Source organism: Streptomyces crystallinus, from assembly GCF_039521265.1.
GTDB lineage: Bacteria > Actinomycetota > Actinomycetes > Streptomycetales > Streptomycetaceae > Streptomyces > Streptomyces crystallinus.
The window spans coordinates 694,407-751,312 of sequence record NZ_BAAACA010000014.1; the positions used below are offsets into that span (position 1 = coordinate 694,407).

Here is a 56,906-nt window from a genome sequence, read left to right on the forward strand (position 1 = left end):
TCCCGCGCGACCCCCGCGTTCCGCTTCTCGCCCCCGCTCCCTCCCCCTTCTCGTCACATTTCCCCGTTCGATTCCGTCAGGGAAGTGATCGCGAAAGCCGGCCGGTGCGGTTCCGGGGGCACACGCAGAACGAGGAAGTAGGGAAAGAACCATGACGACGAGCGCTCTCGCCGAACTGCGTTCACAGGTGCGCGGCCGTGTCCTGCTGGCCGGTGACGACGACTTCGACCAGGCACGACAGCCGTGGAACCTCTCCGTCCAGCAGCCCGTCTCGGCGGTCGTCGAGGCGGCCGACGCCGACGACGTCTCGGCCGTGGTGCGCTACGCGGCGGCGGCCGGACTGGTCGTCGCGCCCCAGCCCGGCGGCCGGGGCGCCAGCGGTGACGTGGAGGGAGCGATCCTCCTGCGCACCGGCAAGCTCGACGAGCTGCACGTCGACGCCGCCGCCCGCACCGCGCGCGTCGGTGCCGGCGTCCTGGGCGGCCAGGTCCAGGCCGTGGCCGGGCCGCTCGGCCTCACCGGTCTGCCGGGCAGCTCCCCGCTGGTCAGCGTGGTCGGCTATACGCTCGGCGGCGGCCTCAGCTGGTTCGGCCGCAAGTACGGCTGGGCCGCCGACAGCGTCACCGCCTTCGAGGTGGTCACCGCCGACGGCGCCCAGACCCGGGTGACCGCCGACACCGACGCCGAGCTCTTCTGGGCGCTGCGCGGCGGTGGCGGCGACTACGCCCTGGTCACGGCCATCGAGTACGACCTGCACCCCGCCCCCGCGCTGTTCGGCGGCCGGGTGGTCTGGCACGGCAGCCAGGCGCCCCGCGTCCTGGAGGCCTTCCGCAAGATCACCTCGACCGCCCCGGACGAGCTGACCACCTGGATCAACCTGCTCCAGATCCCGAACGGCCCCTCGCTGGTCACCATCGACAGCACCTTCCTGGGCGAGGAGACCGAGGGCCGGGCGCTGCTCAGCGCGCTCGACGGCATCGAGGGCGCCAACACCGACACCCGCGGCATGATCCCGGTGGCCCAGCTGGGCGAGATCACCGCCGAGCCGACCGAGCCCGGCGCCTCCGCGACCCGCGCCGAGCTGCTCACCGACCTGGACGACAAGGTCGCCGCGGCTCTCCTCGCGGAGCCGGTCGACCCGCTCTTCGGGGTGCACATCCGCCACCTCGGCGGCGCCTTCGCCGCGCCGACCGAGAACCCGCAGGGCCCGCTCACCGAGCCGTACACGCTGTCCATGTTCGGTGTGCCGTTCACGCCGGAGCGCGGGGCGCAGATCGCCGCCCGCCAGGAGGCGCTGGTCCAGTCGGTCGCCCCGTACGTCAGCGGCCGCAAGCCCTACACCTACCTCTCCCCCGGTGACACCGCCGCCACGGCCTTCAAGCCGGAGGCGCTGGCCAAGCTCCAGCAGATCAAGCGCGACCGCGACCCGCGCGGCGTCTTCCGCAGCAACTTCCCCGTCCTGGGCTGACGGCCCCCGGAGCACGAGCGGCGCCCCGCGGCAGTGGCCGCGGGGCGCCGGTGTGCGTCGCGGCGGACGTCAGGACAGCTTGCCGCCGTAGTCCGGGAGCTTGAAGGTGCGCTCGGCATGGCCGCCGACCAGGTCGGTGGTGTTGTTGCCGAAGTTGGCGATGACCGTGTAGCCGCGCGCCTCTATCTCGGCCCGCTTCTCCGTCTTGTACGTGCTGACCTCGTGGAAGAGGTCCGGCAGATCGCGTACGTACAGCCCGGTGACCGGGTAGCCGACCGCCTTGAGGTTGTACGAGGTGAGGGACTCGATGATGCCGGGGCGGGCGGTCACGAAGAAGACGGCGACACCCTGCGCGCTCGCCTCCCGCACCAGGCCGCGCATGGACGCGATGGCCGGGGTCGGGAACGTCCAGAAGTGGTGGAAGTCCGTCTCCAGCGAGGTGTTGTCGATGTCCAGGACGATCGCCGGCCGCTCGCCCGCGGGCGAGGCGGCGACGCGCTCCTTGAGGTACGGGCGCGCGGTGTCGACGACGGCCTGGACATCGCGCAGCCAGGTCGCGTAGTCGACGTCCTTGAGCGCGGTGACCCCGCCGGAGGCGGCGGCACGGACCACGGCGGAGTGCGGGGCAGCGGCGGGCGCGGCCGCCTGGGAGGCGGTCGGCGCGGCGATGAGGGCGGTCGCCGCGGCGGCCACCGTGACGGCCGTGCGCGTCGTCCAAGCAGTGCGGTGCATGGGGGGTCGGTGCTCCTTGGTCGCGATGGTGGGAGTCCGCGGGAGTCCGGCCGGGGCCGTGGCGGACGGCATCGGCGGCACGGAATTGGCATGCGCACGGCCAAGAATGATCACCGGGTGGCGCGATGTCTACTGGTCGGTAGGAAACTTCTCGTATACGCGTGATGAATCCACGGAAGTGGTCCTGAGGCCTCCACGAGCCCGCCCCATACGGAGGCTGGACCCCCGGATCCACGCCCCTTCCCCGCCGCCCGGTGCACTTGTTCCACACCCTGGGAATTTATTTTCCAACCTCAACTGTTGGCATATACATCGAGCCGTTGCGGCTCGACCCGACGACAGCGCGGACCGACGGGTCCGCCCCCAGCAGCGAGGCACCATGAACCCCACCCAGGAGCAGCCCGCCGACACCGTGGCCCGGCTGCGCGCCACCTTCCGCACCGGCCGCACCAAGCCCGTCGAGTGGCGCACCACGCAGCTGCGGCGGCTGCGCGCGATGCTGACCGAGCGCGGCGCCGACCTGGTGGAGTCGCTCCACGCCGACCTCGGCAAGAGCCCCACCGAGGTCCACCGCACCGAGATCGGCTTCACCGTCCGGGAGGTCGACCACACCCTGGAGCACCTCGCGCAGTGGCTGCGCCCCGAGCCCGCGCCGGTCCCGGAGCACCTGGCCGGGGCGACGGCCTGGACGCAGTACGACCCGCTGGGTGTGGTCCTCGTCATCGCGCCCTGGAACTATCCGGCTCAGCTGCTGCTCACGCCGCTGGTCGGCGCCCTGGCCGCCGGGAACGCGGTCGTGGTCAAGCCCAGCGAGCTGGCTCCGGCCACCTCCGCCGTGCTGGCGCGTCTGCTGCCCGAGTATCTCGACCAGGACGCCGTCGCCGTGGTGGAGGGTGGCATTCCGGAGACCACCGCGCTGCTGGCCGAGCGCTTCGACCACATCTTCTACACCGGCAACGGCACCGTCGGCCGTATCGTCATGGCCGCCGCGGTCCAGCACCTCACGCCGGTCACCCTGGAGCTGGGCGGCAAGTCCCCGGTGTTCGTGGACCGGGACGCCGACATCGCCACGGTCGCGGCGCGGCTGGCCGCCGGCAAGTTCCTGAACGCGGGCCAGACCTGTGTCGCCCCCGACTACGTGCTCACCGACCCGGAGACCGCCCGCGCCCTGGAACCGGCGCTGGCCCAGGCCGTCGAGGCGCTGTACGGAGTCGACCCGCAGGCCTGTGCCGAGTACGGCCGTGTCGTCAACGAGCGCCACTTCGACCGTCTGAGCGCGCTGCTCGACTCGGGGCGCGTCGTCACCGGCGGCCGGGGCGACCGCGCCACCAAGTACCTGGCGCCGACCGTCCTCGCCGACGTCGACCCCAAGTCGCCGGTGATGCAGGAGGAGATCTTCGGCCCGATCCTGCCCATCGTGACGGTGGCCGACCTGGACGAGGCCATCGGCTTCATCAACGACCGCGACAAGCCGCTGGCCCTGTACGCCTTCACCGAGTCCGACGCCACCAGGGAGCGCCTGGCCGCCGAGACCTCCTCGGGCGGTCTCGGCCTCGGGCTTCCGCTGGCCCATCTCACCGTCTCCGACCTGCCGTTCGGCGGCGTCGGCGAGAGCGGCATGGGCAACTACCACGGCCGCTACTCCATCGAGACGTTCAGCCACCGCAAGGCCGTGCTGGCCGGGTGACCTGAGGCGGGGCCGGGGCAGGGGCCGGGACGGATTCCCGTTCCGGCCCCTGCTTCATCCGCTACAACGGGCCGTAGAGCGTGGTGAGTTCCGCCGCCAGCCGGGCGAGGTGCTCGCGGGCCTCGACGGGTTCGAGGATCTCGACGCGCGCTCCGAGACCGGCGAGCTGCGCGGCCACGACCTCCGGGGACGGGCCGTCGATCTCCATGTCCAGCCACCCGTCGCCCCGTTGGCCGCCCAGGCGCAGCCGGCCGCCGAACAGGACGCCCAGAACGCGCTCGGCCGTGGGCTCGGCCCGTCCCCGTACGGTCGCCCCGCGCATCCGCTCCTCCATCGGTGCGGCCAGCTCGCGCCAGACCGTGGCCAGGTCGAAGCCCTCGGGGCGGACGACGGGGTCGGTGGTCAGCTCGACCGAGGTGATCCGGTCGAGACGAAAGATACGCAGCCCGGTCCCGGTGGAGCCGGGGCCGGCACCGGGCCGGGCGGCCGTCTCTCCCTGCTCCGTACCGGCCACGAGGTACGGGACTCCCGCCTTGGTGACGATGCCCAGCGGGTGGACCGTGCGAATGCCGGTCGGGCTGCCGGGGCGGGCGTATCCCAGACGTACGCACAGGCCGTCCACCACCGCACGCTGGAGCGCGTCCAGCAACGGCGTGCCCGCGGTGACGGGCAGCCTCGACCAGTCCGTGCCGTCGGTGGCGGCGGCCTTCGCGGCGGCCTCGGCGTCGGACCGGAGCGGCGCGGGCAGGGCACGGATCAACTTCCGCAGCGCCGTGCGGAGTTCCGGGGAGACCGCCGACGGGCCAGCGACCAGGAACATCGCGCGGATCTCGGCGGCGGTCAGCCCGGAGAGGTCGGTACGGGCGCCGCCGACGAGGGACCAGCCGCCGCCCCGGCCGTGCTGGGAGTAGACGGGGATACCGGCCGCCGCCAGCGCCTCCAGGTCGCGGCGCGCGGTGCGTTCGGACACCTCCAGCTCCTCGGCCACCTCGCGCGCCGTCACCCGTCCACGGGTCTGGAGGAACAGCAGGGTCGCCACCAGTCGATCGGCTCTCATACCGATCATTCTCTTTCTCAAACTGGCCAGGAGATGGCCAGTTTGGCTTTCAGGATGAGTGCAGATCGAACACGGCGGAGCGACATCGCCCCGCGTACGCCATCGCCACACAGGCGCAGGGAGAAATCATGATCGTGGTGACCGGAGCAACCGGGAACGTCGGACGGCATCTCGTACGGGAGCTCGCCTCGGCGGGCGAGCGGGTGACGGCGGTCTCCCGTCGACTGCCGGGCCAGCTGTCGGCAGGTGAGCAACCAGCAGGTGAGCGGCCCGGCAACGTGGAGTTCCAGCAGGCCGATCCGGCCCGGCCCGAGACCCTCAAGCGCTCGTTCGACGGCGCCGACGCGCTGTATCTGCTTGTCGCGGGCGACGGCGAGGGTCTCGACCCGTACGCCATCCTCGACACGGCGCGGGCCGCCGGAATCCGGCGGGTGGTCCTCCAGTCCTCGCAGGCCACCGCGACGCGCCCGCACTCCGTCGCACACGCCCCGCTGCGCTCCTTCGAGGAGGCCGTACGGGAGTCGGGCCTGGCGTGGACGGTGCTGCGGCCGAGCGGGTTCGCCTCCAACGCCTCTATGTGGGCGCCCTCGATCCGCGCCGAGCGGACGGTGACGGCACCCTTCGGCGACGTCGGCCTGCCGGTGGTCGACCCGGCCGACATCGCGGCGGTCGCCGCCGCTTGCCTGCGCGACGGGAGTCACGCGGGCCGGACGTACGAACTCACCGGACCCGCGCCCGTCTCGCCGCGCAGGCAAGCGGCGGCGATCGGTGGGGCGCTGGGGCTGCCGGTGCGGTTCGTCGAGCAGAGCCGGGCCGAGGCGCGGGAACTGCTGCTGCGCTTCATGCCGGAGCCGGTCGTCGAGAGCACGCTCGGCATCCTCGGCGAACCCACGCCCGAGGAGCGACGGGTGAGCGCGGACGTGGAGCGCGTCCTCGGCCGGGCACCACGGACGTTCGCCCAGTGGGCGGCGGACAACGTCGTCGCCTTCAGGTGACGTCCGAGGCGGACGCGGGTGCGGCGTCGGCGGGCCGGTCCTGTCCGGGCACTTCGGCGGCCGTGGCCACCCGTACCGCCCACCGCTGCTCGACCTTGGCGAACCGCCAGTACGCCAGGGCCGCGGCCCACACCGCGACGAACAGGCCGACGATGATGAAGCCGACGTTGTCCAGGTCGAGGCCCGCGACCCAGCCGGTGAACCCGTCCCGCAGATCGAGCTTGTCGTGCAACACGCCCACCAGCTCGATCGTCCCGATCAGGAAGGCCACGGCGATGGAGAGCCCGGTGATGGTCAGGTTGTAGAACACCTTGCGCACCGGGTTGGAGAAGGCCCACTGGTAGGCGAAGTTCATGAACGTGCCGTCGATGGTGTCGAACAGGCTCATCCCCGCCGCGAACAGCAGCGGCAGACACAGCACGGCGTACCAGGGCAGCCCGGCGGCCGCGCCCGATCCGGCCATCACCATCAGCGTGACCTCGGTGGCCGTGTCGAAGCCGAGCCCGAAGAGGAAGCCCAGCGGGTACATCTGGCCGGGCCGGGTGATCGACTTGGTGAAGCGGCCCAGGAGGCGGTTCATGAACCCCCGTGAGTCCAGGTGCTGTTCCAGCTCGGCCTCGTCGTACGTCCCGGCGCGCATGGCCCGGAAGACCCGCAGGATACCCACGAGCGCCAGCAGGTTGAGCGCGGCGATGAGATAGAGAAACGATCCGGAGACGGTCGTTCCGACGATGCCGAGGGTCTGGTGGGTCTGCGACTCGTCGTTCATCAGGGTGCCCGCGAGCTGTGCGCCCCCGGCGACCAGCGCCGCCATGGCGACGACGACGCTGGAGTGCCCGAGCGCGAACCAGAAGCCGACCGACACCGGCCGCTTGCCGTCGGCCATCAGCTTGCGGGTGGTGTTGTCGATCGCGGCGATGTGGTCGGCGTCGAAGGCGTGCCGCATGCCGAGGGTGTAGGCGGTGACGCCCAGCCCGAGGCCGAACGTCTTGGAGCCGACCTCGTAGTGCTGGGGCACCACGAGCAGGAAGAGGATGCCGAACGCCACGACGTGCAGGGCGGCGATCACCACCAGCAGCCAGGCGGTGCGGACGGTGTCCTCCCGCCGCCAGTGGAAGGCGGTGGGAGGGGTGGCGGCGGGCAGGGTCATTTCGTTCACGCTCCAGCACCTCGTGGATCATTACGCGAGATGCCGTGGCCGGTCTCCTGGCTTCCGGGTGTCGCACCGCCCCTGCCTTCCCAGCGGCCTCACGGCCACCAGTGGCACAACGGGGCGGGCTACCCGAAGCCGTTCATGGCCTGAACGTCATGGGGCCCGATCACAGTGGCGAGGGCCGCTCCGGTCTTGCACCGGTCTTCCCGAACACCACGGCTCGCCAACCGTAGGTGCGACCCGCCCCACCTGCAAGTCTGGCTGTGGGTGGGGGTATTGCAGATCACACTCCGGGGCAAGCGGAGGGATCTCGTCCACCGGTCGCGCCGAGCGCGGGCCCAGCTCGGACCGAGCGTCGGAGGGCTCCCGGGGGGCGGTGGCTCGCCCTCCGCGCCCGACACCGCTCTCACCCCGCCGTCGGCGCGGTGAACACCGGACGGCGGTCGATACGGGCACGCACGGCGTCCGAGCCGAAGTGGTAGTCGATGCGCCGGACCGCCTCGGCCCAGCTCCGCATGGTCCCCGCGTCGGAGAGCGCCTCGACCACGAACGGGTCGGTCCACCGTTCCACCGCACGCCGCCACAGCTCCGCCGGGGGCTCCTCCAGCAGATTGCCGACCGTGCCCTCGTAGATGAGCATCGCTCGCACCTGCCCGTCCGGCTCGATCTGCACCGACCGGAAGTCGAGCCCGCGCGCCACCTGTTCGGGATTCATCTGCAAGGAGAAGTTGGTCGACGTGCCGACCCTGACCGTGGCCGGTGCCAGCGCCTGGAGCCGTGCGCGCTGTTCCTCGCTGCCGAGCCGGGCGAGCTGTTCGTCCGAGAGCAGCTCGTGCTCGGCGTATCCGGTGCGGCTGCCGAGCCCCGACGGCACGGCGGCGCCGAAGTCGAGGGAGCTCAGATGCGGGAAGCGCGGCAGGATGTCCGTACAGAACTCCTCCAGCCGGTCGACGTTGCTCCGTACGACCGCGCAGTCGACCGCGAACGGGAGCGGGCGGTCGCCACGTTCGGCCCGCTCCCGTGCTCCGGCCTCCAGCAGCGCCAGCGCTCGCATCGCCCGCCCGAACGAACCCGCCCTGCCGCGGATCCGGTCGTGCACCTCGGGCGTGGGACCGTCGACGCTCACCACGACCCTGCCGCAGACGCGCGCCAGCTCCTCGGTCATCCACGGCTGGAAGTTCCAGCCGCCGGTGTACACGAGCACCGAGATACCTGCCCGCGTCAGGCGTTCCGCGACCTCGAACACCCCCTTGACCAGCAGTGGTTCTCCCCCGGCGAGGGTGACCTGGACCGGGCCCAGGGAGATCACGGCGTCGGCGATCCGCAGCATGTCGTCATGGCTCACCTGCCGTGAGGGGCGCCTGCCGGACTCCGAGTAGCAGTGGGTGCAGCGCAGCGGACAGGCGTAGGTGATGTCCCAGATGACGGACTGTGGGCCATCGGCAACCATGTTCGCGTGCTCCATCGCATGCTCCCGGTCTCCGCTCGCGGTCTCGGCACCGGAGCGCCCCCCGTGCGGTGGGTGGGGGGCGCTCCCGTCTCGCTCAGACTAGGAGCCGCCAACCGGCCCGCGGTATCCCCAACTCTGGGGATGGCGCGTACCGGTCGGGACCCCTGCGCCCGCGCCTCCGGCGGCCGCCGCGCTCTCAGCCCCGCAGGACCGTGGTCCGCAGCCGCGGGTCGGCGGCTATCTCCGCCTCCGTGAACCGCTCGGTGACCCAGCGCTTCTGGGAGAACAGGACGGTCTGGTCGGTGTAGTGGGGCGACGCGGGGTTGGCCGACTGCCCGTAGGTGAGGATCGTACGGGTACGGGGCCCCTGGGGCGTCAGCTCCGTCGCCATGATGAAGCTGGAGCCGGAGGCGTGGTCGTCCGGGGAGCTCGGGCGTGTGGCGCCGCCGCTGCCCGCCGTGGGCGTGGCGTTCACGACGTTGAAGCAGCCCTCCCCACCCGAGCAGCCGGGCAGCGGTATCCCCGCCCACCGCTGGAGAGCGCCGATCGGCGCGTCCAGAGGCAGTTTGCCGGCGGCCAGTTGGCGGACGGCGTCGGCAAGCGCGCCGCGCACCCTCGGTTCGTCCCCGTTGAGCCCGCGCGGGGTGGTGAGCGGCTGAGCCGGGTCGTACGCCACGCGCCACCAGGGGTACGGGCCGCCCACCCGGGTGCGGAACGCCTTCCACAGGACGGCTCCGCGGCTGTCCGGGTCGTCGCGCATGTCCCAGGCCGCGAGGACGTCACAGGCGGCGCGCACATCCACCTCGGTGCCGTCGGTGGCGGTCAGGACGGGGTGTGCGCGGCACATCGCGACCGCGTCGTCCCGGCCCAGCTCCGCCGTGTGGTTGCGGTTGCCGAGCATGCTCGCCTGGAGCGTGGGCAGGGTGAAGCCCGGCGCCCCGAGTCCGTCGCTGCCGTCGCGCCGGCCCGCGATCATCTGGAGCCCGAGCTGGGCGCGTGGGCCGATCGGCCCCCCGGCGTGGTACATCCGCGGGTACCCCGTGAGCGGCGCCTCGGGGTTGGTCAGCGCCGAGTCGTTGTTGGAGTTGGCCACGTAGTCGGTCCGGGTCAGCCGGGGCTGGTGGCCGGGGCCGAAGACGCCCGGGACGGCCGCGTCCGGGTCGCTGCCCCAGTCGCAGGCCGAGGTGGACCCGTCGAGCACCCCTGGCAGATCCTCGTCCGCGCCCGGCAGGGAGCACCGCTCCAGCTGGTCGTCGGTGACATGGGGCACGGCGGAGGAGTCGTTGAAGTACGCGGTGCCGTTGGAGTCCGTGGCGATCGTGTACGTCCAGGGGATGCCCTGGTAGGTCTGGTGCGCCTGGGTGAGTTCAGCCACAGACGTGGCCCTGCCGATCGCCAGCCACTCGTTCATCGAGCGCAGATTGTCGGCGTTGGCGTCCCTCAGCGCGTACGCCTCGGTGCGCGTCCAGCCGTCGGCGAGGACCGGGCCGTAGCGGGAGGTGTAGAGGGTGGCGGAGACCGTGGAGAGCTTGCCGTCGGCGCCGCGAACCGTGACCGGGACGGTCCGGCGGGCCATCGGGACCGCCTTGCCGTCGACGAGGTAGCTCGTCGGGTCCCCGGGAGCGAGGGTGAGGCGGTAGAGCGAGGAGTGGTCGGCGTAGCTCGTGGTGTGCGTCCAGGCGAGGGTGCGGGTGTGGCCGATCTCGACCAGCGGGGTGCCGTAGATACCGGCACCGGCGACGTCGATGACGCCCGGGATCGTCAACTGCACCTGGTAGAAGCGGTCGCCACCGATCCATGACAGGTGCGGGTTGGCCAGCAGCATGCCGTCGCGGCCGCGGGTGGCGTCACGGCCGAGCGCCCAGCCGTTGCTGCCGAGCTCACCGCGGCGGGGGCCGGCGCCGTTGGAGGGGCTCGTCGACGGTTTCGCGGAGGCCGGGGCCGGGCCGCCCGCCGTGGTGCCGCGCGCTGCCGTCGGCGCACGCAGCGGCTTCGTCGACTTGCCTACGGTCGGTGGGGTCGCGGTGGCGATGGCCTGCTGGAACGCCGCCGCTCCGGCGGCGCCGTCGACCTCGTAGACCAGGTTCCAGATGTCCATGGCGCTGATCGGGCCGACCCAGGGCTTGCCCTTGCAGGTGGGGTCGGGCAGTTGCGCGGTGCCGGTGTCGCGCAGATACCTGTTGTACCCGGCGGCGTACCCCTCGACCATCCGGCGCAGCTCGGGTGTCGGGCCGAGCGGCGCCGGGCGGTCGAGCAGTCGCCGGACGGTGCCCGCCTGCCGCAGCCCTTGGTGGTAGGTGTCGCTCGCCAGGTTGGGCGTGCCCTCGGCGGTCGTCTCCGCAGGGCCGAGATATCTGGAGCGTTCGCCGCGCAATGTCAGCACCTGGTCGGCGAGTTGACACAGGTTGTCCTGCGCGAACGCGTACCCGTATCCGTATCCCAGACCGCCGTAGTCATGGGCCAGGACGTGCGGAATGCCGAATTCGGTGCGGCGGATCTGCGCGGTGTACCCGTGGTCCCCCACCCGTCCGCCGTCCGGTTCCGTGGCGGCGGAAGCGGAAGCGGACGCGGGTAACAGTGCGGCCACGCCGGATGCCAGGCAGAGCGTGGCGAGGGCGGGCCCCAGTCTTCTTGTGGTGCGCACTTTCTGACGCATCGCCAGAGTCTGTCGATAGCTGGGCATGTGCGTAAGCGTCCCGCGACGGCGGGTGTCGCCACATCAACCCCTCGACCGAACTTCGGGCCCGGCGGTGGACCCATGGATGTAGACCCCGGGGTGGAGAAACCGCCTCTGACCTGCGGCGTTCTGGCCTTGGTCACACGCAGGCGTGGTCGAGCAGACCGGCCCAGGTCCGCGGGCCGACCAGCCCGTCGACGTCGTGGCCGCGGTAGCCGCAGGCGTACTGGAAGGTCTTCACCGACTTGGTCGTCCCGCTGCCGAAGATGCCGTCGACGGCCGTGCGGATGCCCTGGTCGGTGAGCTTCTGCTGGAGGTACCGGACGCAGGTGCCCCGGTCGCCCTGGGAGAGGAACGGACGCGTCTGCGCACACCCGGCTGCGCTGGGCGCGGGGGCCGGGGCGGCGGCGGCCGGGGCGAGCATGCCCGCGCCGCCGAGCACTCCCGCGCTGAGCAGCGCGACGACGAGGATCCGTACCTGTTTCATGGGGCCTCCCGTGGACGGGGCGACCGCGTCTGACGCGACGCGTGTCGCCGTACAGCGGCGGCGAGCCGGGTGGCCGCCGACGGAAGGCCACCCTAGGGAAGGGCGTTGCCGCGGGGCGTCACACAGGGGGTTGAGATACCTCCTGCAACCACCGCGGTAGGTTGCCCCGGCCTCCACCCGGCGCGGCAGCGGACCGCACCTCATCAGCCACGACGGTCACGGATCATCGAGGTACTCGGGGCGCTCGGGATCCAGGCCCCGCCGCCGCAACCCGACTTGGACCGCGCCGAACAGGACTTTGGCGATCACGCCCACCACGACCAGGTCCGCGAGCATCTGCACGGTGGTCAGGGCCCGGCTGGTGCCGGTGGTGGGCGCGATGTCGCCGAAGCCGACGGTCGCGAACACCGTGACCGTGAAGTACAGCGCGTCGGTCCGGGTCAGCGGCTCCGAGAACGACGCCGGCCGGCTGTCGGCGAGCAGGTAGTACGTGGCCGAGAACAGCACGAGGAAGAGCGGCACGGCGGTCGCCAGCGCCTCGAGCGCCCGCAGCCGCGGATACTCCGCACGGGTGATGGCGGCGATCTGCCAGGCCGTGAGACAGCCGAAGAGCAGCAGCCCCAGCACGAACACCATGACCGCGCCGACACCGAGCCCTCGATCCAGCGGCGCCAGGTAGTACAGGGCCGTCAGCACGGCCACCGAGGCCAGTGAGCGCAGCAGATGACCGGCGAGGGCCCGGCGGCGACGCCGGCTGCCGGGGGCTGCGCGTTCCATGGCCGCTCCGGTGTGCGCGGGGTGCTGTGGCTGTTCCCTGGGGGTGAGGTGGCTCTTCCTCCTCTTCAACGTCTCTTTCAAGGTAGCCACCGGCGTCTTCCGCCACCACAGCCTCGGCGGCAGGGCCGAGGCGGACTGGCTGGTCTTGGCCTCGCCCTACCCGAACCGCCTCAGGACACCGGCGTCGGCCCCTCGATCTGGCGGCTGATCCACTCCATGCTGCTCGCGTCCATCCCCTTCACATAGGTCACGGCGTTGTGCCGCCCTCCCTGGATGACTTCGAGGTGGGTGTGGATCGGGCCCTTGTTCCCGTAGGTGGCGATGTACTTGTTCACCTTGGGGATGACGGACGACTCCTTGGTGCCGTATTGGAAGGCGAGGTAGACGTCCGGGCCCTTGGCCGCGATCAGCTGCTTGGAGAGCACCTCGGGGTTGTTCTCGGCCTTCTCCTTCGGGTGGCCGTTCCACAGTGGGGAGTCGGGGACGATGTCGGGGCCGGAGGCGATGACGGCCTTGAACTTGTCGGGGTGCTTCAGGACGGCCTTGAGGCCGGCGAAGCCGCCGGAGGAGGAGCCCATGAAGGCCCAGCCGTCGCGCGACTTCATGGTGCGGAAGTTCTGCCGCATGAGGTCGGGCACGTCCTCGGTCAGCCAGGTGCCCATCTTGGGCTGGCCGGGGATGTCGCTGCCGTCCCAGTACAGGCCGCCGTCGTCCGGCTTGGGGTTCAGCACCGGCATGGCCAGCAGGAACGGTTTGCCCTTGCCCTCCTCGGCCCATTTGGAGATGGACGACTCCAGCTTGAGGTTGTTGTCCATCCAGTAGTTGTTGGGGAAGCCGGGCCCGCCGGGGAGCGCGATCAGGACGGGGAAGCCGCTCTTCTCGTACTTCGGGTCGTCGTACTCCTTCGGCGCCCAGACCCACACCTTGCCCGTGAAGCCGGACTTCTTGCCGGTGATCTTCACGACGCCGACGTGGGTGCCGTTGCCCAGGGTGCTGGCGATCTTGAAGTCGGCGGCCGGGCCGGTCGGCATCAGCGTCTTGGAGTCCGCGGGCTTCTGCTGGGCGCCGGGCCTGTTGTCGATCTTCCCGTACGAGATGGGGTCGCCCTTGTCCGTGAAGGGAGGTATCTCGAAGTAGCTCATGACCGGCCAGGCGATCGCGCCCAGCAGCACCACGCAGACCACGGCGAGTGACCATCGCCGGGCCTTGGAGGCGCGGCGGTGACCCCGGGACTCATAGGTCTCGGCCCCGTTCCTGGTCCTGGTGGACGCGTGCGACATCTGTGGCTCCGGCTTGCTTCGGCCCCTTGGGGCACGACGGTCGTGTTCCGCCTCCGGGGATGGACAAAGCACCTGCAAGGGTTCCAAATTTGCCAAACCGTGATCAACGCTTGACGAGGAGCGAACCGACACGGACAGTAACGGGCGCGCAAGATCACCGCGTGTACGGCCGGGGAGCCACCCGCGGCAAACCCGGAGGAGATTGTCAGTGGCCGCCCCTACGCTGATGACACGTCGTGATCGACGAGGGGGGACCTCGCGATCGCCCCATTCCCTGTGCCCGCGAGGTGATGCGCCATGACTTCCGCCGCCCTGACCGACGGCACCCCGCCCGACGTCAACAGTTTCCAGGTCGACCTGCGCGGCCTGGTCGACCTCCTCTCCCACCATCTCTACTCCAGCCCCCGCGTCTACGTCCGCGAGCTCCTGCAGAACGCGGTGGACGCGGTCACCGCCCGCCGGGCGCACGACCCCGGGGCGCCCGCCCGCGTCCGCCTCTCGGCGGTGGACGGCAGGGTCGCCATCGAGGACAGCGGCATCGGCCTGACCGCCGACGAGGTGCACACCCTGCTCGCGACGATCGGCCGCAGCTCCAAGCGCGGCGGGGAACACGGTCTGGAGTCGGCCCGCCAGGAGTTCCTGGGCCAGTTCGGCATCGGCCTGCTCGCCTGCTTCGTGGTGGCCCGCCGGATCCGTGTGGTCACCCGCTCGGCCCGCACCCCCGAGGCCGCGCCGGTGGAGTGGCTCGCCTCGGACGACGGCTCGTACACGGTCCGCGCGCTGCCCGACGAGGCCCGGCCCGAGCCCGGCACCACCGTCCACCTCGAACCGCGCCCCGGCGCCGAGGAGTGGACCGCCGCCGCGCGCGTGGAGGAGCTGGCCCGCGACTTCGGCTCCCTGCTGCCGTACGACATCACCTTCGCGGGGGACGACGGGGCCGAGCGCCCCGTCACCGACCGGCCGCCGGTCTGGGAGCGGGAGTACGCGACCCCGGCCGCCCGCCGCGTCGCGCTCGCCGGGCACTGCGCGCAGGTCTTCGGGTTCACCCCGCTCGACTCGATCGACCTGGACCTGCCGGTCGCCGGGGTGCGCGGCGTCGCCCATGTGCTGCCGGAGCCGACCAGCCCGGCGCACCGGGCCGGACACCGCGCCTACCTCAAGGGCATGCTGCTGACCGACCGCGCCGACAACCTGCTGCCCGAGTGGGCGTTCTTCGTGCGCGCGGTGGTCGACACCGACTCGCTGCGCCCCACCGCCTCCCGGGAGAACCTGTACGACGACGAGACCCTCGCCGCCGTCCGCGACGCGCTCGGCGCACGGGTGCGGCAGTGGCTCGCGGAGCTGGCCGCGGGCGACCCGCAGCGCCTCGCCGCGTTCCTGAGCGTCCATCACCTCGGGGTGAAGTCGCTGGCCCGGCACGACGCCGAGCTGTTCGCGCTGATGCTGCCGTGGCTGCCGTTCGAGACCAACGACGGGCAGCGCAGCCTGGACGAGTTCGCCGCCGCCCACTCGGAGATCCACTTCACCCGGACCGTGGAGGAGTTCCGCCAGATCGCCCCGATCGCGGCGGCCCACGGCCTGGGCGTGGTCAACGCGGGCTACACGTACGACGCCGATCTCCTCGCCCTGCTGCCCGGGATCCGGCCCGGTCTGAAGGTCACCGAGCTCGACGCGGGCGCGGTCACCGACCGCCTCGACACGGTGCCCACCACGGCCGAGCTCTCGCTCGCCGCGTTCCTGTCGACCGCCCGCACCCGCCTGGACCCGCACGGGTGCGACGTGGTGCTGCGCGCCTTCCAGCCGGTGGCGGTGCCTGCGCTCTTCCTCGACGACCGGCAGGCGCGCCACGAGCGGGACCGGGCCGCCGCGCAGGAGAACGCCGACTCGCTGTGGAACGACATCCTCGGCGCGCTGCGCGGCTCCGCCCCGCGCGCGCGTCTGGTGCTGAACCACAACAACCCGCTGATCCGGCGCATCGCCGCGCTGCCGGACGCCGAACTGACCGGCACGGCCGTCGAGTCGCTCTACGGGCAGGCGCTGCTGATGTCGCAGCGCCCGCTGCGCCCGGCCGACTCCGCCCTGCTCAACCGCGCCTTTCTGGACCTCCTGGAATGGGCCACCCACACCACGCCGCACACCCACTCCCAGGAGGAGCAGCAGTGACCGCCCTGAGCCCCGAGGAGATCCGCCAGGGCCTCGCGGAGAACGCGCGGGCGCCCTACGGAGCATCGCGCAACGCGCGCGCGGAGACGCTGGCCGCCGCCGCGGAGTCCACCGGCGACCGCGAGCTGTTCCGCCAGGCGCTGGACCGGCTGATCGACGCCTACGAGTGGAGCGCCGAGCGCACCAAGATGGTGGTGCCGTTCGCGCGTCTGCTCCAGGAGTACGACCGCGACCCCTCCGCCTTCCCCGCCCACGAGGTACACAGCCTCTTCTGGCGCTTCAAGTGGGTGGCCGGGCGGATCGTGGAGTCCCCGGAGATCCCGCTCGCCGCGGTGGAGCGCTGGCTGGCGGACATGGAGCGCCGCTACCGGCTCGCCGGTTACAGCGAACGCGCCGTGCGCCAGGCCGAGTTCCACCTCGCCGACGCGACCGGCGACGAGGCCCGGACGGACCGGGCGGCTACCGGATGGGCAGCGGCCGCGCGCGACCGGATGAGCGACTGCCACGCGTGCGAGATCAACACCCAGGGCTGGTACTGGGCGCGCAAGGGCGAGGACGCCAAGGCGATCGAGATCTGGGAGCCGGTGCTCTCCGGCGGCAGGTCCTGCATGGAGGAGCCGCACCGGGTGCTGGCGCACTCCCTGCTCCCCCTGGTGCGCCTCGGCCGCCTCGACGAGGCCCGCTCCCACCATCTGCGCGGCTACCGGATGGCACGCGGCAACGACAGCCTGCTGCGCTCGGTCGGCAAGCACATCGAGTTCTGCGCACTGACCGGCAACGAACCGCGCGGCCTGGAGATCCTCGCCGAGCACGCCACCCACCTGGAGCCGCTCACCGACGTCGAGACGCAGATGGAGTTCGCCGGCGCCGTCCTGGTCCTGCTGCGCCGCCTGGCCGACCTCGGCCACGGTGAGAGCCCGGCCGTGGCCTACCGGGGCACGGGACACACGGTGAACGAGCTGTACGAGCGGCTGTACGCGGACGCCGCCTCCATCGCGGCCCGCTTCGACGCCCGCAACGGCACCGCGCACGTCTCCGAGCGCCTTGCCGAGCGGATCGGGCAGCAGCCGCTGGTCGACGTGCTGCCGCTCGGGGTCCGCAGCGCGGCGCTTCCCACGGCCACGGCTCCGGTGCGGACAGGAGCCGTCGGCGCGCCGAGCCTGGACGCAGCAACCACGACGGATGCCCAGGACCTCGCGGCGCTGGTCGAGCGCGCGCGTACGGCTCGGCGGCAGGGTCACCCCTCGGCCGACGCCCTGTGGGCGCGGATCGCCGAACTCGTCGAGAAGGGCGAGCGGTTGCCGGACGCGGCCGCAGGCGCCGACCTGCTGGAGTTCCGCGCGACGACGGCCGCGCGGGCGGGGGCCGAGCAGGCCCGGGACCTGTTCGCGCAGGCGGCCGACGCCCACCGGGCGGCAGGTCGGCCCGCGCGCGCGGCCTACGCCCTGCTCGGGATCGCGGGCAGCGCCGCCCGGTTCGGCGGGGAGGCCGAGGAGATCCGGCGTCTGCTCACCGTGGCCGTGGAGGCGGCGCGGGCGCTGGACACGGCCGATCCGGCTCGCGCGCGCCGGATTGCCGCGGCTGAACTGACCACGCTCCAGATCGAGTCGTATCTGCGGGGACGCGAGACGCCCGAGGAGGAGCGGCAGGAGCCGGACGCCCGTCTGGCCGCCGGGCTCGAGGCCTTCGTCGCCACCCACGGCACTGAGGCGGGGGCGGACGCGGCGGACGTGGTGGCCGAGGCCGAGCTGGTGCTGGCCCGGATGGCCCTGGCGGCCGGTGACCTCGACCGCGCCGAACCGCTGCTCATCTCCGCCGCGCACCGCTGCCTGGCCGCCGAGCGCCCCTGGGAGGCGGTCGAGCCGCTGTCACTGAGGGCCAGGATCCTGGCGGCACGGCACGACGCGGAGGGGGCCGAAACCCTGGCCCGGGCCGCGCTCGGCCACGCCGCAGAGGTGACGGACCCCGAGGAGCACGCCGCCGTACGGCTCACGCTCGCGGAGATCCTGCTGCGCCGGACCGGCGGGGCCGACGAGGCGGCCGCGCACGCGCTCGACGCGGCGCACTGGCTGGACCAGGCGGGGCTCACCGCGACCGGCGGGGCCCGGGCACGCCTGCTGCTGGCCCGGGCCTACGCGGAGGCGGAGCGCCCCGCCGAGGCGGCCGAGGTGCTCCAGTCCGCGCTGTCCGACCTGGTGGAACACGGCGAGCAGGAGGCGGTGGAGGCCCGGCAGTTGCTCGGCGGGCTGCTGCGCCGACTGCACGACCAGCGCGCGGCGGCCGAGCAGTTCCTGCTGGCCGCCGAGACCGCGAAGGGCTGGGACGACCCCCGGCCCCAGGCGAGCCTGGCCCACTCCGCCGCCGAGGCGCTCTCGGCCGCAGGACTGCGCGAGGAGGCGCGCTCCGCGTACGGACGCGCCCTGGAGCTGTGGCGGCACGCGGGCGACAACCCGGTCGCGGAGGTCCGGGTGCTGCGCTCCCTGGCATGGCTGGCGGCGGAGCACCGGGCGGCCGACGGGGACTGCCCGGAGGCCCGCGCGCTGATGGACCAGGCGCTGACCGTACTCGAAGGTGCCGAAGAGCCCGAGCTGCGTTACGAGCGCGCCCAGACCTGGCACCAACTCGCCACGCTCCTTGAGGACTCGCTGAACGAGGACGAGTACGGAGACGACGAAGAGGACGTGGAGGAGGAGGACGAGCAGGGTCGCGGGGGCGAGGGCGACGGCCCGGGTCGGGGCGCGGAACTGGAGGATGCCGTCCGCAGGGAGATGGTCGCGCTCCTGGACCGGGCGGCCGCCACCTATGCCACGTTCGGTGAGAGCGCGCTGCGCGAGCGGTTCCAGTGCGCCGTCCGGGCGTCCTGGACCGAGCGCGAGCTGGGCCGGGCGCAGGACGGCACAGCCCGGATGACCGCCCTCATCGCCGACCTGGGCGAGCTGGAGGGCGCCGAGGCGGCCGAGTTCGCGAGGCAGGCCGAGCAGGTCCGCGAACGGCTGGGCTGACCCCCGGGCCGCGTCGCGTGACGCGGCCCGGGGGCGGCCGACGGGTGGGGCGTGGCAGAGGCGCAGGTCAGAAGTTCTTCGCGCCCGCCCTGATCGCCTCGCGGATGCGGTGGTACGTGCCGCAGCGGCAGATGTTGCGGATCTCGTCGAAGTCCGCGTCGCCGATCTCGTGTCCGGCGGCGCGTGCCTGGCGGACCTTGGCGACGGCGGCCATGATCTGGCCGGGCTGGCAGTAGCCGCACTGGGCCACGTCGTACTCCAGCCAGGCCTCCTGCATCGGGTGCAGGTCCTTGCCGACGGTGGCGGGCAGGCCCTCGATGGTGGTGACCTCGTCGGTGGGGCGGATGTCCTTGACCGGAACGGAGCAGGGGTTGAAGGCCTTGCCGTTGATGTGGCTGGTGCAGGCCTGGCAGACGCCGAGGCCGCAGCCGTACTTGGGGCCGGTCACGCCGAGGACGTCACGCAGCACCCAGAGCAGCCGGACGTCGTCCTCGACGTCCACCGAGACCGGCTTGCCGTTGAGGATGAAGGTGTGCTGAGGCACGGAGGCTCCTAGTAGGCGCGGCTGAGGCCGTCGGTGGGGGACGCGGGGATCGGCGGGACGGTGGGCAGCGGTTCGAAGCCGAGCGGGCCGTCGTGGTTGATCGGGAAGGTGGTCGGCATGGTGCCGGTGGCCCGGCCGTAGGCGCAGGCGACGGCCGCCATGGCGCCCGCGACGGCCAGCTCCCCGGCCCCGCCGGGCTTGTCGCCGGTGGGCGGCATCACGATGATCTCGAGTTCGGGCGGGGTGTTCCACTGGCGGGTGTAGAAGTAGTTGTCCCAGCTTCCTTCGAGGAAGTGGCCGTCCTTCAGATGGAGGCCGGAGCTGAGGGTGACGGCGATGCCGTCCATGATGCCGCCCATCATCTGGGCTTCCAGGCCGCGCGGGTTGACGGCGAGCCCCACGTCCACGGCGCACACCACCCGGGTCACGCGCGGGCCGGTGTACGCGTCGGGGACATGGCGTCCGGTCGTCTCCGGGCGGCAGTCGATCTCGGCGAGCACGGCGACGAACGCGTGGTACTCGGGGTGCATCGCGATGCCCTGCGCCGTGCCCTCGGGCATGGTCCGCCCCCACTCCCCCACCTGGGCCACCTTGTCCAGGACGGCCCGGGCCCGGTCCTCCTTGAGGAACTGGCGGCGGAACCGGTAGGCGTCCTTGCCCATGCGCGCCGCGAGCTGGTCGACGACGAGCTCCTGGGCGCAGCGGACGTTGGGCGAGTAGATGTTGCGCATGCTGCCGGTGTTGAAGCCCTTGTCGACCTCGCTGAGCAGCTGCGTGGTGACCCCGAAGTGGTAGGGGCTCTGCTGCGTGAGTTCGAAGATGGTCTCGGAGAAGGCGAGGTCACCCACGGGGAGCCGGGCCGCCATGGACGTGATGATCTCGCCGAGTCCGTGCCCGTAGTCGGTGGCGACCGAGGTGTGCCGCTGCTCGTACGAGAGGACCTCGCCCAGCGCGTAGGTGGCCCGGACGCGGGAGGTGGACATGGGATGGGTGCGGCCCTGGCGGAAGTCGTCCGTGCGGTGCCACATCAGTTTGACGGGCTTGCCCATGGCTTTGGAGATCTGCGCGGCCTCCAGCGCCGCGTCGAAGAAGAGCTTGCGGCCGAAGGACCCACCGCCCTCGGTGACATGCACCTTGACGGCGGACAGCGGCAGGCCGAGCTTGAGCGCGATGGTCTCCTGGGCGGTGATCGGGGTCTTGAGCGACGCCCAGATCTCGGCGCGGTCGGCCCGCACGTCCGCGATCGCGCAGTTGGGCTCAAGGGCGCTGTTGCTGGCGAAGTGGAAGGTGAACCGGGCGTCGACGGAGTGCACCAGCGGGTCCAACGCGGGGACGACCAAAGGAAGTTCGGCGGCCCGCAGCTCCTTGAGGACGGTGGCGTCGGAGGCACCCTCCTCGGTGCCGGGACCCCAGGACACCCGTAGCGCCCGTACGGCGTCGATGCACTGGCCGAACGTCCGTCCGCGTACGGCCACTCCGGTGGGGACGGTGACGACGTCGGTGATGCCGGGCATCGCCAGGACGTCCGTCCGGTTCTCCACCGACCGTACCGTTCCGTTGATCGTCGGCGGCCGGCACACCATGGTGGGCAGTGCGCCCGGCACGCTGACGTCCATGGCGAACTGCTTGCGTCCGGTGACCGCGGCGAGCGCGTCGATCCGGCCGCGCGGGGTGCCGATGACGCCGAACTGGGCGGGCTTCTTCAGGGTGACCGGGATCCGTACGGTGCTGCGGCTGGCGGCCTGGACCGCCAACTCGCCGTAGCCGGCGCTCCTCCCGCGCGGGGAGGTGACGACGCCCGCCCGGGTGGTCAGCGTCGAGGCGGCCTCGCCGAACCGTTCCGCCGCCGCCTCCACCAGCCGCGCGCGGGCGGTGGCGGCGGCCACCCGGATCGGGGTGTAGGTGGAGATGGTGGTGTTGGAGGCGCCGGTCATCTGGTTGAAGAGCAGCTCGGGCCGGGCGTCGGCCAGGCTCACCCGGATCCGGTCGAGCGGCAGGTCCAGCTCCTCGGCGATGAGCATCGCGGACGAGGTGGTGACGCCCTGGCCGACCTCGGCGCGGGGCAGCACGAAGGAGGCGGTGCCGTCGTCGTGGACCTCGATCGTGATGAGGCCGGAGGTCGGCAGGGCGGCGTCGGTGAGCATGTCGTTGAGGTCGTAGATCTCGGACGGGCCGGGCAGCGACGGGACCGCCGCCTCGGCCCGGGCGGGTGCGAGGGCCGCCTCACCGAGCTGTGCGGCCACCGTCAGCGTGGAGGCCGCGAGCACATATCCCAGAAACCGGCGCCGCCCCACCTCCGGGGCGAGCGCCTCGTCCTCGTGCTCCGGACGACCCGAGGCTGCCATCGACTGTCCCTTCGTCACCTGCGCCGTCTGCGCCGTGTCAGAGGGTCACACATTTCTCATGAGTAACACCAGGCGTGAAACAGGCCTGGTGTGACGCAATCTGTCGTCCCGTCAGTTCGAGGCGGGCGGTGCCCACGGGGTCGGCACCCTCCGTGGTCCGCTGTCCGGGTCCGGATCCCCGACGGCGTCCACGGACGGGTTGCCGCCCCGGACAAATCCTTGTGGGCGGCGCCCACCCCAGTCAATCCTCTGGTTTTCTTTCACGGACCCAAGCAATACCTTGGAGTTCATGACTCTCGACGACCTCCGTGTCTTCGTCGCCGCCTGTGAGAGCGGCAATCTGAGCGCGGTGGCGCGCGACTTGTCCCGTACGCAGTCGGCGGTCAGCCAGCACGCCAAGCGGCTGGAGGCCGAACTCGGCCTGCCCCTCCTGGAGCGGCGTCCCCGGGGAGTGGCCCCCACCCGGGCCGGGCGCATCCTCCAGCGGGCCGCCGCCCAGGGCATCGGCCACATAGAGCAGGCACTGCGCCAGCTCCGCGAGCTGCGGGAGGGCGACGGCGGCACCGTCCGGATCACCACCGGAGCCACCACCGTCCGTCACTTCATGTCCGAGGGGGTGGTGCGTTTCCGGCGCGCCCACCCGCACGTCAAGCTGGAGTTCCGGACCGAGAACTCCAGCCGGGGCTGCTTCAACGCGCTGGCCGCGGGCGAGTCCGACCTCGCCTGGATCACCGTCGGCACCCCCGCGCGCGGCTTCGAGCAACGGCCGGTCGTCGAGCTGCCCTGGGTCCTCGCCGTCCACGAGGACGACCCGCTCGCCTCCAGGAGCGTCATCGAACCGGCCGACCTGGCCGACATCCGCCACATCCAGCTGCCCGCCAACTCGCGCTCCCGCCACCACCTGGACCGCCAACTGGCCGGTCTGGACATCGCGCTGGCGTCGACGACCAGCGTCACGGACTGGGACACCGCCATCCTGCTGGCCGAACTCGGGCTCGGCCACGCCGTGGTGCCGGCGCTGCCGGGCTGGACGGCGTCCGGCCCCGGCGCCCTGCGCTTCGTGCCCCTGCCGATGCTGCCCCCGCTGGCGGCGGGCTGGGCGGTGCGCCAGTGGGACGCGCTCGACCCGCTCACCCAGGAGTTCGCGGGCACGGTAGTGGACAGTCTCACCGACGCGAGGTGACGGCCGTGGACAGTCTCACCGACGCGAGGTGACGGTCATGCACAGCCCCACCGGGGCGGGGTGACCGGCCGGGTCGCGCACGAACGGCCACGAGCAGCGCCCGCGCGGTGGTGAGCACGAACAGCACCGCTGGCACCCGAGCCCGTCGCACCCGTACGAAAAATTTCTCCACCTCGTCGGCAACCTCGCCCCGCGCCGCACGTCGTGAGGGGTGAAGGGCGCCGTCCGGCGCCGTTCAGCCGACCTGGAGATGTCCTACGTGAACACCACGAAACACCCCCGCCGCGCCCTCGTCCGCGGGGCGGCGGCCACCGGACTGCTGGCCGCGCTCGCCCTTCCCGCCCTGGCCGGTACGGCCCACGCCGACGGCGGGACCCAGCCACGGCACCTGGCGTCCACCGAGCCGAGCGCGGCGCCCTCCGCCGCCCCGGCGCGGCCGGCCCCCGCGAAGACCCCCGCCCACCCGGGCGAGCAGCCCTCCGCCGCTCCGGGCAAGCCCGGTGAGCGTGCGAAGCCCGCCCCCGGCACACCCCCGGCCAAGGCTCCTTCGGAGGCTCGCTCCGAAGGCGCGCCCAGCGCCGCGCCCGCTCCTTCGACACGCCAGGACGAACTGGCCCATACTGGCTCGCCCAAGACCAACACGGCCCTGGCCGCCGGGGCGGGCGCACTGATCGCGGCGGGCGCCGGAACCGTCTATTCCGTACGGCGGCGACAGAACCACTGAGGCGCAGGGCGGCCCCGCCGCGCGGGGCCGCGCCGTTCCACCCGAGGAAGTGATGGAGTACACCGCCGTCCGGTACCCGGCGCCGCCAGGGCGCTTGGGCCCGCGCGCCTTTCTGCACTGGCTGCTGCGCCGGGACCGGCTGGCCACCGGCCCGGCGCGGCCGCCCGTCGTCGGCGGCCACGGCCCGGACACCTCGCGCCCGACCGTCAGCGAGCTCTACCACGCGCACCGGCTGCGCATGGTGCGCCTCGCGGTGCTGCTGGTGGACGACCGGGCCACGGCCGAGGACGTGGTGCAGGACGCGTTCACCGCGCTCTACCGGCGCCACGGCGAGCAGATCGCCGAGGTCGACAACGCCCTCGCCTACCTTCGTACGGCCGTGGTCAACGCCTCCCGCTCGGTGCTGCGCAGACGGCGCACCGCGCGCGCCTACACCCCGCCCCACGAGGCCGACGCGCCCTCCGCCGAGGAGCGGGTCGTCCTGGGCGAGGAGCACCGGGAAGTCCTGGCCGCGCTGGGGCAGTTGAGCGCGCGACGCCGGGAAGTGCTGGTGCTGCGGTACTGGGGCGAGCTGTCCGAGGCCGAGATCGCGCAGACGCTGCGGATCAGCCGGGGCTCGGTGAAGTCGCTGGCGAGCCGGGGGCTGGACGCCCTGGAGAAGATCTTGAAGGAGCGGTCGTGAGAGGAGCGGAGAAGGCGTGGAGATGAGCGGCCGGAAGAGTCCCGAACGCCCCGTCGAGGCGCGGCTGCGGCGGGCACTGGCGGCCCGCGCGCAGACCGTGACGGTCCGCGATCTGCGCCCGGCCGACCCACCGGGCCCGCATGTGCGCCGCACCCTGCTGCCGGGCCCGTGGCTGCGCACCCTGGCGGTACGCCGCCTCGCCCTGCCGCTGGCCGCGCTCGCCACCGTGGCGGCCGTGGCCGTCGGTTACCTGGCGCTGTCCCCGGGCGGCACGCCGAGCCGCCCGCTGCCCGCGGCCACCCCCGATCCGGTCTCCCCGGCGCCGGTGCCCCGCCCCTCCGAGGCCCGCTCGCCGCTGCCCAAGCCGTCCCGGCCGCCGGCGCGCAAGCGGTCGGTCGAGCCCTCGGCTCCGACTCCGGCCGCGCCGGAGCCGGGCCCGGGCACGGCTCGTAGGACGCTGCCGCAGGAGCCGGCGGGACGCCCCTCGGCCCAGCCGTCCCGTACGCCTTCGGCACCGGCGGTCCGCTGAACCACAGGCGCCCGCTACCGGCCTCCCACTGGGCGCAGGGCCGCCAGCGTCAGGTCGACGGCCTGCTCGGCCCACCCCGGCCGGCCGCCGCGGCCCGCCAGATGGTCCGCGTAGAACGGCCCGAGGAGCGCCGACACGGCCGCCTCCAGATCGGCGTCCGCGCGGACGCTCCCTTCTTCGCGCCCGCGCTCAAGGACCTCCCGGAGCAGGGCGCGGCGCGGCAGGACCGTGCGCTCGCGCAGCAGGGCGAGGAGTTCGGGGGTGTGGTCCTCCTCCGCGAGGCAGGTGCCGATGAGCGCCATCCCGTTCACCCGCTCGACGGTACGGGCGAAGTCCCGCAGGATGGCGAGGAGGTCGGTGCGGAGGTCGCCGGAGGACGGCGGGGCGCCGGCCATCCGTACGGCGGCGAGGGCCGCGGTGAGCAGGTCGGCCTTGGTCTTCCAGCGCAGATGGATGGTGGACTTGCTGACGCCCGCCGCCGCGGCGACCTGGTCCAGGGTCATCCGTACGTAACCCTGGCGCGCCAGCAGGTCGAGGGCGGCCCGCAGGATCGCGTCGTTCTTCTCCGCGGAGCGGGGCCGGCCGGCGCGCCTGGTCGTCTTGTCGTCGTGCATGCTCGCCTCGCGGGGGGGCCGACCGGTCAGGCGCCCTGGATGTGGAAGTTGAAGTCGGTGTGGCCCAGCGCCGCCATGAGCCGCAGCCAGACCGGCAGCATCATTTCGACTCCGCGCGCGCTGGTGATGTCGCCCAGGTCCACGATGCTCGACCGCGGCCAGCCGAACGAGACCAGCAGCGCGGCGACGGCCTTCTTGGCGTCCTCGTCGTCCCCGGACAGAAAGACGTTGTGCGCACCGGGGACCCGCGACGGGTCGACCATGACCTGGGTGTTCATCGTGTTGAGCGTCTTCACGACACGCGCGCCCGGGAAGGCGCGCTGGATCCGCTCGCCGAGGCTGTCGGTGTTCACCGGGTCGAGCGAGGGCGGCATGCCCCGGGAGAAGTCCAGCGGGTTGGCGATGTCGATAAGCACCTTGCCGTCGAGGGCCTGGGCGCCCACGGCCCCCAGCGCGTCCAGACTGGCCAGGCCCGCCGTGGTGTTCACCACGGCCTCGCCGAACGCCCCGGCGTCCGCGAACGCTTCCACCCGCACGCCCGGGTGTTCCCCGTGCCATACGGAGAAGGGCGGGTTGCCCATGCCGTCCGGTTCGGTGCGGGCGAGCGTGGCCTTGGGATCACGGGTGCCGACGGCCACTTCGTGGCCGAGGGAGGCGAGCTTGGCGGCGATGGTCCGGCCGACGACGCCGGTGCCGAGGACTGCGTAGCGCATGGGGCTCGGTCCTTTCGGGGAGCGGGGGCCGGAGAGGGCCGGCCATCCCGTGGCGAGAAAAGTAAACCGAGTCGTTCGGTATGACAAGGACCGCAGCGGTTTGTCGGTACGGCACAGGGCGGACCGGGACAGCGCAAGTGCCGACTGGTCCGCCCGCCCCCGTACTTTCCGGTGCGAACCAGCCGGCACTCCCCCGTTGTTGCGCATCTCCACCGTGCCAGCCCCCAGGGTTTTGAGGTGACGTGTTTCGGGCTGGCCCGAAACACGGCGGACGGCCGGGCTCGGGCGAGTGGCGCCGCGCAAGTGACCGCCCCCGCGCGCCCGGGCCATCCCGCACCCCTCACACCCTCGTGGCCCAGGTCACACCCGGAGAAAGCGTTATGGCGCCGCCCGCTCCCGCTCTCCCATGTGCCGGGCACCCCGGCAGCACCGGACAGAGAGCGGAGCACCATGCAGCACCACGACGACCACCCCCACGCGCGGCCCGCGGCGAGCGACGGCCGGGCCCGGCGCCGGCGCGCGCGGCGGCAGCGGTCCCGGCAGGCCGTCGGCACCGCCGTGGCCGGCACCGCGGCGGTCGCCGCCGTCGCCGGAGCCCTGCTGTGGCCGCACTCCGACGACTCCTCCGACGCGGTACGCACCCAGGCGGCCCCGCCCGCCGGGCACCCCCTGGACGCCGGGGTCGCCACGGCCGCCGCCACCGCGGCCGCCACCCCTTCGCCGATACGCTCCACCGCCCCCGCGAAGCCCGCCTCCCCCAAGGCGAAGCCCAGCCGGACCAGCCCCTCGCCCGGCCCCACGCGCACGAACACCGCCACCACGACCACCACGGGCCACACGGGCGCCGGTCACCCCACCCGTAGGACCACACCTCCGCGTACGGACGGCAAGGCACCCACCGGCACCGCCGCCGCATACGTCCAGCAGGTCGTGGACCTCGCCAACGCCGAGCGCGTCAAGGCCGGTTGCTCGCCCTTCAAGGTGGACCGGCGCCTCAACGCCTCCGCCCAGGCGCACGCCGACGACATGGCGGCCCGCAACTATTACGAGCACAACAGCCCGGAGGGCCGCAACGCGGGCGACCGCATGAGCGCCGCCGGTTACGACTGGCACAAGTGGGGCGAGAACATCCACCGGGGGCCCAAGAGCCCGGCCGACGCGATGCGCGACTGGATGAACAGCCCGGGCCACCGCGCCAACCTCCTGGACTGCGGCTTCAAGGACATCGGCGTGGGGGTCGACCTGAGCGGCAACGGCCCCTGGTGGGTGCAGAACTTCGGCAGCTGAGCCGCATGGTCGCGTCAGCCGCGTGAAACCGGGTCAGGACATCGTCCCGGCGAAGTCCTGCACCCATACCGTGCCGTCGGGGCCCGGCACGGCCGCCACGCCCGTGTCGCGGTAGCCGCAGTCGAGCATGTTCCGCTGGTGGATCGAGCCGTCCGTCCAGTCCTCAACGACCGAGGCCGGGTCCGCCGTCCCCCGGTCCAGGTTCTCCGCCCAGGCCCCGACGGGGTACCCGGCGGCCCGCATCCGGGCGTCGGCGTGCTGCCCCTGCGGTCCGGTGTGGTCGTAGGAGCGGCGCGCCACCAGGTCCTTGGCGTGCCGGACGGCCGCCGAGGTCAGCCGGGCGTCCATCCGCAGCGGCGCGCAACCGGCAGCGCTCCGGCGGCTGTTGACCAGCCGCAGCAGCCGCTGCTCGCGGGTCACCGGGGAGGGCCGGGTCGCCTTCGGAGTGGGCTTGGGCGACGGGCTCGCCTTCGTGGGCTGCTGTACGGGTGTGGCGGAAGGGGACGGCGGGGCGGAGCTCACCGTGGCGTGGGTCGCCGCGGGCGGGGCGGGAGTGGCCCGCGGACGCGGGTCGGGCCACAGCAGGACCGTGACGATCCCGAGGACGACGGCGAGCGCGAGGGCGACGGCACCCCGGACCGCGTACACGTGCGCCTTCGCCGCGCCAGCCGGGCCGGAGCCCGCCACCGGCGCCGTGGACGCGACCGGCGCCATCCGGACGCCCCCGAGGAGCTGCGCCGCCCCGTACAGCGGTACGAGCAGGGCGAGCCCCGCGAGCAGTCCCTCGGCGGGCACGAGTCCCGCGCCCCGCCCCGAGCAGGTGGGGCAGTCGCGGGTGTGCCGGGCGATCCGTTTGCGCCACACCGGGGCGGGGCGGCCGTCCCACCCGGCGACGGTGCGGGCCAGCTCGCCGCAGAGCGGCCGGGCGGCGAGCGCCCGCACCACGACCCGGCCCACTTCCAGCTGCGCCTTCATACGCTGGACGCGGACGGCCGTGTGCTGCGGGGTGAGGCACATCGCCTCGGCGAGTTCGGCGCGGGTGAGCTCGCCCGCCGCCTCCTGCCACCACAGCGCGAGGAGTTCGCGGTCGCTCTCGTCGAGCCAGCGGGTCGCCTCGGCCACCTCGCGGCGCTGCCCGGAGAGCCCCAGGCGCAGGATGGTGAGGTCCACGAAGTCGGGTTCCGGCTCGGCCGCCCCGGCCAGCTGCTCGGGCGCGGCCGGGGTCGTGTACTGCTGGGCGCGCCAGCGGTGGCGTATCTGGTTCATCGCGATGGCGATCAGCCAGGACCGGAAGCGGGACGGCTCGCGCAGCCCGTCGAGGCCCTCCAGGGCGTGGAACATCGTCTCCTGGACGACGTCGTCCACATCGGCGTGGCCGTCCATGGCCCGGCCGACGACGTTGTAGACCAGCGGGAGGTAGTCGGACACCAGCCGCTCGCGCGCCTGGGCGTCGCCGGTCCGCGCGGCGTCCACCAGCTCCGGCATGGACGTGCTGTCCCTGTGCATCTGCTCCCTCACCCACTGGCGTCGTACCTGCGCTCCCGTCGTTCGGAGACCCCTGGCGGACACGGGGATAACAGGAACCGGCGCCTCATTTTGTCCGACGCCCCGTGCGCCCCGGCAGGCGCACCTGCGAAGGCCGCTCCCGGCCGCCGTGCGGGACCTCTCGCGTTGTGGTACGGGGCGGTAAGGGAGACGCTGGAGGTGCATGCGGCCGGGGGTGGCCGGTGCGCCGAGAGCGAGCACCCACCCGGTCGGGAAGGGGTGAGATCGGTGCGCACTCTGATGAGGATCCAGATGGACACGGCGAAGGCCAACGACGCCATCAAGAACGGGACGCTGCAGAAGACGGTGGAGTCGGCGCTGGAGGCGCTGCGGCCCGAAGCCGCGTACTTCACCGCGCAGGACGGCTGTCGTACGGCGTTCATCGTGTTCGACATGACCGACTCGTCCGCCATGCCGAAGTTCTCCGAGCCCTTCTTCAGGGAACTCGGCGCCAAGATCTCCTACACGCCGGTCATGGACCGCGACGACCTGCGCAAGGGCCTGTCGGCTCTGGACGGCTGACCCGTCGGCCCGCGGGCCGGTTCCTCAGGACGCCGGGCCCGCCGGTGGGGCGCCGCTCACCGCCGCGCGGTAGAGGTCCCGGGTGGCCGCGCCGAAGTAGGCGCTGTAGGAGACCTGCGGGGTGTTCCCGCCGGTGTGGTAGCCGCCGATGACCCCGATCACACCCCAGCCGCCCGGCCCCGGCACCAGCATCGGGCCGCCGCTGGTGCCGCCCACGAACGCGTCGCAGGCGATCCGCTCGAACGTGCCCGGGTCGGCGGGGTCGTCGCTGACGTACCGGGTGGTCCGGCTCCAGCACTCCAGCGGCTTCTGCGCGCTGCCCGGATAGCCGATCATCCGCACCGGGAGGTGGGAGTAGCCCGTGCCGGTGAGGAGCTGGACGCCGCCCACCGCGTCCTGGAGGCGGGTGCCGTCCTGGTTGGGTTCGGTGACCGCGAACCCGAAGTCGTACGCCGCTCCGGCGTGCTCGCCCAGGTCGTAGTACTCCTGCGCCACATAGACGCCGTCGGTGGCCACGGGGAAGACGCCGAACGGCTTGAGGCCGTCGTGGTACTGCGGCACGAAGGCCAGATGGCGCCGGGGCGAGGGACCGGCGTAGCCCTTGAGGCAGTGTCCGGCGCTCAGCACCAGGTCGCGCCCGGGGCTGCGCACCACCGAGCCGCTACAGGTCCGCCCGGTGCCGCCCGCGTCCGTCCAGAAGAAGGTGCCTGCCTGGGGGATGCCGTCGAAGCTCCTGCTGGGCGGGATGTGCTCGCCGGGCCGGGGCCCGTCCTCCGTGGGGGACCCGTCCAAGCCCTCCCGCACGTCCACGGGCAGCGCCGCCGCCGTCCGGGCGGGGCTCCAGTAGGCGTCGAGCGCGACCGCCGCCGGATTCGTCCCGGCCGGGCCGCCCCCGGCAGCGGCGGCGGCCGGGGCGAAGCCCGCGCCGAACAGCAGAGCGGCCGCGAGCGCGGCGGTGTGCCGGATGATCCTGGTCCTACGCACCATCAGTTCCCCTCTGGCCGGACACGCGTGACGACCCACCATAGGCGTGGTGCGCTGCGGGCAGAAGTGCTCGCAGTGGCCCCGGGCGCGCGGCCGGGCTACCGAGCGGGAACGGGCTCGGCCACGGGCTCCAGCAGCCCGGCGCGCAGACTCGCCACCAACTCCTCGTCGGCGCCGAGCAGTTCCCGCGCGTACGTGTGCACCGACCCGTGCCGCTCCGCGAGGTCGGTGAGGAAATACCGCATGATGGCGGCGGGCGCGCGGCCGTAGCCCGGCCAGGTGATCTCGCGGTCGGGGTGGGCGGCCCGCCAGTCGGCGATCAGCCGGTCCGTGGCGAGCCCGGTGAGGGTGAAGTCCTCGACGATCACGTCCTCGGGCACGCCGAGCAGCGTCAGCACGAGCGCGGCAAGCAGCCCGGTACGGTCCTTGCCGGAGGCGCAGTGGAAGACGAGCGGACCACTGTCGGGCGAGGCGATCGTCCGCAGCGCCTCACGCAGCTCCTCGACGCCGTCGTGGGCGACTTCCAGGAAACGGTCGGCGAGGAAACGGCCGGTCTCCACGTCCGCCCCGAGGCTCGCCTGGTCGTACGGGCGGTGCTCGATGCTGAGGTTGCGGTACACCAGCGAGGGGTGCTCGGGGACGCGGCCCTTGCCCTCGATCTCCCACGGGTAGCGCAGATCGACGACCGTGCGGATCCCCAGGCCGAGGAAGCGGTCCCAGTCCGCGCCCTGGAGTTTGCCCAGCGAGTCGGCGCGGTACAGCCGCCCCCATCGCACGGTGAGGCCGTCCTCGGTGCGATAGCCGCCCAGGTCACGGAAGTTGTGCAGCCGCTCGAACGCGATGTGTCTGTTCACGAGAGCGCACCCTACGGCGCTCGCGGGGGTGCGGGCCGTGGTGTGGATCACTGCTCCCGCCGCCGGGAACCGGGTGGTGGGGTGCCGCCCGGGGTTGAGATCCTTTCGGTCATGGCCGAGTGGGCAACCTTCGCCGTCGTTCCCGAGAGCGGCGACCACGAGCAACACGAGCTGTACGAGTCGCGGTTCGGGGCCGTCGGGCTCGACCTCGACCTGCTGGCCGGACCCGACGTCGTGCTGCCGTTCCTGCGTGCCCACGCCCCGGCGCGCCACGGCTGGCGCGACGACGTGCTGTGCGAGGGCGCGGTGCTGCTCGACCCGCACCGGCGGGTGCTGCTCACCTTCGTCCGGGACGGGCCGACCGCCTGTATGCGCCACCGGGCCGCCGCCCTCGATCTGCTGCACCAGGCCTGGCCCGGCTGGCAGCTGCGCTGGACCTACGACGGCCCGGCCGAACTGCGCGCCTATCTGGGCCTGGACCCGAGCGCGGTGCGCGATCCGCTGGGTGAGGTGCACGCGGGCGCGGTGCTCGCGCCGGGAGACCTGGGAGACGACGCGCTGGGCGAGGACGACCCGCTCGCCACGCTCGTCACCGTGGGCGCCGACCGCTGCCACCTCGTCGCCGCCACCGGCGACCACCCGGTCGCCGAGGGGCCCGCCGTCCTGGACCGCCTGGAGTCGGCGCCGGACCACGGCCGCTGCGAGCTCGCCGTGCTCTCCGGGCTGCATGTCGACCCGGCCCGGCGCCGGGTGGGCTGGTGGCTGCTCGGGGCGCAGCCCGGGGCGTACGAGATGGCGGCCCGCTGGCCGGGCTGGACGGTGGAGTTCTGGCAGGACCGGTGGCAGGAGCAGGCACGGGCGGCGGGCGACCGGTTCGCCCCGCCTCCGGTCGAGCGCGTGCAGGCCCTCGCCGACGTACGGGACGAGGCGCGCGAGCGCTGGGCGGGGCGGCGGGGTGCGGCGGGCGGCTCGGCGCGGGCCGCCTCGGGCGGCACCGGCTTCCTGCCGGACGCCGTGGCCGACCTCGCCCCGGCGGCCCTGCTCTCGGTCGACTCGGCCTGGCACCTGGCCGTACGGGCAGCGAAGGGGACGGCCTGAGCGAGGGAGCGCCCACTACCCGGTCCGACCTGCGGGGCACGGCGGCTCCTCGGCCTGACCCGTGGAGCACGTCCGCTCCCGGCCCGACCACCACCGGGCCGCCCCCGCCCCGGGCACAGCTCCTCACCCTGCCCGGTGACCGGTCCCCCCGGCCCCGGCCCGCAGGTCGCCGAGCGCCAGGCACAGTGCGCCGAGGACGAAGGCGATCGACACCAGCAGCCCGTGGTCGTAGGCCGTGGCCCAGTTCTCGTGCGTCAGTTGGGCGAAGAAGACCGAGCCGACGGCGGCGATGCCGATGGCGGAGCCGACGCGCTGGCCCGTCTGGAGCGTGCCGCCCGCGCTGCCCGCCGAGCGGACCGGGACCTGAGAGAGCGTCAGAGTCTGGTTGGGCGCGATGACCAGACCGCTGCCGAGCCCCGCGAGCAGCAGCGGAGCCGTCATCGCCCACGCGGCCGAGCTGCCCGGGGACAGCTGGACGGCGAGCGCCGTGGCGCCGAGCCCGGTGGCGACCATGACCAGGCCCACCGCGACCAGCCGGCGTCCGAAGCGGGCGACGAGACGGCCGCCGACCGTGGCGGCGACTCCGGAGCCCACCGCGAACGGCGTGATGGTCAGGCCCGCGAGCAGCGCGCTCAGATGCAGCCCGGCCTGGAGGTAGAGCGCGGTGATGAAGAAGATCGAGGTGAACCCGCCGAAGTAGAGCAGGACCAGGGCGCACCCCAGCCAGTAGCTGCGCTCCCGGAACAGGGCGAGGTCGACGACCGGGGACGCGCCCCGCCCGCTCTGCCGCCGCTCCCACCCCACGAACGCCGTGAGCAGCGCGGCGGACAGGATCAGCAGCAGCCACTTCTGGGGGCCGTGCCACTGCTGCGCCTGGACGAACGGCAGCAGGAGCGAGAGGACTCCGGCGCCCAGCAGCAGCACACCGACCGGGTCCAGGGAGCGCAGGGGGATGCGGCGGGCCGAGGGGGTGTCGGGCAGCAGCCGCCGTGCCAGCACCAGACAGCCGATGCCGATGGGCACATTGACGTAGAACACCCAGCGCCAGCCCTCCCGGGGGCCCGCCGCGTGGATGAGCAGCCCGCCGAGGAGCGGGCCCACGGCCGTGGAGATACCGATGACGCTGCCGAGCATCCCGAAGGCGCGGCCGCGTTCCGCGCCGGAGAACATCTGCTGGATCAGGGCCGAGATCTGCGGCGAGATCAGCCCCGCGGCCAGCCCCTGGACGGCGCGGGCCGCCACCAGCCACACGCTGGACTGCGCCGCACCGCAGGCCGCGGAGGCGACGACGAACAGGGCGAGCCCGGTCATGAACACCGCACGCCGGCCCCGGGCGTCCCCGATCCGCCCGGCCGGGACGAGGAAGAGACCGAAGGCGAGCGCGTACCCGGAGAGCACCCACTGGAGGTCGGCCTCCGGGGCGTCCAGCGCCACCCGGACCGAGGGCAGGGCCACATTGACGATCGACACGTCGAGCAGCGTCATGAACCCCGCCACCAGACACACCGCCAGCGCCCGCCAGCGGCCCCGGTCGGACAGCGGCTCGGCGGTGGCCGGCCCGGCACCGCGCGGGCCGCCGTCGCGACCGCCCTCGGAATGCGGAGCCACCGGCGGCCTTCTTTCTCGCGACGGTACGCAACGGCAGGTATCCGCATGATGACGCGGGAGAGCGGCCGGCGGCGGCCTCCCGCGCCGCCGCACTCGATCTTGTTACGCCTCGCACGTCCTCGCGAGCCGCGTGACACCTCGTAGCCATTGCGAGGCTCACTCGCGGGAGGATCATGGGGGAAGGGGGACGAACGCAGGGCACCGCGTCCGGCGCACGCGCCGCACGCGTGGCCGGTGCACGCAGGAGGACCCATGACCGCCGAGGTGAAGAGCCCCCGCAGCCGCTACCGGGAGCAGACCCGCGCCGAGATCAAGGCGGCGGCGCTGGACCAGCTCGCCGAGGGGGGCGCCCAGGCCGTGGCGCTGACCCGGATCGCCAAGGACATGGGTCTGTCCGGGCCCGCGCTCTACCGCTACTTCGCCAGCCGGGACGAGCTGCTCGGCGATCTCATCCGGGACGCGTACGACGATCTGGCACACGCCGTCACCCACGCCCGGGGCTTCGCCCCGACCGACGCCCGTACCGCGCTGCACACCCTCGCCGACGCCTTCCTGGACTGGGCGACCGCGCAGCCGCACCGCTATCTGCTGATCCAGGGGACGCCGGTGCCGGGCTATGCCGCGCCGCCGGCCACGCTGGAGCGGGCACGGGCCGCGCTCGGCCCCTTCCTCGCGGTCTTCGCCTCCGGTGTCCCCTCCGAGGCGTTTCGCCCGACGGTCGAGGAGATGGCCGGGTGGGTGCGGGAGGACGCCTCACTGGCCGCGTGGGTGGCGCAGCACACCGGGCACCCCGCGCACGACCCCCGGGCCGCGACGGCGCTCGCGGGCGCGGTGCTCACCTGGTCGCAGCTGCACGGCACGGTGAGCCTCGCGGTGTCGGGCCAGTACGGCGACATCGGCGACCGCACCAGGACCCTGCTCATGGCTCAGGCCGACGCGCTGGCGGACGCGTTCCGGCTCGCCTGATCCGTCCAACCGTCCCGTACCCGCCGAGAGTTGTTGCTTGTTCGACTAATCAAGGGAAAGACTCATTGCGGTCTCGTTCACCCTCGACTCCTTGACGCCCCATTCACCTCCCAGTTGACTGCCTGCCACCTCGGCCGCGAGGACGCGGCCATGTCAGGGAGGTCACTCGATGAACACCCGTATGCGTCGTGCCGCCGTGTCCGTCGGCGCCACCGCGATGGCCGTCTCCCTCGCCGCCTGCGGAAGCGCCAAGGAGTCCGGGGACGGCGCCAAGGACCCGGAGGCGAAGAAGGGCGGGGACATCAAGATCGGCCTGCTGCTCCCGGAGAACCAGACCGCGCGGTACGAGAAGTTCGACAAGCCGCTCATCGAGAAGATGGTGAAGGACCTCACGGCGGGCAAGGGCCAGGTGGTGTACGCGAACGCCAAGCAGGACGCGACGATCCAGACGCAGCAGGTCGACACGATGATCACCAACAAGGTCGACGCGTTGATCGTGGACGCGGTGGACTCGAAGGCGATCGCGGGTGCGGTGAAGAAGGCCAAGGACCGGGGGATCCCGGTCGTCGCCTTCGACCGGCTGGCCGAGGGTCCGATCGACGCGTACACCTCGTTCGACAACGAGCAGGTCGGCCACGTGCAGGGCAAGGCGCTGGTCGACGCGCTGGGCGCGAAGGCCAAGGACGGCCAGATCGTGATGATGAACGGCGCGATCACCGACCCCAACGCCGCGCTGTTCAAGAAGGGCGCGCACGCCGAGCTCGACGGCAAGGTGAACATCGGCAAGGAGTACGACACCAAGGAGTGGAAGCCGGAGAACGCCAACGCCAACATGGAGGGCGCGATCTCGGCCCTGGGCAAGGACAAGATCATCGGTGTCTACTCCGCCAACGACGGCATGGCGGGCGGCATCATCACGGCTCTGAAGGCCGCGGGCCTGCCCAAGCTCCCCCCGGTCACCGGCCAGGACGCCGAACTCGCGGGTGTGCAGCGCATCGTGATGGGCGAGCAGTTCATGAGCGTCTACAAGCCGTACGTCCAAGAGGGCCCGGTCGCCGCCCAGATGGCCGTCGCGCTGGCCAAGGGGCAGCCGCTGACGATGATCACCAAGGCCACGGTCGACTCCCCCACGAAGAAGGCCATCCCCTCCGTGATCATCCCGGTCGTCTCGCTCACCAAGGCCAACATCAAGGAGACGGTCGTCCGCGACGGCGTCTACTCGACCGCCGAGATCTGCACGGCCAACGTCAAGGACGCCTGTGAGGCGATGGGCCTGAAGTAACCGCGCGGATCTGCCGCAGCCGGGCCCGTCGGGACGGCCGGACGCGCCCGGGCCCGGCGCCTTCAGGAAAGCCGGGCTCTCAGTGCGCCTGGTCCAGCGACGTCGTGATCCTCCCCAGGAGCCGCTGGAGCGAGAGGACCTCCTCCACCGAGAGACCCGTGGCCGAAAGGATCTTCAGGGGCACGGGCAGCGCCCGCTCCCGCAGGTCCAGGCCCTCCTCAGTGAGGCGGACCGTCACCGAGCGCTCGTCCTCGGCGCTGCGCTCGCGGGCCACCAGCCCCGCCACCTCCAGCCGCTTGAGGAGCGGCGAGAGCGTGCCCGAGTCCAGCCGCAGCCGTTCGCCGATCACCTTGACGGGCTGCGGGCCGTGCTCCCACAGCACCAGCATCACCAGGTACTGCGGATAGGTGAGGCCGAGGTCCTTCAGCGCGTCCCGGTAGACCCCGCCGAAGGCGCGCGACGCGGCGTGCAGCGAGAAGCAGACCTGGTGGTCGAGGCGCAGGAGATCGACGTCGGACGCCAGGGGCGGGTGCGACGCGGCGGGGGTCGACGAAGAGCTCATGACACCCAGGGTAGCTTCTCGCCCATCATTGAGTTGCGCACAATTTAGTTGTGTGCAACTCTCTTCTTCAGACGGAGAGCGGACGCCGCTCACCACCGGACGGAAGACGAGGCATCCCATGGACGCGCTGTACACCGCCGCCGCCACCGCCAACGGGCGCGAGGGCCGGGCCGTGAGTTCGGACGGCCGGCTCGACCTGCCGCTGGCCATGCCTCCGGCGCTGGGCGGGAACGGCGAGGGCACCAACCCCGAGCAGCTCTTCGCCGCCGGATACGCGGCCTGCTTCGCCAGCGCCATGGGAGCGGTCGGCCGTCAGATGAAGCTGGACACCAAGGACGTCTCGGTCACCGCCGAGGTCTCCATCGGCAAGGACGACACCGGCTTCGGCCTCGCGGTCGTCATGCGCGTCGAGCTGCCGGACGAGCTCGCGGGCGAGACCGGCCGCCAGCTGGTGGAGGCCACCCACGCCTTCTGCCCGTACTCCAAGGCGACGCGCGGCAACATCGAGGTCGAGCTCGTCGTCGAGTAGGACCGCCTGCTGCACTGCACGAAGCCCGGTCGGGCGAGGAGCTCCTCGCCGGACCGGGCTTCGTCGTACGAGACGCGGGGGCGCTCAGCCTCCCGCCGCCTCCGCGCGAATGCGGTCGAACTGGGCCCCCATCGCCTCGGACAGCGCCTGGGCGCCGGACAGCGGGCGGACCATCACCGTGAAGTCGTCGATGCGGCCGTCCTCGTCGAAGTGGAGGAAGTCACAGCCGTTGACCTCCAGCTCGCCGACCTTGGCCGTGAAGACCAGCGCCTGGTCCCGGCCTTCGGCGTCGACGATCTCGCGCACATAGCGGAAGTCGGTGAAGACCCGGCTCACACCCCGCACGATCGCCGCCGTGATGGCCTTGCCCTGGTACGGCTTGAACGCCACCGGGCTGGTGAACACCACGTTCTCCGCGAGCAGTTCCTCGATCGCGGCGTGGTCGCCGGACTCCACCGCCTTGCGGAAGGCACTCGTCGCCATCAGCCATCCCCTCGCATCGCATACTCAATTTTTTGATTAGGTGCAGGAGACAGTAGCCACCTGCAAGGCCGCACGTCCAGACCTCACCCACCCCGTTCACGCCGCAGGGTCACTTTCCAGCCATGACACACAGTGACAGCCGGTTCACAGCTTGACGTGGGACCACCTGGGGCTCCTGAAATCCCTTGGCCGGAAAGCCACTTCCTTCAGCGGCCCGACGCATCGCCTCGCAGATGCTTTCCGGTCATTCCCTCGATACCTCACTGACATGTACGCGTCCCTCCTGCAACGCTGTGCTCGCACGTGGCACCCGCACCCCCCACCTCCCCCAGAAAGGGACGCTCGCGTGACCTCTCGTATAACCCGCTCTACGCGCGTCGCCGGCTCCGTCGCCGCCGCCGCACTGCTCGCCGCAGGCCTCACGGGCCTGGCCTCCGGATCCGCCGGCGCCTCCTCCCCCACGGCCGACGGCCCGTCCGCGCAGCCGCTCCGCCTCTCCGCCTCCCAGCGGGCCGAGCTGATCCGCGAGGCGAACTCCACCACCGCCAGGACCGCCGCCGAACTGGGCCTCGGCGCCCAGGAGAAGCTGGTCGTCCGCGATGTGGTCAAGGACGCCGACGGCACCGTCCACACCCGGTACGAGCGCACCTACGCCGGACTGCCGGTCCTCGGCGGCGACCTCGTCGTCCACGAGACCAAGGCGGGCAGGTCCGCGGGCGTGACCAAGGCGACCAGAGCCGCCATCAAGGTCGCCTCCACCACCCCCGCCCTCGGCACGGCCGCCGTCCAGCACAACGCGCTCGCCGCCGCCAAGAGCGCGGGCGCCCGGAACGCCACCGCCGACCAGGCCCCGCGCAAGGTGATCTGGGCCGCGACCGGCACCCCGGTGCTCGCCTACGAGACGGTCGTCGGCGGACTCCAGGACGACGGCACCCCGAGCCAGCTGCACGTCGTCACCGACGCCGCCACCGGCAAGAAGCTGTCCCAGTGGCAGGCCGTCAAGACCGGCACGGGCAACAGCGAGTACAGCGGCAAGGTGACCCTCGGCACCACCAAGTCCGGCTCCACGTTCCAGCTCAGCGACTCCGCCCGGGGCGCCCACAAGACGTACGACCTCAAGCACAAGACCAGCGGCAAGGGCACGCTCCTGACCGACGCGGACGACGTGTGGGGCAACGGTCTCGCCTCCAACGCCCAGACCGCGGCGGTCGACGCGCACTACGGCGCGGCGGTCACCTGGGACTTCTACAAGAACGTACTGGGCCGCAACGGCATCAAGAACGACGGCGTGGCGTCCTACAGCCGGGTCCACTACGGCAACGCGTACGTCAACGCGTTCTGGGACGACAGCTGCTTCTGCATGACGTACGGCGACGGGACCGGCAACGCCGCCCCGCTCACCTCGCTGGACGTGGCCGGGCACGAGATGTCGCACGGTCTGACGGCGGCCACCGCCAACCTGGAGTACAGCGGCGAGTCCGGCGGCCTCAACGAGGCTACCTCGGACATCCTCGGCACCGCGGTGGAGTTCTACGCCAACAACTCCTCGGACGTCGGTGACTACCTCATCGGCGAGAAGATCGACATCAACGGCGACGGCACCCCGCTGCGCTACATGGACAAGCCGAGCAAGGACGGCGGCTCCAAGGACAGCTGGTACTCCGGCCTCGGCACCCTCGACGTGCACTACTCGTCGGGCCCGGCCAACCACTTCTTCTATCTGCTCTCCGAGGGCAGCGGCGCCAAGACCATCAACGGCGTCAGCTACAACTCGCCCACCTCGAACGGCTCCACGGTCACCGGCATCGGCCGGGACAAGGCCGTGAAGATCTGGTACAAGGCGCTCACCACGTACATGACGTCGACGACCGACTACAAGGGCGCCCGCACCGCCACGCTCAGCGCGGCGAGCGCGCTCTACGGCGCGAGCAGCGCCGAGTACAAGGCGGTGAACGCGGCCTGGGCCGCGGTCAGCGTCAGCTGATCCGGCCGGACCGCGAAGAGGCGGGCGTCCACCCCGGGAGGGGGTGGGCGCCCGCCTCGCCGTATGTCAGAGGCTCGCGCCACGCAGCGGCGCGCCGCCGAGGAGGCTGCCGAGCACCTCGCGCGCGACCTGGAGGCCCGCCTGCTCGCGGGGCGTCAGGTCCGGGGACTCGTCGGAGGGGGCGGCGGCCGCGGTGCCCGCGGTGAGGCAGGCCGCGGCGGAGAGGGTGACGAGGGCGACAGCGAGACGACGGAGCATGGAGGGTCCCTTGGCTGGTGGACGGGCCGGCGTGTGCGGCTGATCGCGTACGACTCTCACCAACCCGGGGCGCCCGGCGCGGGAGGCGGGGCTGGCGGGTGCCCCGATCGGACGACCGGGCCGGCACCCCCGGCCGCCGAGTGGGTTCCCCCGCGATCCACCTGGCCAGGGGCTGAACCGGGGGTGAAGCGCAGGTGTGGGGAAGATCTCCTCCACGGCCGGGCGCCACGGGCGTACCCTCATGGCATGACTCTTCTCGTGATGCGCCGACACGTGGACTACGTGCGCGTCACCAGCATGAGCTGTCGCCCGCAGGACTGACCCTCGCGGCCTTCGCGGCCATGGCCCGGCCCGGCTCTCCGCCCGCCCCGGCCCCCGCCCCTTCTGCCAACGGTCCTGTCGCGGTCCCCCGGTTCTGGCGCACCCATACGCCGATCCGTCCCGGCCCGTCCTCCCGCCAGCCCCGGGAACAGGACCTCCGTACATCCCGGAACGGAATCGGAACCGCTCATGTCCAGCACCACCCTGCTTTCCACCTCCCTCCCCGTGGTCGACCTCGCGCAGGCCGACGACCCGGCCACCCGCGACGCCTTCCGCGAGGAGCTGCACCGAGCGGCCCGCGACACCGGGTTCTTCCACCTCGTGGGCCATGGCATCGACGACGCCGAGATCGCCCGGATACAGCGGCTGACCAGGGAGTTCTTCGCGCTGCCGGAGGCCGACCGGCTCGCCCTGAGCAATCTGCGCTCGCCGCACTTCCGGGGCTACACCCGCATCGGTCACGAGCTGACCGGCGGGCGTTCGGACTGGCGCGACCAGCTCGACGTCGGGGCCGAGCGGCCGGTGCCCGAGGTCGGGCCGGACGACCCGGCGTACCGCTGGCTGGAGGGGCCCAACCAGTGGCCCGACGCGCTGCCGGAGCTGCGCACCGCGGTGCTCGACTGGCAGGACCGTCTCGCGGCCGTCGCGCACCGGCTGCTCCAGGAGCTGCTCGCCTCGATCGGTGCCCCGGCCGACTTCTTCGACGCCGCCTTCGCCGACCGCCCGCATCTGCACACCAAGCTGATCCGCTACCCCGGCAGCGCCCCGGAGGGCGACGGCCAGGGCGTCGGCGCCCACAAGGACTACGGTTTCCTCACCCTGCTGCTCCAGGACTCCGTGGGCGGGCTCCAAGTCCGGCTCGGGGACGGCTTCGTGGATGTGCCGCCGCTGCCCGGCGCCTTCGTCGTCAACCTCGGCGAGCTGCTGGAGATCGCCACGGAGGGCTATCTCTCGGCGACCGACCACCGGGTGGTCTCGCCGCCCGGAGCGGTCGAGCGGTACTCGGTGCCGTTCTTCTACAACCCGCGCCTGGACGCCCGCGTCGAGACGGTCCCCGGCGACTATCTGGCCCACGCGCCGGGCGTGGCGCACAGCACGGACAACCCGCTGCACGCCGAGTACGGACGCAATGAGCTGAAGGGCTGGCTGCGCGCCCACCCGCAGGTGGCGCGGCTGCACCACCCGGAGCTGGTGGCCTGAGACCGAGCGGGCCCGAGACCGAGCGGGTCATCGGGGCGCCGTCCTCCCGCGCTTCGGCGGCGCCCCGGGGTGGAGCGGGGCCGTCTGCTCGGGGATAGACGGCCCGACTCCGATTCCAGCTTGCGCCGTACTTCCGGGAAATGCACGGGTTGTGCGACCACTTAAAGTGGCCAATTCGGCTGCCCCAGGGCGCCCTGTGGCGCGCGGTGTGCGTGATGCGGGCGTGGTCACGGGGCGTGACCGCATAAGCCGACGAGAGTGACCGCGATGGTCACGCCGACCAGGCACCGGCCATCGCGTTCACGACGAGCTCGGGCGGGGGGGGCGGCTACCGCGAGCGGCCTACCGCCCGGGTATGAGCCGCCCTCCACGGCTACCCCCGAAGTTCATACGGGTTCAATCCCACGGTGAATGCGGGGCGGTGGCCCGGATTCCTAGGGTGTTCCGCACACCGAGGACATGAGTCCTCGGGGGACCCTCAGGAAGGGAACGAGCCCATGAGCACGGTACGGGGGAAGGCGAAGTTCGCGTACGGCGCCGTCGTCGCGATGGCCGTCACCGGGATCGGCGTCCTGCCGGCGCACGCCGCGCCGGCCCACGCCAAGGCCGCACAGCAGCAGTCGGCGGTGTCGGCCACCGGCTCCACCGGCAAGGCCGCCGCGTCCCGCAGCTACACGTACCTCTCCTTCAAGATCAACCGCAAGGACACCTCCAACTCGCGGCTGAGCCTGGTGTACGTCCAGGTCGTCAACCCGGACAAGGTCCGCACGTACACCGTGAAGACCTGGCGCGCCGGGTCGGGGACGGGCAGCACCAACTCGTGCCTGAAGAACCGCGGTGTGCTGCCCAGCGGTGAGTACAAGATCCAGCAGTTCGAGGCCCACAAGGACGGCGGGCGGGGCGGCATCCATGGTCTCGCCTGGTACATCGGCGAGCACCGCTGCAAGCCGGGCGGTGTGAAGCGGGACGCGCTGTTCGTCCACAGCGAGATGCTGCCCAACGGCAAGCAGGGCTCCACCGAGCCCTACCGCTGGGACGGCAACAGCGACTACAAGTCGAACGGCTGCATAAAGCTCAAGCCGTCCGACGCCCGGGACCTGGCCGGCTTCCGGTCGAACTACCCGCACCCCGGCAAGCTGTACGTGTCCTGACCTGTGCACCGTTCCGGGCCCCCGTCGACCTGCGCCGGCGGGGGCCCGGCCGTGTCCTGGTCGCCCACGAACTCCTCGGCCCCGTACCGCACCGTCGCCTTGTTCCAGTCCACGCCCAGCTCGGCCACGAACTTCTTGGCGAGGGGGAGGTCGGCGAGCGGGGCGATCAGGATGAGGCGGCCGTCCTGGGCGGTGACCGAGCCGCCGCCGAGCTCGTCGCGGGCCTCGGGGTCGGCGAGCAGCGCGTCGTGCAGCTTGCGCGAGGTCACCCCGGTCGCCTCGATGTCGACCGCGTTGGTCTCGGGCGAGGTACGCGGAAGGTGGCGGAACGTCAGCACGGACTCCTGCTTGTACTGCTTGCGAATGACGTCCGCGAGGTGGTGCAGCCCGTTCTTGCTGACGCGGTTGACGTCGAACTCGCGCGAGCGCTCGTACGTCGCCTGCTTGAGGTCCGACGACCAGAAGACGCCGTCGAGCAGCGTCGAGCGGCCGGGCTTGGCGCCGTGGGTGCGGATGATGTTCCGCACCTCGCGGTCGAAGCGGACCAGCCGCGTCTTGAGCCGCGGGTCGGCGGGGTCGGTGATGGTGGCCGTGTTGTCGGTGGCGAAGATCTCGGCCGTCGCCGTGTGGCCCGCCCCAGCCGGGGACGGCGCCGAGGCCGCCGCCGTGCCCGCGCCCGTCACGCCCAGCGTCAGCGCGCCGACCGCCGCGAGGGTGCCCAACCGTCGATTCATTCCCGCAACTCCCTGGCCCGAGGCCCCCGTGGGCCGTGTGATGATGCGTCGGCCGACGCATCGGAGATCACGGTAAGGGGCGTGCGGGGGCGCACTCCGGGATATGTACGCGTATGGCCGATAACCGATGTCGTCGACCCACCCGCCCCCTGCGCCCCCCTAGAAGAACACCCCGCACCTCAGCAGCACGTTCGCGTACGGCCGTGCCTCTCCCGTCCGTACGACCAGCCGCGCCCCCGCCGACAGGGTCTTCAGCTCGTCGTGCGCGACCAGTTCGAGCCCTGGGAAGTGCGCGGCCAGCAGCCGTGCGGCCGACGGGTTCGCCTCGCGCACCTCTCGCGCGGCCGTCGCGGCCTCCACCACCAGCTCGGCGAGGAGCCCGTCGAGCACCTCCGCGAACGAGGGCACCCCGGCCCGGAAAGCCAGGTCGACCACGCGAGGGCCGGGCGGGATGGGCATGCCCGCGTCGCACACGAGGACCCCGTCGCCGTGACCCAACTCGGCCAGCGCACCCGACAGATGGCGGTTGAGGATGCCGTTCTTCTTCACCGGGCGAAGACCTCGTCGGCGGTGGGGAAGGAGTCCTGCGCGCCCTGCCGGGTGACGGCGGCCGCGCCGACCCGGGCGGCGAAGGCGGCGGCTTGCGCCAGGCTCTCGCGCAGGCTGAGGCGCCAGGCGAGCGCGGCGGTGAAGGCGTCGCCCGCGCCGGTCGTGTCCACCGCGTCGACCCGCGGGCTCTCCACCCGTACGGACGAGGTCGTGCTGCCCTCCGCGACCAGGGCGCCCGCCGCGCCCAGCGTGATCACCACCGAGCGCGGGCCGCGCAGCAGCAGCGCCCGCGCCCAGTCCTCGGGGGCCGGGCCCGCCGAGTCGCCCAGCAGGAAGCGGGCCTCGTGCTCGTTGACGATCAGCGGGTCGCAGGCCGCGAGCACCTCGGCGGGCAGCGGGCCGGCGGGCGAGGGGTTGAGGACGAACCGGCTGTCGAACGCGAGGCTGCGGACGGTCTCGACCACCGTCTCCAGCGGGATCTCCAGCTGCGCGGAGACCACCCGCGAGGCCTGGAAGAGGCTGGCAGCGGCGCGTACGTCCTGCGGGGTGAGGCGGGCGTTGGCGCCCGGCGAGACCACGATGCTGTTGTCCCCGGACGGGTCCACCGTGATCAGTGCGACCCCGGTGGGCGCCCCGCCGACGAGCATGCCGACGGTGTCGACACCGGCCGCCCGCTGGGAGTCGAGCAGCAGCCGCCCGTAACCGTCGTCGCCGACACGGGCAAGCAGCGCGGCGCGCGCCCCGAGCCGGGCGGCTGCCACGGCCTGGTTGGCGCCCTTGCCGCCCGGGTGGACCGCCAGGTCCGAGCCGAGGACCGTCTCGCCGGGACCGGGGCGCCGCTCGACGCCGATGACGAGGTCGGCGTTGGCGGACCCGACGACCAGGAGGTCGTAGTCGTACATCCCTGTCCTGCTTTCGCTGAGTGGCGGGTGGGCGTCCGTCATGAGAAGTCGGCGGCGTTCTGCCGGGTGACGACCTTGACCGGGACCTTCACCATGTTGTCGACCGTGTCGCCGCCCGCCGCCCGCACCGCGTTGCGCACCGCGATACGGCCGAGTTCGGCGGGCTGCTGCGCGACCGACGCGTACAGCGTGCCCGCCGCGACCGCCTTCAGGCCATCGGGTGTGCCGTCGAAGCCGACCACGGCGACCGAGGTGCCCGCCTTCTGCCCCAGCGCCTTGGCCGCGCCGAGCGCCATCTCGTCGTTCTCGGCGAAGACGCCGGTCACCTCGGGGTGGGACTGGAGCAGGTTGGTCATGACGTCGAGGCCCTTGGTGCGGTCGAAGTCGGCGGGCTGACGGGCGACCACGGTGATGCCGGGGTAGGCCTTGATGCCCTCGGCGAAGCCCTGGCCGCGCTCGCGGCTGGCGGAGGTGCCCGCGGTGCCCTGGAGGACGACGATCCTGCCCTTGCCGCCGAGCTTGTCCGCGAGGGTCTTCGCGGCGAGGCGGCCGCCCGCCACGTTGTCGGAGGCGACGAGGGTGGCGGTCTCGGCCTTGTTGACGCCCCGGTCGGCGGCGACCACCGGGATGTCCGCCTTGCCGGCGCCGCGCACCGACGGCCCCACGGCGTCCGAGTCGACGGGGTTGACGATGATCGCCTTCACTCCGGACCCGGTGAAGTTCTGGATCTGGTTGGCCTGTTGGGAGGCGTCGTTCTGGGCGTCGGTGACGGTCAGGTCGATGCCCGCCGCCTTCGCCTCGGCCTTGGCCCCGGCCGCCATCTGCACGAAGAACGGGTTGTTGAGGGTGGAGAGCGACATGCCCACCTTGGTGGACGAGCCGGACGAGCCGGTGTTCACGAACGAGAGGGCTCCCAGGACCGCCGCCAGGGCGACGGCGGCGAGCGCGAGTCCGGCCGCGCTCCGCTTGCCGCCGGACCCGGGCGCGCTCCCGGCGCCGGGCGCCGCCGTCCCGGCGCGGCGCCGTGCCGTGTCGAGCAGCACCGCGAGCGCGATGACGGCGCCGATGACGACCTGCTGCCAGAACGCCGACACCGACAGCAGGTTGAGGCCGTTGCGCAGCACCGCGAGGATCAGCGCCCCGATGAGGGTGCCGGACGCCTTGCCGACGCCGCCGGACAGGCTGGCGCCGCCGATGACGACGGCCGCGATCGCGTCGAGCTCGTACCCCTGGGCGGCCTGCGGCTGCGCGGAGACCAGCCGGGAGGCGAGCACGATGCCCGCGACGGCGGCGAAGAGGCCGGAGAGCGCGTAGATCGCGATCTTCTGCTGCTTGACCCGCAGCCCGGAGAGCCGGGCCGCCTCCTCGTTGCCGCCGATCGCGTACATCGCGCGTCCGATGTACGTACGGGACAGGATCAGGGCCGTGAGCAGCCCCATCGCCACCATCACGAGCACCGGGACCGGCAGGTGCCCGCCGAGGGTGTCGCCCACCCGGGAGACGGACTCGGGGAAGGCGATCGGGCTGCCCTGCGAGATGACCAGCGACAGGCCCCGGCCGACCGACAGCATGGCCAGGGTGGCGATGAACGGGGGGAGCCTGCCGTACGAGACGAGGGCGCCGTTGACGACGCCGCAGGCCAGGCCCGTGCCGATGGCGAGGACGACCGCGAGCCAGACCGGCAGGCCCTGCTTTGTCGCGGACCAGGCGAGCACGGTCGCGCTCAGGGCCGCCACGGAACCGACGGACAGGTCGATGCCGGCCGAGACGATGACGAAGGTGACGCCGAAGGCCAGGATCGCGGTGACGGCGGCCTGGACGCCGACGTTGAGCAGGTTCTGCGTGGTCAGGAAGTCACCGGAGAGCAGCGACATCGCCACCGCCAGGACCACCAGGGCGGTCAGGGCGCCGTTGTCGAGCAGCAGTCGGCGCACGGCCCGGGCGCCGCTCGCGCCCGTGGTGCTCTGGAGCGTGTCAGTGGCCACGGGAGCCCTCCTCCTGGTGCGGTGCCGGGGCGGCGGGGGCCGTGCCGACGGCGAGTTCCATGACGGCCTCCTGGGTGGCGCTCTCGGCCGGGAGTTCACCGGCGATCCGGCCCTGGGCCATGACGAGCACCCGGTCGCTCATGCCGAGGACCTCGGGCAGATCGCTGGAGATCATGAGGACGGCGTGGCCGGAGGCGGTCAGTTCGTTGATGAGGCGGTAGATCTCGACCTTGGCGCCGACGTCGATGCCCCGGGTCGGCTCGTCGAGGATGAGCACCTTCGTCTCGGCCAGCAGCCACTTGCCGATGACGACCTTCTGCTGGTTGCCGCCGGAGAGGGTGCGCACCTGCTGGCCGAGCCCGGCCATCCGTACGCCCAGCTCGCCGGCGATCCGCGCGGCGGCGGCGCGTTGGCCCCTGCGGTCCACGAGCCCGGCGCGGGTGGCCGAGCGCAGGGTGACCAGGCCGAGGTTCTCCTGTACGGAGGCGTCCAGGACGAGCCCCTGGCCCTTGCGGTCCTCGGGGACGAGGCCGATCCCGGCGCCCATGGCGGCGTTCACGTCGTGCCGGGGCAACCGTGCGCCCAGCACCTCCACGGTTCCGCTGTCGTAGCGGTCGGCGCCGAACACGGCCCGGGCGACCTCGGTGCGGCCCGCGCCGACCAGCCCCGCCAGGCCGACGACCTCACCGGCGCGGACCTCGAAGCCCACGTCGCGGAAGACGCCGTCGCGGGTGAGCCCGCGCACCGAGAGCAACGGGGGTCCGATGTCCGGGCGTTCGCGCGGGTACTGCTGGTCGATGTCGCGCCCCACCATCAGCCGCACGAGTTCGTCCTCGGGGGTGGTGGCGGGCACCTGGCCGACGCTGCGGCCGTCGCGCAGTACGGTGACGCGGTCGCCGAGGGCCGCGATCTCCTCGAGGTGGTGGGTGATGAAGACGATCCCCACGCCCTCGGCCCGCAGCGAGCACACGATCGTGAAGAGCTTGTCGACCTCCTCGGAGGTGAGGACGGCGGTGGGCTCGTCCATGATGAGGACGCGGGCGTCGAGGCTGAGCGCCTTGGCGATCTCCACCATCTGGAGCCGGGCGATGCCCAGTTCGCGTACGCGCGCGTGGGGCGGCACGTCGACGCCGACCCGCTCCAGGAGCACGGCGGCGTCCGCCTCCATCTTCTTGCGGTCGATCATCCCGAAGCGGCGCGGCTGGCGGCCCAGGAAGATGTTCTCCGCGACCGAGAGGTCGGGGACGAGGGTGAACTCCTGGTGGATGGTGGCGATGCCGAGCCGTTCGGCGTCCTGGGCGCCGTGGACGCGCACCTCGCGCCCGTCGACCAGGACGCGGCCCGCGTCGGGGCGGTGGACGCCGGAGAGCACCTTGATGAGGGTGCTCTTGCCCGCCCCGTTCTCACCGAGCAGGACGTGCACCTCGCCCCGGCGCAGGGTGAGGTCGACGCCGTCGAGGGCGAGCACACCGGGGAAGGCCTTGCGTATGCCTTCGACGCGCAGCAGGTCGTCGGTGGCGCTCACGGGGTGCTCCCGGGGGTCGGGGCGGCCTCGCCGCAGGAGCTGCGGACGACCAGGCGCGCGGGCAGGGTGACGGACTGCGGGGGCCGTCCCTCGATCCGGTCGACGAGGGCGCGCACGGCGGCCCGGCCCAGTTCGCCGGTGGGCTGGGCGATCGCGGTGATCGGCGGGTCGGTGTGGACGAACCACGGGATGTCGTCGAAGGCGGCGAGCCCGATGTCGTGCGGCACCCGCAGACCGTGCGCGCGGATCGCGTCGAGCGCGCCGAGCGCCATCAGGTTGTCCGCGGCGAAGACGACCTCGGGCGGCTCGGGGAGCGCCAGGAAGCGCTCGGTGCTGCGGCGGCCGCTGTCGGCCTGGAAGTCGCCGTGGCCGATGTAGGCCTCGGGCAGCGCGAGCCGGTGCTCGCGCAGGGCCTCGCGGAAGGCCTCGACGCGCTCGCTGCCGGTGGTGGTGGCGGCCGGGCCCGCGATGATCGCGAGCCTGCGGTGGCCCAGGGCGTGCAGATGCGCGACGAGGTCGCGGACGGCGGCGCGGCCGTCGGCCCGGACGACGGGGACGTCCACGCCGGGGATCCAGCGGTCGACGAAGACCATGGGGGTGCCGGCGCGGGCCGCGTCCAGCATCAGCGGGGAGCCGCCGTCGGTGGGCGAGACGAGCAGGCCGTCGATCCTGCGGTCGAGGAGCGTGCGGACGTGGTGGTCCTGGAGGTCGGGTTGTTCGTCGGCGTTGCCGATGATGACGCTGTAGCCGAGCGCGCGGGCCTCCTCCTCGACGGAGCGGGCGAGTTCGGTGAAGTACGGGTTGAGCACGTCGCTGATGACCAGGCCCAGGGTGCGGGTCTGGTCGGTGCGCAGCGACCTGGCCACGGCGTTGGGCCGGTAGCCGAGCCCGTCGACGGCGGCGAGGACGCGGGCGCGCGCCTCGGGGCTGACGGACGGGTGGCTGTTGAGGACGCGGGAGACCGTGGCGACGGACACGCCCGCGCGGGCCGCCACGTCCTTGATGCTGGCCATGCGCCGGACCACCTCCTTGCGAGCCCGTGCTGCTCCTGAGCCCGTGGAATCGATTACACGGAGGATTGGAATCGATTACAGGCCCCTGGGCAAGCCCCCGCCTCCGCTCCGAGATCCGATCGTGATGAACGCCGACCCGGACGAACGGCACGGCGGACGGCCGGCGGCGGCTCGGCGGCGGGCTTCCGCCGGCACCGGTGTCGGACATCACATACGACCGCGCCCACCCGTGACTGGCGGCAGCCGCCTTCGGGCGCAGCTCCCCCAGCCTCCCTACTGGTCAATAGATTTGACGGCCCATCAGGCCGTGGCCGCCCCCGTCGGCGAGGGCCCGTGCACGCCCGCGCGCGGCGCGGCCCGGGGCGGCCGGTTCACATCGGTCCCATTTGGCCACTGCACCGATTCGATCTCGCCATGTACCGTTCAAATGCGCGTCGGCCGGCAGCCTCCCAACTGCCGTTCTACGCGCGCAGACTGGGCGCCCGCACCGCCTCTCCCCCACCCCTCATGGAGGTAGCAGGATGCTCCGAACCCGGAGTTCCGCAAGGTCACGGCAGAGACTCACGACCGCACTCGCCGTGTTCGGCATACTCGGCGGCGGCACCGCCGCACTGGCCGTCACCGCTCCCCCGGCCGCCGCGGCCACCACCCCGCACCGCGTGCTCTTCGACAACTCGAAGGCCGAGACCGCGGGCAACGCCGACTGGATCATCGGAACCAGCCAGCCGGACCCGCTGGGCCAGAAGGCCGCTCCCACGGCGGAGAAGGACTGGACCGGGGCCCTGTCGGCCTGGGGCGTCGCCCTCCAGAAGACCGGCGACTACTCGCTCAAGACGCTGCCGTCCGGCAACACGATCACCTACGGCACCTCCTCGGCGCTGGACCTCCAGAACTTCGACACGTTCGTGCTGCCCGAGCCGAACGTACTGCTCTCCGCGTCCGAGAAGACCGCCGTGATGAAGTTCGTCCAGAACGGCGGAGGTCTGTTCATGATCTCCGACCACACCGGCTCGGACCGCAACAACGACGGCGCGGACGCGGTGAAGGTCCTCAACGACCTGATGACCGACAACAGCGTGGACAGCACCGACCCGTTCGGTTTCTCCATCGACTCGCTGAACATCGCCACCGACAACCCGAAGGCCGTCGCGAACACCACGGACCCGGTGCTCAACGGCCCCTTCGGCAAGGTCACCGGCAGCATCATCCGCAACGGCACGACCGCCACGCTCAAGCCCGCGGACAACCCGGCCGTCAAGGGCCTGGTGTACCGCACGGGCTCGTCCGGCAACACCGGCGCGTTCTTCGCGACCAGCACCTTCGGCAGCGGCCGGGTGGCGTTCTGGGGCGACAGCTCGCCCATCGACGACGGCACCGGCCAGTCGGGCAACAACCTCTTCGACGGGTGGGACGACCCGGCCGGCACGGACGCGGCCCTCGCCCTCAACGGCACCCAGTGGCTCTCCGGCGCCACGGGGTCGACCGGTGGCGGAGGCGGCGGGGGCGGCGGCACCTGCACCGCGGCCCAGCTGCTCGCCAACCCCGGCTTCGAGTCCGGCGCCACGGCGTGGTCGGGCACCAGCGGTGTCATCACCACCGACTCCGGCGAGCCCGCGCGCACCGGCTCGTACAAGGCGTGGCTGAGCGGCTACGGCTCCGCGCACACCGACACGCTCTCCCAGACGGTGACGGTCCCGGCGGGCTGCACCAGCGCCAAGCTCAGCTTCTACCTGCACGTCGACACCGCCGAGACGACCACCACGACGGCGTACGACACCCTCAAGGCGCAGGTGCTCGACGGCAGCGGAGCGGTGCTGTCCACCCTCGCCACGTACTCCAACCTCGACGCGGCCGGCGGCTACACCCAGCGGACCCTCGACCTCGGCGGATACGCCGGGCAGACGGTCACGGTGAGGTTCACCGGCACCGAGGGCTCCCAGCTTCAGACGTCGTTCGTCATCGACGACACGGCGCTCGACGTGAGCTGAGGGACCGACCCGGAAACAGGCTCAGGCCGACGAGGCACGCCGACTGCCGCCCACCCGCCGCCGGGTGGGCGGCAGTCGGCGTGCCCGGGGACGGCCGTCGTCATGGCTCTTGTCTTGTGGGGCGCCGCTCACTACCTTCCGGTAGCCACATCGCACCGTGATTGTCAGGCCTCCCCCACAAGATCATCCGGAGTGACGATGTCCGTGTACCGCACCCTCGGCTCCCTGGCGGCCGTGGTGACCCTGGCCGTCGCCGGGTCCACCACGACCGCGACCGCCTCCCTGCCGTCGCCGGGCTCCGGCGCCGCGCCGCTGCGGGAGGTGATGTTCGTGGGCAACAACTGGGACGGCACCGCCGACGTCGTGAAGTCCAGCGGCGACCTGGCCCGCATCGGCCGGGTCAACGTCATCCCGGACAAGGACCAGCGCCTCACCGAGATCTATCTCAACCCGATCAAACTGGCCTATTTCCTCGGCATCAGACAGGGCCCCGGCGAGGGCCACGACCAGTTCGTCGACGACATGTACTCCACCCCCGACGGCTCCTCCGTGGTGGTCTCCCGGCCCAGCTTCGCCGACGTGGTGTCCATCGACCTGGCCACCGGACGTGTCAACTGGCGCTTCCCGGTGTCGGGTTACCGCTCGGACCACATGGCGGTCTCCCCGGACGGCACCCGGGTCGCCGTCTCCGCCTCCACCTCGAACACCGTGCACGTCCTGGACATCGCGACCGGGCGCCAGCTCGGCTCGTTCGCGACCGGCGACAAACCCCATGAGAACGTCTTCACCGACGGCGGCGAGTACCTGTGGAACATGGCGATCGGCGAGGTGCACACGGCCCTCGACGACCCGGCGTGGGACTGGACGAAGGGCGACCGGCACATCACGGTCGTGGACGCGCACACCTTCAAGCCCGTCAAGGTCATCGACATGCGCGACCGACTCGACGCGTTCGGCCGAAAGGACCTCTCCGACGCCGTCCGGCCCGTGGTCTTCACCCCCGACGAGTCGAAGCTGTACTTCCAGGTGTCGTTCTTCAACGGCTTCCTCGAGTACGACATCGCCGCCGACCGGATCACCCGCGCCAAGACCCTCCCCAAGAACCCCGCGACTAGCGAGGACCGCACCACCTGGGTCAACGACTCGCGCCACCACGGCCTGTCGATCAGCCCCGACGGCGGCAAGCTCTGCGTCGCCGGGACCATGGACGACTACGCCACGGTCGTGGACCGCGCCACCTTGCGGGAAGGGCCGCTGGTTCCCGCCTCCAAGCCGTACTGGGCGACCGTCAGCGGTGACGGCACGTCCTGTGTCATCTCCGAGAGCGGGGCGGACCGGATCACCGCGATCGACTTCGCGACCGGGCGCAAGACGGTGTCCGTCGCGGTCGGCGACCATCCGCAGCGGGTGCGCCTCGGCCATGTCGCCGCCGACTGGACCGGCCCGGCGGCGCACAACTAGACGGGCCGATCCGGGCGTTTACCGCCATATCCGCAGGAACCGCCGTCCGTACCGTGTGATCACCAGCACACCGTACGGACGGCGCAACCATGTTGGCCGTCCGCACATCTGGACCAGTGGCACGATCAGGGGAACGCGACGGACACCCGGCCTGGTCACCCCGCGTTCTCCTGCCTCGGAACGATTGTTAAATCTGAGTTCCGAATGTACGCAAGCCGAACAAACGTCTTTACATGCGCATGTCAGGCATAGCAGTGTTCGGTCGGGACCACACGGTCCCCGCGGTGCCGGAGCGCACCGTGCGTACGGGCGGTTGTAGCCGGCCGCCCCCGCACCACATAAGGACCCTCCATAGTGCGTACACCCCACATACGCAGACTGGCGATCGCGCTGGCCGTCACCACGGCCGCGACCATCACGGCAGGGGGCGTGGGCACCGCCTTCGCGACCTCCGCCTCGACCGGAACCGCCTCGGTCGCCTCTGTCAAGGCCGCCAAGTCGGTCGTGGACGCGGCGCGCGCCGCCGCCTTCGCGCACGCCTCCGCCACGGGTGTCTCCAAGGACGACACCCTGACGGCCACCGACACCCTGATCGACCCGGACGGCAAGCAGCACGTCCGGTTCGTCCGCGCCCACAAGGGCCTGCCGGTCCTCGGCGGCGACCTGGTCGTGCACCTCGACGCCAAGTCGACGTACCTCGACGTGACCCGCGCGTCCCGCCACGAGGTCACCGTCGCCGCCAAGGCGCCGAAGCTGACGGCCGAGCAGGCCAAGGCGAAGGCCGCCTCGCGGGCCAAGGGCGACGCCGGCGCCGCCGAGCTCGTCGTCGACGCGCGCGCCGGGCGCACCACGCTCGCCTACCAGATCAAGGTGAGCAACAGCAGGACCACCGAGGCGGGCGGCGTCCGTACGGTCGTCATCGACGCCACCACGGGCGCCGTGCTCACCGACATTCCGGCGGCGGACACCTTCATCTCGCCGAGCCTCAGGGCCAAGCTGCGCCAGAGCGGCCAGAAGGCCACTCCGCGCACGGGCGCCACCGCCTCCGGCGCCGCCGCCGCGGCGTCCGGGGCCCGGCCGTTCAACCCGCCGAGGGCCGCGGGCATCCCCTCGGTCGGCTCCGGCGCGTCGATCTTCGTCGGCCAGGTGCCGCTGAACACCCTGAAGACCGGCACCAGCTCGTACCTGCTCAAGGACGCCACCCGCGGCAACACGGAGACCCGTGACGCGGGCGGCCGTGAGCTGGAGAAGTTCTCCCTGGGCAAGGCGTTCACCAGCACCAGCAACAACTGGGGCAACGGCGCTGTGAGCAACCGCCAGTCGGCCGCGGTGGACGCCCAGTACGGCATCGTCAGCACCCTCGACTTCTACAAGAAGGTGCTGAACCGCAACGGCGTCAAGAACGACGGCGCCGGCGCCCACGCGATGGTGCACTTCGGCAGTAACGTGGGCAACGCCTTCTGGTACTCCGAGTGCGGCTGCATGCTCTACGGCGACGGTGACGGCCAGGACTTCACCCAGCCGCTGGTCGTGCTCGACGTCACGGGCCACGAGCTCACCCACGGCGTCGTCGACGCCACGGCCAACCTCCAGCCCACCCGGGTGGACGAGCAGGGCAACCAGTTCGGCGAGCCGGGCTCGCTCAACGAGTCGCTGGCGGACATCTTCGGCAGCAACGTCGAGTTCCAGACCAACAACCCCGCCAACCCGCCGAACTACCTGATCGGCGAGAAGCTGGGCCTGGCGCAGCAGTTCCTGCGCCGCCTGGACAGGCCCTCGCTCGACAAGCTCGAGCGCACGGTCGACTACTGGTCGCCGGCCTCGTACGACGCCGAGGTGCACGGCGGTTCCGGTGTCTCCTCGCACGCTTACTACCTGCTCGCCGAGGGCAGCGGCAAGAAGACCATCGGCAAGGTCGACTACGACTCGCCGACGTACGACGGCTCGACCGTGACCGGCATCGGCCGGGACAAGGCGACGCAGATCTTCTACCGCGCCCTGACCCGCTACATGGTCTCCAGCACCGACTTCCACGGCGCCCGTACGGCGACGCTGAAGGCGGCGAGCGACCTGTACGGCGCGAACAGCGCCGAGTACAAGACGGTCGACAAGGCCTGGGCCGCGGTCAACGTCACCGTGGCGAACACGCCGAAGCGCTGACACCCGGCGCGGTTTCCAGGAGGCGCCCCCGCGGGATCCGCGGCGGCGCCTTCGGCGTCGGTCGAGCAGATCTTGAGCGACACGTGCGGGTGCGTCAACGGGTGAGGGCGCCGACCCGGCCCCTTCACCCGCCGGCGGTCGCCTCGCGCACCGACAGAGGGGTGGCGATGTCCTCCAGTGCCTTGCCCTCGGCGTCGACCGCGAAGAACGCCGCCACCAGGCCGGCCACCGTCATCAGCGCGGCGCCCACGCAGAACGCCACGACCGCGTCGGCGACCACGCCGCTGGAGGTCAGACCGGAGAAGACCAGCGGCCCGGAGATACCGCCCGCCGCCGTACCGATGGCGTAGAAGAACGCGATCGCCATCGCGCGCGTCTCCATCGGGAAGATCTCACTCACCGTCAGATACGCCGAACTGGCTCCCGCCGATGCGAAGAACAGCACCACGCACCAGCACGCGGTCATGGTGGTCGCGGTCAGCCACCCCTGGCTGAAGAACCAGGCGGTGACGAAGAGCAGCGAGCCGGAGAGCAGATACGTCCCGGCGATCATCACCTTGCGTCCGACGGTGTCGAAGAACCGGCCGAGCAGCAGCGGCCCGAGGAAGTTCCCGAAGGCCACGACGGCGAAGAAGTAGCCCGTCGCCCCGCTGGAGACATCGAAGAACTTCACCAGGATCGAGCTGAAACCGAAGGTGATGGCGTTGTAGAGGAAGGCCTGTCCGATGAAGAGGGCGAAACCCAGCACGGCGCGCTTGGGGTAGGAGCGGAAGAGGGTCCTGGCGATCTCGACGAACCCGACGCTCTCGCGCTGCTCGATGGTGATGGGGCGGCCCGGCGCGGGCAGCGGTTCGCCCTTCTCCTCCTCGACCTGCCGCTCCACGTCGTCGACGAGCCCCTCCGCGCCCTCCTCGTGACCGTGGATGAACATCCAGCGCGGGCTCTCCGGCACATGGCGCCGCACCACCAGGATGACGAGCCCGAGCACCACACCGAGGGCGAAGGTGAGCCGCCAGCCGAGGTCCTTGGGGAAGATGGCGGTGTTCAGGGCGAGTACGGACAGCAGCGCGCCGCCCATCGCGCCGAGCCAGTAGCTGCCGTTGATGATCAGGTCCACCCGGCCGCGGTACTTGCTGGGGATGAGCTCGTCGATGGCGGAGTTGATGGCCGCGTACTCGCCGCCGATGCCGAAGCCCGTCAGGAAGCGGAAGAGGAAGAACCACCAGGCGGAGAAGGACAGCGCGGTCATGGCGGTGGCCGCCAGATAGACGGCGAGGGTGATCAGGAAGAGCTTCTTGCGGCCGTAGCGGTCGGTGAGCCAGCCGAAGAACAGCGCGCCGGAGCAGGCCCCGGCCACATACAGCGCGGCGCCCACTCCGGTGACCTGGGCGTCGGTGATGGCCAGCCCGCTGCCGTCCTCGGAGAGGCGGCTGGCGATGTTGCCGACGACGGTGACTTCGAGGCCGTCGAGGATCCAGACGGTGCCGAGCCCGATGACGATCATCCAGTGCCAGCGCGACCACGGCAGCCGGTCCAGCCGCGCGGGCACCTCGGTGGTGATGGTCCGGCCTCGCGCCGCGCTGTCGGTCGTCGCACCGTCCATCCGTGCCTCCTGACTGCCACGGGCCGCTGAGCGCCCGGGATACCGGACGTGTCCGCCACGGGTACCCGAAGATCATCGCGACTAACCGCG

At 72.2% G+C, this 56,906-nt stretch carries 47 protein-coding genes and 1 riboswitch; of the genes, 21 read left to right on the forward strand and 26 right to left on the reverse strand.

The genetic code is table 11. The features are described 5' to 3' along the window. Positions 1–151: 151 nt before the first annotated feature. Complete coding sequence (locus tag ABD236_RS13715; protein WP_344073860.1) at positions 152–1,468, forward strand: FAD-binding oxidoreductase; 1,317 nt, start codon at positions 152–154, stop codon at positions 1,466–1,468. A gap of 69 nt (positions 1,469–1,537) precedes the next feature. On the opposite strand, the gene ABD236_RS13720 is transcribed toward ABD236_RS13715, so the two are convergent. Continuing rightward, entirely contained in the window at positions 1,538–2,200 is a 663-nt protein-coding gene (locus ABD236_RS13720; protein ID WP_344073861.1) for an HAD family acid phosphatase, read from the reverse strand. A 379-nt stretch (positions 2,201–2,579) separates the two neighbouring features. Here ABD236_RS13720 and ABD236_RS13725 point away from each other — a divergent pair, with 379 nt between their 5' ends. After that, positions 2,580–3,887 (forward strand): aldehyde dehydrogenase family protein, encoded by a 1,308-nt coding sequence (locus tag ABD236_RS13725; protein WP_344073862.1) that lies wholly within the window; start codon positions 2,580–2,582, stop codon positions 3,885–3,887. Between the two features lie 61 nt (positions 3,888–3,948). On the opposite strand, the gene ABD236_RS13730 is transcribed toward ABD236_RS13725, so the two are convergent. After that, positions 3,949–4,944 carry a helix-turn-helix transcriptional regulator gene (locus ABD236_RS13730; protein WP_344073864.1) on the reverse strand — a complete coding sequence of 332 codons (996 nt, stop codon included), beginning with the start codon at positions 4,942–4,944 and terminating at the stop codon, positions 3,949–3,951. A gap of 128 nt (positions 4,945–5,072) precedes the next feature. On the opposite strand from ABD236_RS13730, the gene ABD236_RS13735 reads away from it, so the two are divergent. Next, entirely contained in the window at positions 5,073–5,939 is an 867-nt protein-coding gene (locus ABD236_RS13735; protein ID WP_344073866.1) for an NAD(P)H-binding protein, read from the forward strand. Here the strand turns inward: ABD236_RS13735 and nicT are convergent. The 6 genes from nicT to ABD236_RS13765 form a co-directional block, all read right to left on the reverse strand. Further along, entirely contained in the window at positions 5,932–7,089 is a 1,158-nt protein-coding gene (nicT, locus tag ABD236_RS13740; protein WP_344074232.1) for a Nickel transporter NicT, read from the reverse strand. The two genes, ABD236_RS13735 and nicT, sit on opposite strands and share 8 nt — an antisense overlap. A gap of 29 nt (positions 7,090–7,118) precedes the next feature. Beyond that, positions 7,119–7,325, reverse strand: a riboswitch (cobalamin riboswitch). Positions 7,326–7,498: 173 nt separating this feature from the next. Then, positions 7,499–8,542 carry a radical SAM protein gene (locus tag ABD236_RS13745; RefSeq protein ID WP_344073867.1) on the reverse strand — a complete coding sequence of 348 codons (1,044 nt, stop codon included), beginning with the start codon at positions 8,540–8,542 and terminating at the stop codon, positions 7,499–7,501. A 196-nt stretch (positions 8,543–8,738) separates the two neighbouring features. Continuing rightward, on the reverse strand, positions 8,739–11,198 hold the full coding sequence (locus ABD236_RS13750; protein ID WP_344073868.1) for a penicillin acylase family protein: 2,460 nt from the start codon (positions 11,196–11,198) through the stop codon (positions 8,739–8,741). A gap of 160 nt (positions 11,199–11,358) precedes the next feature. After that, on the reverse strand, positions 11,359–11,706 hold the full coding sequence (locus ABD236_RS13755; protein ID WP_344073869.1) for a peptidoglycan-binding domain-containing protein: 348 nt from the start codon (positions 11,704–11,706) through the stop codon (positions 11,359–11,361). A gap of 216 nt (positions 11,707–11,922) precedes the next feature. Continuing rightward, positions 11,923–12,483 carry a potassium channel family protein gene (locus ABD236_RS13760; RefSeq protein WP_344073870.1) on the reverse strand — a complete coding sequence of 187 codons (561 nt, stop codon included), beginning with the start codon at positions 12,481–12,483 and terminating at the stop codon, positions 11,923–11,925. A 170-nt stretch (positions 12,484–12,653) separates the two neighbouring features. Beyond that, positions 12,654–13,763 (reverse strand): alpha/beta hydrolase, encoded by a 1,110-nt coding sequence (locus ABD236_RS13765; RefSeq protein WP_344073871.1) that lies wholly within the window; start codon positions 13,761–13,763, stop codon positions 12,654–12,656. A 297-nt stretch (positions 13,764–14,060) separates the two neighbouring features. Between ABD236_RS13765 and ABD236_RS13770 the strand changes: the two genes are divergently transcribed. Both ABD236_RS13770 and ABD236_RS13775 read left to right on the forward strand, forming a co-directional pair. Next, complete coding sequence (locus tag ABD236_RS13770; RefSeq protein WP_344073872.1) at positions 14,061–15,926, forward strand: HSP90 family protein; 1,866 nt, start codon at positions 14,061–14,063, stop codon at positions 15,924–15,926. Further along, positions 15,923–18,928: an ATP-binding protein gene (locus ABD236_RS13775; protein ID WP_344073873.1), complete on the forward strand. Its 3,006-nt coding sequence runs from the start codon at positions 15,923–15,925 to the stop codon at positions 18,926–18,928. Before ABD236_RS13770 ends, ABD236_RS13775 begins: the two co-directional genes overlap by 4 nt. 67 nt (positions 18,929–18,995) lie before the next feature. Here the strand turns inward: ABD236_RS13775 and ABD236_RS13780 are convergent, their stop codons facing one another. Together ABD236_RS13780 and ABD236_RS13785 are read right to left on the reverse strand one after the other, a co-directional pair. Beyond that, entirely contained in the window at positions 18,996–19,472 is a 477-nt protein-coding gene (locus tag ABD236_RS13780) for a (2Fe-2S)-binding protein (protein WP_067164456.1), read from the reverse strand. A gap of 8 nt (positions 19,473–19,480) precedes the next feature. Continuing rightward, positions 19,481–21,817: a molybdopterin cofactor-binding domain-containing protein gene (locus ABD236_RS13785; protein WP_344073875.1), complete on the reverse strand. Its 2,337-nt coding sequence runs from the start codon at positions 21,815–21,817 to the stop codon at positions 19,481–19,483. Positions 21,818–22,106: 289 nt separating this feature from the next. On the opposite strand from ABD236_RS13785, the gene ABD236_RS13790 reads away from it, so the two are divergent. The 4 genes from ABD236_RS13790 (at position 22,107) to ABD236_RS13805 (ending at position 24,935) form a co-directional block, all read left to right on the forward strand. Next, positions 22,107–23,000, forward strand: a complete 894-nt coding sequence (locus ABD236_RS13790; protein WP_344073876.1) for a LysR family transcriptional regulator — start codon at positions 22,107–22,109, stop codon at positions 22,998–23,000. Positions 23,001–23,259: 259 nt separating this feature from the next. Further along, positions 23,260–23,724 (forward strand): LPXTG cell wall anchor domain-containing protein, encoded by a 465-nt coding sequence (locus ABD236_RS13795; RefSeq protein WP_344073877.1) that lies wholly within the window; start codon positions 23,260–23,262, stop codon positions 23,722–23,724. A 52-nt stretch (positions 23,725–23,776) separates the two neighbouring features. Then, positions 23,777–24,406: an RNA polymerase sigma factor gene (locus ABD236_RS13800; RefSeq protein ID WP_344073878.1), complete on the forward strand. Its 630-nt coding sequence runs from the start codon at positions 23,777–23,779 to the stop codon at positions 24,404–24,406. Between the two features lie 22 nt (positions 24,407–24,428). Continuing rightward, positions 24,429–24,935: a hypothetical protein gene (locus tag ABD236_RS13805; RefSeq protein WP_344073879.1), complete on the forward strand. Its 507-nt coding sequence runs from the start codon at positions 24,429–24,431 to the stop codon at positions 24,933–24,935. Between the two features lie 14 nt (positions 24,936–24,949). Here the strand turns inward: ABD236_RS13805 and ABD236_RS13810 are convergent, their stop codons facing one another. Together ABD236_RS13810 and ABD236_RS13815 are read right to left on the reverse strand one after the other, a co-directional pair. Next, positions 24,950–25,549 (reverse strand): TetR/AcrR family transcriptional regulator, encoded by a 600-nt coding sequence (locus ABD236_RS13810; protein ID WP_344073880.1) that lies wholly within the window; start codon positions 25,547–25,549, stop codon positions 24,950–24,952. A 26-nt stretch (positions 25,550–25,575) separates the two neighbouring features. Further along, complete coding sequence (locus tag ABD236_RS13815; RefSeq protein ID WP_344073881.1) at positions 25,576–26,262, reverse strand: NADPH-dependent F420 reductase; 687 nt, start codon at positions 26,260–26,262, stop codon at positions 25,576–25,578. Positions 26,263–26,712: 450 nt separating this feature from the next. Here ABD236_RS13815 and ABD236_RS13820 point away from each other — a divergent pair, with 450 nt between their 5' ends. Further along, complete coding sequence (locus ABD236_RS13820; protein WP_344073882.1) at positions 26,713–27,549, forward strand: CAP domain-containing protein; 837 nt, start codon at positions 26,713–26,715, stop codon at positions 27,547–27,549. 33 nt (positions 27,550–27,582) lie between these two features. On the opposite strand, the gene ABD236_RS13825 is transcribed toward ABD236_RS13820, so the two are convergent. Next, entirely contained in the window at positions 27,583–29,055 is a 1,473-nt protein-coding gene (locus ABD236_RS13825; RefSeq protein WP_344073884.1) for a sigma-70 family RNA polymerase sigma factor, read from the reverse strand. A 267-nt stretch (positions 29,056–29,322) separates the two neighbouring features. On the opposite strand from ABD236_RS13825, the gene ABD236_RS13830 reads away from it, so the two are divergent. Then, positions 29,323–29,616 (forward strand): DUF3303 family protein, encoded by a 294-nt coding sequence (locus ABD236_RS13830; protein WP_344073885.1) that lies wholly within the window; start codon positions 29,323–29,325, stop codon positions 29,614–29,616. A gap of 24 nt (positions 29,617–29,640) precedes the next feature. Here ABD236_RS13830 and ABD236_RS13835 read toward each other — a convergent pair whose 3' ends face one another. Continuing rightward, complete coding sequence (locus tag ABD236_RS13835; protein WP_344073887.1) at positions 29,641–30,603, reverse strand: trypsin-like serine peptidase; 963 nt, start codon at positions 30,601–30,603, stop codon at positions 29,641–29,643. A gap of 95 nt (positions 30,604–30,698) precedes the next feature. Then, the gene (locus ABD236_RS13840; RefSeq protein WP_344073888.1) at positions 30,699–31,454 is read right to left on the reverse strand and encodes a tyrosine-protein phosphatase; all 756 of its coding nucleotides are present in this window, start codon (positions 31,452–31,454) and stop codon (positions 30,699–30,701) included. Positions 31,455–31,565: 111 nt separating this feature from the next. Here ABD236_RS13840 and ABD236_RS13845 point away from each other — a divergent pair, with 111 nt between their 5' ends. Further along, on the forward strand, positions 31,566–32,552 hold the full coding sequence (locus tag ABD236_RS13845) for a hypothetical protein (RefSeq protein WP_344073890.1): 987 nt from the start codon (positions 31,566–31,568) through the stop codon (positions 32,550–32,552). Positions 32,553–32,675: 123 nt separating this feature from the next. Here the strand turns inward: ABD236_RS13845 and ABD236_RS13850 are convergent, their stop codons facing one another. Further along, the gene (locus tag ABD236_RS13850; protein ID WP_344074233.1) at positions 32,676–34,091 is read right to left on the reverse strand and encodes an MFS transporter; all 1,416 of its coding nucleotides are present in this window, start codon (positions 34,089–34,091) and stop codon (positions 32,676–32,678) included. Positions 34,092–34,412: 321 nt separating this feature from the next. Here ABD236_RS13850 and ABD236_RS13855 point away from each other — a divergent pair, with 321 nt between their 5' ends. Both ABD236_RS13855 and ABD236_RS13860 read left to right on the forward strand, forming a co-directional pair. Next, entirely contained in the window at positions 34,413–35,126 is a 714-nt protein-coding gene (locus ABD236_RS13855) for a TetR/AcrR family transcriptional regulator (RefSeq protein ID WP_344073891.1), read from the forward strand. Between the two features lie 169 nt (positions 35,127–35,295). Then, entirely contained in the window at positions 35,296–36,408 is a 1,113-nt protein-coding gene (locus ABD236_RS13860; RefSeq protein ID WP_344073892.1) for a sugar ABC transporter substrate-binding protein, read from the forward strand. Positions 36,409–36,487: 79 nt separating this feature from the next. Here ABD236_RS13860 and ABD236_RS13865 read toward each other — a convergent pair whose 3' ends face one another. Beyond that, entirely contained in the window at positions 36,488–36,970 is a 483-nt protein-coding gene (locus ABD236_RS13865) for a MarR family winged helix-turn-helix transcriptional regulator (protein ID WP_344073893.1), read from the reverse strand. Positions 36,971–37,088: 118 nt separating this feature from the next. On the opposite strand from ABD236_RS13865, the gene ABD236_RS13870 reads away from it, so the two are divergent. Beyond that, positions 37,089–37,499, forward strand: a complete 411-nt coding sequence (locus tag ABD236_RS13870) for an organic hydroperoxide resistance protein (protein ID WP_344073895.1) — start codon at positions 37,089–37,091, stop codon at positions 37,497–37,499. Between the two features lie 84 nt (positions 37,500–37,583). On the opposite strand, the gene ABD236_RS13875 is transcribed toward ABD236_RS13870, so the two are convergent. Beyond that, on the reverse strand, positions 37,584–37,982 hold the full coding sequence (locus tag ABD236_RS13875) for a nuclear transport factor 2 family protein (RefSeq protein WP_344073896.1): 399 nt from the start codon (positions 37,980–37,982) through the stop codon (positions 37,584–37,586). Between the two features lie 346 nt (positions 37,983–38,328). Here ABD236_RS13875 and ABD236_RS13880 point away from each other — a divergent pair, with 346 nt between their 5' ends. Next, a complete protein-coding gene (locus ABD236_RS13880) occupies positions 38,329–39,966 on the forward strand; it encodes a M4 family metallopeptidase (protein WP_344073898.1) in 1,638 nt (545 codons plus the stop codon). Between the two features lie 66 nt (positions 39,967–40,032). Here the strand turns inward: ABD236_RS13880 and ABD236_RS13885 are convergent, their stop codons facing one another. Then, positions 40,033–40,224: a hypothetical protein gene (locus tag ABD236_RS13885; protein ID WP_344073899.1), complete on the reverse strand. Its 192-nt coding sequence runs from the start codon at positions 40,222–40,224 to the stop codon at positions 40,033–40,035. Positions 40,225–40,734: 510 nt separating this feature from the next. Here ABD236_RS13885 and ABD236_RS13890 point away from each other — a divergent pair. After that, positions 40,735–41,745, forward strand: coding sequence for an isopenicillin N synthase family dioxygenase (locus ABD236_RS13890; RefSeq protein ID WP_344073901.1), 1,011 nt, complete (start codon positions 40,735–40,737; stop codon positions 41,743–41,745). A 497-nt stretch (positions 41,746–42,242) separates the two neighbouring features. Then, positions 42,243–42,896, forward strand: coding sequence for a L,D-transpeptidase family protein (locus tag ABD236_RS13895; protein WP_344073902.1), 654 nt, complete (start codon positions 42,243–42,245; stop codon positions 42,894–42,896). On the opposite strand, the gene ABD236_RS13900 is transcribed toward ABD236_RS13895, so the two are convergent. The 6 genes from ABD236_RS13900 to ABD236_RS13925 form a co-directional block, all read right to left on the reverse strand. Next, positions 42,863–43,630, reverse strand: a complete 768-nt coding sequence (locus ABD236_RS13900) for a hypothetical protein (protein ID WP_344073903.1) — start codon at positions 43,628–43,630, stop codon at positions 42,863–42,865. The two genes, ABD236_RS13895 and ABD236_RS13900, sit on opposite strands and share 34 nt — an antisense overlap. Positions 43,631–43,789: 159 nt before the next feature. After that, a complete protein-coding gene (gene rbsD / locus ABD236_RS13905) occupies positions 43,790–44,179 on the reverse strand; it encodes a D-ribose pyranase (RefSeq protein WP_344073904.1) in 390 nt (129 codons plus the stop codon). Continuing rightward, positions 44,176–45,081, reverse strand: a complete 906-nt coding sequence (locus tag ABD236_RS13910; protein WP_344073905.1) for a ribokinase — start codon at positions 45,079–45,081, stop codon at positions 44,176–44,178. Before ABD236_RS13910 ends, rbsD begins: the two co-directional genes overlap by 4 nt. A gap of 38 nt (positions 45,082–45,119) precedes the next feature. Beyond that, complete coding sequence (locus ABD236_RS13915; RefSeq protein ID WP_344073906.1) at positions 45,120–47,066, reverse strand: ABC transporter permease/substrate-binding protein; 1,947 nt, start codon at positions 47,064–47,066, stop codon at positions 45,120–45,122. Next, the gene (locus ABD236_RS13920; RefSeq protein WP_344073908.1) at positions 47,056–48,591 is read right to left on the reverse strand and encodes a sugar ABC transporter ATP-binding protein; all 1,536 of its coding nucleotides are present in this window, start codon (positions 48,589–48,591) and stop codon (positions 47,056–47,058) included. Before ABD236_RS13920 ends, ABD236_RS13915 begins: the two co-directional genes overlap by 11 nt. Then, positions 48,588–49,604: a LacI family DNA-binding transcriptional regulator gene (locus tag ABD236_RS13925; RefSeq protein ID WP_344073909.1), complete on the reverse strand. Its 1,017-nt coding sequence runs from the start codon at positions 49,602–49,604 to the stop codon at positions 48,588–48,590. The genes ABD236_RS13920 and ABD236_RS13925 overlap by 4 nt, the downstream gene beginning before the upstream one ends. Positions 49,605–50,125: 521 nt before the next feature. Between ABD236_RS13925 and ABD236_RS13930 the strand changes: the two genes are divergently transcribed. The 3 genes from ABD236_RS13930 (at position 50,126) to ABD236_RS13940 (ending at position 55,213) form a co-directional block, all read left to right on the forward strand. Beyond that, positions 50,126–51,592 (forward strand): hydrolase, encoded by a 1,467-nt coding sequence (locus ABD236_RS13930; protein ID WP_344073911.1) that lies wholly within the window; start codon positions 50,126–50,128, stop codon positions 51,590–51,592. 198 nt (positions 51,593–51,790) lie between these two features. Next, positions 51,791–53,053: a YncE family protein gene (locus ABD236_RS13935; RefSeq protein ID WP_344074234.1), complete on the forward strand. Its 1,263-nt coding sequence runs from the start codon at positions 51,791–51,793 to the stop codon at positions 53,051–53,053. 354 nt (positions 53,054–53,407) lie between these two features. Next, on the forward strand, positions 53,408–55,213 hold the full coding sequence (locus ABD236_RS13940) for a M4 family metallopeptidase (protein WP_344073913.1): 1,806 nt from the start codon (positions 53,408–53,410) through the stop codon (positions 55,211–55,213). 124 nt (positions 55,214–55,337) lie between these two features. Here ABD236_RS13940 and ABD236_RS13945 read toward each other — a convergent pair whose 3' ends face one another. Next, positions 55,338–56,816 carry an MFS transporter gene (locus tag ABD236_RS13945; protein WP_344073914.1) on the reverse strand — a complete coding sequence of 493 codons (1,479 nt, stop codon included), beginning with the start codon at positions 56,814–56,816 and terminating at the stop codon, positions 55,338–55,340. Positions 56,817–56,906: the final 90 nt, after the last annotated feature.

What these genes read in the sequence shown, in the direction of transcription:
- ABD236_RS13750 (WP_344073868.1), bottom strand. Translation starts at nt 11,198, where the DNA reads ATGCGTCAGAAAGTGCGCACCACAAGAAGACTGGGGCCCGCCCTCGCC.
- ABD236_RS13875 (WP_344073896.1), bottom strand. Translation starts at nt 37,982, where the DNA reads ATGGCGACGAGTGCCTTCCGCAAGGCGGTGGAGTCCGGCGACCACGCC.
- ABD236_RS13725 (WP_344073862.1), top strand. Translation starts at nt 2,580, where the DNA reads ATGAACCCCACCCAGGAGCAGCCCGCCGACACCGTGGCCCGGCTGCGC.
- ABD236_RS13890 (WP_344073901.1), top strand. Translation starts at nt 40,735, where the DNA reads ATGTCCAGCACCACCCTGCTTTCCACCTCCCTCCCCGTGGTCGACCTC.
- ABD236_RS13765 (WP_344073871.1), bottom strand. Translation starts at nt 13,763, where the DNA reads ATGTCGCACGCGTCCACCAGGACCAGGAACGGGGCCGAGACCTATGAG.
- ABD236_RS13895 (WP_344073902.1), top strand. Translation starts at nt 42,243, where the DNA reads ATGAGCACGGTACGGGGGAAGGCGAAGTTCGCGTACGGCGCCGTCGTC.
- ABD236_RS13810 (WP_344073880.1), bottom strand. Translation starts at nt 25,549, where the DNA reads ATGCACGACGACAAGACGACCAGGCGCGCCGGCCGGCCCCGCTCCGCG.
- ABD236_RS13855 (WP_344073891.1), top strand. Translation starts at nt 34,413, where the DNA reads ATGACCGCCGAGGTGAAGAGCCCCCGCAGCCGCTACCGGGAGCAGACC.
- ABD236_RS13760 (WP_344073870.1), bottom strand. Translation starts at nt 12,483, where the DNA reads ATGGAACGCGCAGCCCCCGGCAGCCGGCGTCGCCGCCGGGCCCTCGCC.
- ABD236_RS13800 (WP_344073878.1), top strand. Translation starts at nt 23,777, where the DNA reads ATGGAGTACACCGCCGTCCGGTACCCGGCGCCGCCAGGGCGCTTGGGC.
- ABD236_RS13730 (WP_344073864.1), bottom strand. Translation starts at nt 4,944, where the DNA reads ATGAGAGCCGATCGACTGGTGGCGACCCTGCTGTTCCTCCAGACCCGT.
- ABD236_RS13930 (WP_344073911.1), top strand. Translation starts at nt 50,126, where the DNA reads ATGCTCCGAACCCGGAGTTCCGCAAGGTCACGGCAGAGACTCACGACC.
- ABD236_RS13735 (WP_344073866.1), top strand. Translation starts at nt 5,073, where the DNA reads ATGATCGTGGTGACCGGAGCAACCGGGAACGTCGGACGGCATCTCGTA.
- ABD236_RS13720 (WP_344073861.1), bottom strand. Translation starts at nt 2,200, where the DNA reads ATGCACCGCACTGCTTGGACGACGCGCACGGCCGTCACGGTGGCCGCC.
- ABD236_RS13900 (WP_344073903.1), bottom strand. Translation starts at nt 43,630, where the DNA reads ATGAATCGACGGTTGGGCACCCTCGCGGCGGTCGGCGCGCTGACGCTG.
- ABD236_RS13910 (WP_344073905.1), bottom strand. Translation starts at nt 45,081, where the DNA reads ATGTACGACTACGACCTCCTGGTCGTCGGGTCCGCCAACGCCGACCTC.
- ABD236_RS13820 (WP_344073882.1), top strand. Translation starts at nt 26,713, where the DNA reads ATGCAGCACCACGACGACCACCCCCACGCGCGGCCCGCGGCGAGCGAC.
- nicT (WP_344074232.1), bottom strand. Translation starts at nt 7,089, where the DNA reads ATGACCCTGCCCGCCGCCACCCCTCCCACCGCCTTCCACTGGCGGCGG.
- ABD236_RS13805 (WP_344073879.1), top strand. Translation starts at nt 24,429, where the DNA reads ATGAGCGGCCGGAAGAGTCCCGAACGCCCCGTCGAGGCGCGGCTGCGG.
- ABD236_RS13925 (WP_344073909.1), bottom strand. Translation starts at nt 49,604, where the DNA reads ATGGCCAGCATCAAGGACGTGGCGGCCCGCGCGGGCGTGTCCGTCGCC.
- ABD236_RS13785 (WP_344073875.1), bottom strand. Translation starts at nt 21,817, where the DNA reads ATGGCAGCCTCGGGTCGTCCGGAGCACGAGGACGAGGCGCTCGCCCCG.
- ABD236_RS13885 (WP_344073899.1), bottom strand. Translation starts at nt 40,224, where the DNA reads ATGCTCCGTCGTCTCGCTGTCGCCCTCGTCACCCTCTCCGCCGCGGCC.
- ABD236_RS13825 (WP_344073884.1), bottom strand. Translation starts at nt 29,055, where the DNA reads ATGCACAGGGACAGCACGTCCATGCCGGAGCTGGTGGACGCCGCGCGG.
- ABD236_RS13935 (WP_344074234.1), top strand. Translation starts at nt 51,791, where the DNA reads ATGTCCGTGTACCGCACCCTCGGCTCCCTGGCGGCCGTGGTGACCCTG.
- ABD236_RS13865 (WP_344073893.1), bottom strand. Translation starts at nt 36,970, where the DNA reads ATGAGCTCTTCGTCGACCCCCGCCGCGTCGCACCCGCCCCTGGCGTCC.
- ABD236_RS13715 (WP_344073860.1), top strand. Translation starts at nt 152, where the DNA reads ATGACGACGAGCGCTCTCGCCGAACTGCGTTCACAGGTGCGCGGCCGT.
- ABD236_RS13755 (WP_344073869.1), bottom strand. Translation starts at nt 11,706, where the DNA reads ATGAAACAGGTACGGATCCTCGTCGTCGCGCTGCTCAGCGCGGGAGTG.
- ABD236_RS13790 (WP_344073876.1), top strand. Translation starts at nt 22,107, where the DNA reads ATGACTCTCGACGACCTCCGTGTCTTCGTCGCCGCCTGTGAGAGCGGC.
- ABD236_RS13835 (WP_344073887.1), bottom strand. Translation starts at nt 30,603, where the DNA reads ATGGTGCGTAGGACCAGGATCATCCGGCACACCGCCGCGCTCGCGGCC.
- ABD236_RS13870 (WP_344073895.1), top strand. Translation starts at nt 37,089, where the DNA reads ATGGACGCGCTGTACACCGCCGCCGCCACCGCCAACGGGCGCGAGGGC.
- ABD236_RS13845 (WP_344073890.1), top strand. Translation starts at nt 31,566, where the DNA reads ATGGCCGAGTGGGCAACCTTCGCCGTCGTTCCCGAGAGCGGCGACCAC.
- ABD236_RS13815 (WP_344073881.1), bottom strand. Translation starts at nt 26,262, where the DNA reads ATGCGCTACGCAGTCCTCGGCACCGGCGTCGTCGGCCGGACCATCGCC.
- ABD236_RS13860 (WP_344073892.1), top strand. Translation starts at nt 35,296, where the DNA reads ATGAACACCCGTATGCGTCGTGCCGCCGTGTCCGTCGGCGCCACCGCG.
- ABD236_RS13945 (WP_344073914.1), bottom strand. Translation starts at nt 56,816, where the DNA reads ATGGACGGTGCGACGACCGACAGCGCGGCGCGAGGCCGGACCATCACC.
- ABD236_RS13745 (WP_344073867.1), bottom strand. Translation starts at nt 8,542, where the DNA reads ATGGTTGCCGATGGCCCACAGTCCGTCATCTGGGACATCACCTACGCC.
- ABD236_RS13770 (WP_344073872.1), top strand. Translation starts at nt 14,061, where the DNA reads ATGACTTCCGCCGCCCTGACCGACGGCACCCCGCCCGACGTCAACAGT.